Source organism: Leptospira semungkisensis, assembly GCF_004770055.1.
In the GTDB taxonomy this organism is placed as follows: domain Bacteria; phylum Spirochaetota; class Leptospiria; order Leptospirales; family Leptospiraceae; genus Leptospira_B; species Leptospira_B semungkisensis.
In genome coordinates this window covers 402,919-460,589 of sequence record NZ_RQEP01000018.1, presented here as the reverse complement: position 1 = coordinate 460,589, position 57,671 = coordinate 402,919, and the positions used below count along the sequence as shown (strand labels likewise).

General features: G+C 43.4%; 50 protein-coding genes and 1 pseudogene (1 of these 51 running past the window's edge). 34 read left to right on the top strand and 17 right to left on the bottom strand.

The window, feature by feature from the left end:
• Window positions 1-31 precede the first annotated feature (31 nt).
• A complete protein-coding gene (locus EHO59_RS13515) occupies window positions 32-1,831 on the top strand; it encodes a PQQ-dependent sugar dehydrogenase (protein ID WP_167882114.1) in 1,800 nt (599 codons plus the stop codon).
• Here the strand turns inward: EHO59_RS13515 and EHO59_RS13510 are convergent.
• Both EHO59_RS13510 and EHO59_RS13505 read right to left on the bottom strand, forming a co-directional pair.
• Complete coding sequence (locus EHO59_RS13510) at window positions 1,745-3,352, bottom strand: hypothetical protein (RefSeq protein ID WP_210413078.1); 1,608 nt, start codon at window positions 3,350-3,352, stop codon at window positions 1,745-1,747. The genes EHO59_RS13515 and EHO59_RS13510 overlap by 87 nt on opposite strands.
• 150 nt (window positions 3,353-3,502) lie before the next feature.
• A complete protein-coding gene (locus EHO59_RS13505) occupies window positions 3,503-6,031 on the bottom strand; it encodes a Crp/Fnr family transcriptional regulator (RefSeq protein ID WP_135588917.1) in 2,529 nt (842 codons plus the stop codon).
• A gap of 193 nt (window positions 6,032-6,224) precedes the next feature.
• Here EHO59_RS13505 and EHO59_RS13500 point away from each other — a divergent pair, with 193 nt between their 5' ends.
• Window positions 6,225-7,361 carry a DUF1343 domain-containing protein gene (locus EHO59_RS13500; RefSeq protein WP_135588915.1) on the top strand — a complete coding sequence of 379 codons (1,137 nt, stop codon included), beginning with the start codon at window positions 6,225-6,227 and terminating at the stop codon, window positions 7,359-7,361.
• Window positions 7,362-7,417: 56 nt separating this feature from the next.
• On the opposite strand, the gene EHO59_RS13495 is transcribed toward EHO59_RS13500, so the two are convergent.
• The 3 genes from EHO59_RS13495 to EHO59_RS13485 are packed head-to-tail and all read right to left on the bottom strand — an operon-like array spanning window position 7,418 to window position 8,483.
• Window positions 7,418-7,654: a hypothetical protein gene (locus EHO59_RS13495; protein ID WP_135588913.1), complete on the bottom strand. Its 237-nt coding sequence runs from the start codon at window positions 7,652-7,654 to the stop codon at window positions 7,418-7,420.
• A gap of 8 nt (window positions 7,655-7,662) precedes the next feature.
• The gene (locus EHO59_RS13490; protein ID WP_135588911.1) at window positions 7,663-8,259 is read right to left on the bottom strand and encodes a hypothetical protein; all 597 of its coding nucleotides are present in this window, start codon (window positions 8,257-8,259) and stop codon (window positions 7,663-7,665) included.
• 20 nt (window positions 8,260-8,279) lie between these two features.
• Window positions 8,280-8,483 carry a hypothetical protein gene (locus EHO59_RS13485; protein ID WP_135588909.1) on the bottom strand — a complete coding sequence of 68 codons (204 nt, stop codon included), beginning with the start codon at window positions 8,481-8,483 and terminating at the stop codon, window positions 8,280-8,282.
• Between the two features lie 136 nt (window positions 8,484-8,619).
• On the opposite strand from EHO59_RS13485, the gene EHO59_RS13480 reads away from it, so the two are divergent.
• Window positions 8,620-9,246, top strand: coding sequence for a CDGSH iron-sulfur domain-containing protein (locus EHO59_RS13480; RefSeq protein WP_135588907.1), 627 nt, complete (start codon window positions 8,620-8,622; stop codon window positions 9,244-9,246).
• On the opposite strand, the gene EHO59_RS13475 is transcribed toward EHO59_RS13480, so the two are convergent.
• Window positions 9,236-10,687: an NAD(P)H-hydrate epimerase gene (locus tag EHO59_RS13475; RefSeq protein WP_135588905.1), complete on the bottom strand. Its 1,452-nt coding sequence runs from the start codon at window positions 10,685-10,687 to the stop codon at window positions 9,236-9,238. The two genes, EHO59_RS13480 and EHO59_RS13475, sit on opposite strands and share 11 nt — an antisense overlap.
• 7 nt (window positions 10,688-10,694) lie before the next feature.
• A complete protein-coding gene (locus EHO59_RS13470; RefSeq protein ID WP_246052906.1) occupies window positions 10,695-11,858 on the bottom strand; it encodes an LIC_12708 family protein in 1,164 nt (387 codons plus the stop codon).
• Window positions 11,859-12,155: 297 nt separating this feature from the next.
• Between EHO59_RS13470 and rimP the strand changes: the two genes are divergently transcribed.
• The 22 genes from rimP to EHO59_RS13360 all read left to right on the top strand — a co-directional run bounded on the left by rimP (window position 12,156) and on the right by EHO59_RS13360 (window position 37,846).
• Window positions 12,156-12,644, top strand: a complete 489-nt coding sequence (rimP, locus tag EHO59_RS13465; protein ID WP_135588903.1) for a ribosome maturation factor RimP — start codon at window positions 12,156-12,158, stop codon at window positions 12,642-12,644.
• A gap of 2 nt (window positions 12,645-12,646) precedes the next feature.
• Window positions 12,647-14,014, top strand: a complete 1,368-nt coding sequence (gene nusA, locus EHO59_RS13460) for a transcription termination factor NusA (RefSeq protein WP_135588900.1) — start codon at window positions 12,647-12,649, stop codon at window positions 14,012-14,014.
• Between the two features lie 64 nt (window positions 14,015-14,078).
• Window positions 14,079-16,946, top strand: a complete 2,868-nt coding sequence (gene infB / locus EHO59_RS13455) for a translation initiation factor IF-2 (RefSeq protein WP_135588898.1) — start codon at window positions 14,079-14,081, stop codon at window positions 16,944-16,946.
• 9 nt (window positions 16,947-16,955) lie between these two features.
• A complete protein-coding gene (gene rbfA, locus EHO59_RS13450) occupies window positions 16,956-17,309 on the top strand; it encodes a 30S ribosome-binding factor RbfA (protein ID WP_135588896.1) in 354 nt (117 codons plus the stop codon).
• On the top strand, window positions 17,266-18,192 hold the full coding sequence (gene truB / locus EHO59_RS13445) for a tRNA pseudouridine(55) synthase TruB (RefSeq protein WP_135588894.1): 927 nt from the start codon (window positions 17,266-17,268) through the stop codon (window positions 18,190-18,192). The genes rbfA and truB overlap by 44 nt, the downstream gene beginning before the upstream one ends.
• A 51-nt stretch (window positions 18,193-18,243) precedes the next feature.
• Window positions 18,244-18,510, top strand: a complete 267-nt coding sequence (gene rpsO / locus EHO59_RS13440) for a 30S ribosomal protein S15 (protein WP_135588892.1) — start codon at window positions 18,244-18,246, stop codon at window positions 18,508-18,510.
• Between the two features lie 12 nt (window positions 18,511-18,522).
• Window positions 18,523-20,610, top strand: a complete 2,088-nt coding sequence (pnp, locus tag EHO59_RS13435) for a polyribonucleotide nucleotidyltransferase (protein ID WP_135588890.1) — start codon at window positions 18,523-18,525, stop codon at window positions 20,608-20,610.
• A 45-nt stretch (window positions 20,611-20,655) separates the two neighbouring features.
• A complete protein-coding gene (locus tag EHO59_RS13430; protein ID WP_135588888.1) occupies window positions 20,656-21,951 on the top strand; it encodes a M16 family metallopeptidase in 1,296 nt (431 codons plus the stop codon).
• A gap of 3 nt (window positions 21,952-21,954) precedes the next feature.
• Window positions 21,955-22,389 carry a dUTP diphosphatase gene (gene dut, locus EHO59_RS13425; RefSeq protein ID WP_135588886.1) on the top strand — a complete coding sequence of 145 codons (435 nt, stop codon included), beginning with the start codon at window positions 21,955-21,957 and terminating at the stop codon, window positions 22,387-22,389.
• Between the two features lie 63 nt (window positions 22,390-22,452).
• Window positions 22,453-25,371: an FtsK/SpoIIIE family DNA translocase gene (locus EHO59_RS13420; protein WP_135588884.1), complete on the top strand. Its 2,919-nt coding sequence runs from the start codon at window positions 22,453-22,455 to the stop codon at window positions 25,369-25,371.
• Between the two features lie 99 nt (window positions 25,372-25,470).
• A complete protein-coding gene (locus tag EHO59_RS13415) occupies window positions 25,471-26,208 on the top strand; it encodes a LolA family protein (protein ID WP_135588882.1) in 738 nt (245 codons plus the stop codon).
• A gap of 26 nt (window positions 26,209-26,234) precedes the next feature.
• Window positions 26,235-27,365, top strand: a complete 1,131-nt coding sequence (locus EHO59_RS13410; protein ID WP_135588880.1) for a helix-turn-helix domain-containing protein — start codon at window positions 26,235-26,237, stop codon at window positions 27,363-27,365.
• A 6-nt stretch (window positions 27,366-27,371) separates the two neighbouring features.
• Window positions 27,372-28,697 (top strand): 30S ribosomal protein S12 methylthiotransferase RimO, encoded by a 1,326-nt coding sequence (gene rimO, locus EHO59_RS13405; RefSeq protein WP_135588878.1) that lies wholly within the window; start codon window positions 27,372-27,374, stop codon window positions 28,695-28,697.
• Window positions 28,694-29,428, top strand: a complete 735-nt coding sequence (gene pgsA / locus EHO59_RS13400; RefSeq protein WP_135588876.1) for a CDP-diacylglycerol--glycerol-3-phosphate 3-phosphatidyltransferase — start codon at window positions 28,694-28,696, stop codon at window positions 29,426-29,428. The genes rimO and pgsA overlap by 4 nt, the downstream gene beginning before the upstream one ends.
• Window positions 29,418-30,428 (top strand): anthranilate phosphoribosyltransferase, encoded by a 1,011-nt coding sequence (gene trpD, locus EHO59_RS13395; RefSeq protein ID WP_135588874.1) that lies wholly within the window; start codon window positions 29,418-29,420, stop codon window positions 30,426-30,428. The genes pgsA and trpD overlap by 11 nt, the downstream gene beginning before the upstream one ends.
• Before the next feature lie 57 nt (window positions 30,429-30,485).
• Window positions 30,486-30,824, top strand: coding sequence for a preprotein translocase subunit YajC (gene yajC, locus EHO59_RS13390; RefSeq protein WP_135588872.1), 339 nt, complete (start codon window positions 30,486-30,488; stop codon window positions 30,822-30,824).
• A 39-nt stretch (window positions 30,825-30,863) separates the two neighbouring features.
• Window positions 30,864-31,577, top strand: coding sequence for an SRP-less Sec system protein (locus EHO59_RS13385; RefSeq protein ID WP_135588870.1), 714 nt, complete (start codon window positions 30,864-30,866; stop codon window positions 31,575-31,577).
• A 10-nt stretch (window positions 31,578-31,587) separates the two neighbouring features.
• Window positions 31,588-33,534, top strand: coding sequence for a protein translocase subunit SecD (gene secD, locus EHO59_RS13380; protein ID WP_135588868.1), 1,947 nt, complete (start codon window positions 31,588-31,590; stop codon window positions 33,532-33,534).
• On the top strand, window positions 33,527-34,465 hold the full coding sequence (gene secF / locus EHO59_RS13375; RefSeq protein ID WP_135588866.1) for a protein translocase subunit SecF: 939 nt from the start codon (window positions 33,527-33,529) through the stop codon (window positions 34,463-34,465). The genes secD and secF overlap by 8 nt, the downstream gene beginning before the upstream one ends.
• Window positions 34,462-35,853 (top strand): bifunctional diaminohydroxyphosphoribosylaminopyrimidine deaminase/5-amino-6-(5-phosphoribosylamino)uracil reductase RibD, encoded by a 1,392-nt coding sequence (locus tag EHO59_RS13370; RefSeq protein WP_135588864.1) that lies wholly within the window; start codon window positions 34,462-34,464, stop codon window positions 35,851-35,853. The genes secF and EHO59_RS13370 overlap by 4 nt, the downstream gene beginning before the upstream one ends.
• Window positions 35,838-36,443 (top strand): riboflavin synthase, encoded by a 606-nt coding sequence (locus EHO59_RS13365; RefSeq protein ID WP_135588862.1) that lies wholly within the window; start codon window positions 35,838-35,840, stop codon window positions 36,441-36,443. Before EHO59_RS13370 ends, EHO59_RS13365 begins: the two co-directional genes overlap by 16 nt.
• Window positions 36,444-36,640: 197 nt before the next feature.
• A complete protein-coding gene (locus tag EHO59_RS13360; protein ID WP_135588860.1) occupies window positions 36,641-37,846 on the top strand; it encodes a bifunctional 3,4-dihydroxy-2-butanone-4-phosphate synthase/GTP cyclohydrolase II in 1,206 nt (401 codons plus the stop codon).
• An 11-nt stretch (window positions 37,847-37,857) separates the two neighbouring features.
• Here the strand turns inward: EHO59_RS13360 and pdxH are convergent, their stop codons facing one another.
• From pdxH to EHO59_RS13345, 3 genes are read right to left on the bottom strand one after another with little or no spacing between them, the layout of a single operon-like run.
• On the bottom strand, window positions 37,858-38,499 hold the full coding sequence (gene pdxH, locus EHO59_RS13355; protein ID WP_135588858.1) for a pyridoxamine 5'-phosphate oxidase: 642 nt from the start codon (window positions 38,497-38,499) through the stop codon (window positions 37,858-37,860).
• Window positions 38,500-38,505: 6 nt separating this feature from the next.
• Entirely contained in the window at window positions 38,506-39,351 is an 846-nt protein-coding gene (locus tag EHO59_RS13350; protein ID WP_135588856.1) for a prepilin peptidase, read from the bottom strand.
• An 8-nt stretch (window positions 39,352-39,359) separates the two neighbouring features.
• Window positions 39,360-40,478, bottom strand: coding sequence for a pyridoxal phosphate-dependent aminotransferase (locus EHO59_RS13345; RefSeq protein WP_135588854.1), 1,119 nt, complete (start codon window positions 40,476-40,478; stop codon window positions 39,360-39,362).
• A 147-nt stretch (window positions 40,479-40,625) separates the two neighbouring features.
• Here EHO59_RS13345 and EHO59_RS13340 point away from each other — a divergent pair, with 147 nt between their 5' ends.
• From EHO59_RS13340 to EHO59_RS13305, 8 genes are all read left to right on the top strand, one after another.
• Window positions 40,626-43,658 carry an AAA family ATPase gene (locus EHO59_RS13340; RefSeq protein ID WP_135588852.1) on the top strand — a complete coding sequence of 1,011 codons (3,033 nt, stop codon included), beginning with the start codon at window positions 40,626-40,628 and terminating at the stop codon, window positions 43,656-43,658.
• Between the two features lie 36 nt (window positions 43,659-43,694).
• Window positions 43,695-44,177 carry an SsrA-binding protein gene (gene smpB, locus EHO59_RS13335; RefSeq protein WP_135588850.1) on the top strand — a complete coding sequence of 161 codons (483 nt, stop codon included), beginning with the start codon at window positions 43,695-43,697 and terminating at the stop codon, window positions 44,175-44,177.
• A 2-nt stretch (window positions 44,178-44,179) separates the two neighbouring features.
• On the top strand, window positions 44,180-45,556 hold the full coding sequence (der, locus tag EHO59_RS13330; RefSeq protein ID WP_135588848.1) for a ribosome biogenesis GTPase Der: 1,377 nt from the start codon (window positions 44,180-44,182) through the stop codon (window positions 45,554-45,556).
• Entirely contained in the window at window positions 45,553-46,188 is a 636-nt protein-coding gene (plsY, locus tag EHO59_RS13325) for a glycerol-3-phosphate 1-O-acyltransferase PlsY (RefSeq protein ID WP_135588846.1), read from the top strand. The genes der and plsY overlap by 4 nt, the downstream gene beginning before the upstream one ends.
• Window positions 46,189-46,271: 83 nt before the next feature.
• Window positions 46,272-46,958 carry a hypothetical protein gene (locus EHO59_RS13320; protein ID WP_135588844.1) on the top strand — a complete coding sequence of 229 codons (687 nt, stop codon included), beginning with the start codon at window positions 46,272-46,274 and terminating at the stop codon, window positions 46,956-46,958.
• 34 nt (window positions 46,959-46,992) lie between these two features.
• Window positions 46,993-48,045 carry a bile acid:sodium symporter family protein gene (locus EHO59_RS13315; protein WP_246052904.1) on the top strand — a complete coding sequence of 351 codons (1,053 nt, stop codon included), beginning with the start codon at window positions 46,993-46,995 and terminating at the stop codon, window positions 48,043-48,045.
• Window positions 48,046-48,159: 114 nt separating this feature from the next.
• Window positions 48,160-48,372, top strand: coding sequence for a hypothetical protein (locus tag EHO59_RS13310; protein ID WP_135588840.1), 213 nt, complete (start codon window positions 48,160-48,162; stop codon window positions 48,370-48,372).
• A 134-nt stretch (window positions 48,373-48,506) separates the two neighbouring features.
• Window positions 48,507-49,421 carry a DMT family transporter gene (locus EHO59_RS13305; protein ID WP_135588838.1) on the top strand — a complete coding sequence of 305 codons (915 nt, stop codon included), beginning with the start codon at window positions 48,507-48,509 and terminating at the stop codon, window positions 49,419-49,421.
• On the opposite strand, the gene EHO59_RS13300 is transcribed toward EHO59_RS13305, so the two are convergent.
• The 7 genes from EHO59_RS13300 to EHO59_RS13270 all read right to left on the bottom strand — a co-directional run bounded on the left by EHO59_RS13300 (window position 49,418) and on the right by EHO59_RS13270 (window position 56,962).
• Window positions 49,418-49,639, bottom strand: a complete 222-nt coding sequence (locus EHO59_RS13300) for a hypothetical protein (RefSeq protein ID WP_135588836.1) — start codon at window positions 49,637-49,639, stop codon at window positions 49,418-49,420. The two genes, EHO59_RS13305 and EHO59_RS13300, sit on opposite strands and share 4 nt — an antisense overlap.
• A gap of 12 nt (window positions 49,640-49,651) precedes the next feature.
• The gene (locus tag EHO59_RS13295) at window positions 49,652-50,863 is read right to left on the bottom strand and encodes an EAL domain-containing protein (protein ID WP_135588834.1); all 1,212 of its coding nucleotides are present in this window, start codon (window positions 50,861-50,863) and stop codon (window positions 49,652-49,654) included.
• 115 nt (window positions 50,864-50,978) lie between these two features.
• A complete protein-coding gene (locus EHO59_RS13290) occupies window positions 50,979-52,169 on the bottom strand; it encodes an MFS transporter (RefSeq protein WP_135588832.1) in 1,191 nt (396 codons plus the stop codon).
• Window positions 52,170-52,223: 54 nt separating this feature from the next.
• A complete protein-coding gene (locus tag EHO59_RS13285) occupies window positions 52,224-52,904 on the bottom strand; it encodes a biliverdin-producing heme oxygenase (RefSeq protein ID WP_135588830.1) in 681 nt (226 codons plus the stop codon).
• Window positions 52,905-53,176: 272 nt separating this feature from the next.
• Window positions 53,177-54,220 (bottom strand): serine/threonine protein kinase, encoded by a 1,044-nt coding sequence (locus tag EHO59_RS13280; protein ID WP_135588828.1) that lies wholly within the window; start codon window positions 54,218-54,220, stop codon window positions 53,177-53,179.
• A 67-nt stretch (window positions 54,221-54,287) separates the two neighbouring features.
• Window positions 54,288-55,025, bottom strand: coding sequence for an SMI1/KNR4 family protein (locus EHO59_RS13275; RefSeq protein WP_135588826.1), 738 nt, complete (start codon window positions 55,023-55,025; stop codon window positions 54,288-54,290).
• A gap of 110 nt (window positions 55,026-55,135) precedes the next feature.
• Complete coding sequence (locus EHO59_RS13270) at window positions 55,136-56,962, bottom strand: motility associated factor glycosyltransferase family protein (RefSeq protein ID WP_135588824.1); 1,827 nt, start codon at window positions 56,960-56,962, stop codon at window positions 55,136-55,138.
• 77 nt (window positions 56,963-57,039) lie between these two features.
• On the opposite strand from EHO59_RS13270, the pseudogene EHO59_RS13265 reads away from it, so the two are divergent.
• Window positions 57,040-57,671 (top strand): annotated as a pseudogene (locus tag EHO59_RS13265) (chromosome segregation SMC family protein) (its annotated part continues 2,083 nt past the right edge of the window); the annotation flags it as partial.

Sequence of the window (57,671 nt, the reverse complement as noted above, 5' to 3'; positions counted from 1 at the left end):
TGCATTCATTTTCAAAAAAGGTAGTGTTCGAATGCCAATATCATATAAAAGAATCTTACCGGTCGGTATTCTTATCTTACTGTTGCCTCAGTTTACTTATGCTCAGTTCTATTCGAACAAAGGAATTCAAAAGAATGCCAACGAAAAGAATGCCGAATGGCAAGTGAGAGAAGGTTTCACATTAGTGGAGGATGCAGGGAATTTCACTACTCCGGTGAGTATAGCTCTTCTGAAGAATCCAGGCCCTTCTCCTGATGATGTGATCTATATCGTGAGTGAATTGAGAGGGCATATAAGAGCTAAACTACGAAACGGAAATGTAATCCAGATCGGTGAAGACGAAGATATTTCCAAACCTAGAAAAGAATTGCCTGATTTTCAAGGAGAGATGGGGCAAACCGGTGCCTGCTTGACTCCGGATGACAAGACTCTTTATACGACTGCTGTTTACCAACAAGGTTGGGGAAGAAGCAATAAGATCACTCGATGGAAATCCATCGGGGCTAAGCCTTGGACCAAAATCGAAAAGCTAGAAGTATTTGATGCTCCCTTTAGAGGGGACACCGCGGGGCTTGCGCATCAGATCGGGCATTGTTTTGTAGATTCGAATTATCATATCTGGGTCGGGACTGGAGACGGGCAATCTTGGACCAGTTCTCATAAGAAGGATAGCACGAACGGAAAATTGTTACGATTCAAGTCGGACTTCACTCAAGTGGAATCCAATCCGTTTTATACTGGAAAGAAGACGGATGCTCAAGGGTACATTTACTCTTTAGGACTGAGAAATCCTTTTGCTATAGCAAAATCCGAAGGAGGCGAGGTTTATATAGCGGATAACGGACCCGAGATAGATCGATTGGTTAAGGCTTCTAGAGGGATGGATTTTCCTTGGGACAATACCAATCCTAGTATGACGTACAATAATATGATGACCTTTCCTAAATCGATAGGTCCTGCGGATATGATCTATGTTCCAAAGAATCATAAATTAACCGCTTTAAGAGGACATCTAGTGATCGCTGCTTCTCATATTACCTCCTTACTTGCTGTGCCGATAGACGATAGAAAAGGAGTCATCGGCGAGCCTTGGTGGGTCGTACTTCCTACAAAATACGAAGAAGAGAGAAGGCAGGATTTTACCGGTCTAGCTTTGGGAGAAGACGGGATCTATATTTCTCATATTAGAATGAGAAAGGATGGTGGCCTATTACCTGCTCCGGTTTTGAAGTTGATTCCGGGCAAAATCTCCGCAGAGAAAATGAAATATACCGGCGAACAACTTGTAGAAGTGAAGGGTTGTAGGAGTTGTCATACTCTAGGTGGAGTAGGGAGCAATGTCGCTCCAAATCTAGATCAGATCCGTTCTAGATTGGACGAGACATTTAAGAGCGCCGATTTCTTAAAGCAGATCAAAGAGATGGAATCTTATTCCGAAGAACCGGAACATGAGAAATGGAACGGGGTTCGTGCAAAACTTGCAGATCCGAATTTGAGCACCAAAGAAAAGCTCTCGATCTATATTCCTTCTAAACTACAAAATCCTAGATTTCTAAATCCAATTAGTGGAATGCCTAATATGGGGCTTTCTCAAGAAGAGATCGAATCACTTAAAGAATTTCTAATGGATATCTCCGAAGATTCGGTCCGTTACCAGGGACTGGAAAAATGGGAATACAATATAGTAAAACAATTCGAACAGAATCCCAGGATTTCTCTCGTTCTTTCACTATTGATTGGGATCTTATTCGGGATTTATGGAAAAGGTATCGGCTCCGCTTTTAGAAAGGGATTCCTTTGGATTCAATCTAGAATCCGTAAGGGATCTTGAAGGATAATTTTCTAAGAACCAATCAGCGAATGTAAGACTTGCGGTTTCGGAGGCCGAATAGGTCAGATGATGGGGATCTAGAAAAAATTGCTTCTTGGCAAATAGATCCCTAGCGTCTTTGAATGCATATCCTTCCCCACCTAAGGTTTTTAGAAAATCTAAATAGCCAAGATACCAAGGACTCTTTTCGTATACGGATCTTTCCTTTGGATTTTCAGGAGAATTGATAAGTAAAACAGGGATCTTATTTGCAAGAAAATAGGTAACAGTTTCTTGCAAATACTTCATCTGGGACCAAGAGGCAAACTTCTTTTCTTGTGCAAGAATCCCTTTTGCGATCTTAATTTTTTTGAATCTACTGAGAACGTCTTCTTCATCATTCTCTCGATAGATCCTTAGATCATAGTCCTGATCATAGTTTGAATCCGACATGGACTCTATTCTTGAATCGTCCAAACTGGAAATGCGAGTGTAGGAAAGATCTTCTCTAAATGAGGACCTGCAAAAATTCTGAGAGAGTCTGATCCCATAGATCTCTTCTGTCCCGAAAATTCTCGCATCTACTTCTTTGGACGAAACTGATTTATCCGTTTGGAATTTCAGTCTTACGTTTCCAGGCGCATTGTGAAAAGGAATTTGGATATAATACCAACCCTTCTTCGCATACGTTTGTTCTAAGAGTATTTCTTCTTTATTATTTAGAAGCGAGACTGTGACCTTTGTTCCAGGTCTCTGAATAAAGATACTTTCTTTCCAGAGCTTTTCGGAGATCTCGCAATCGATTTCGAAATTGGGCTTGGCCCAGCCTCTTAAGTAAATCCCTTCTTTCGGGATCATTCCTGTATAATAATGATAAGAACGTCCCCATCTGAAACGATGCATGTACCAGGCAAGGGCAGGATCATAAAAGAAACTTCTGTATCGGATTCCATAAGAAATAAATTTGCCGGAGAATTCTTCCAAAGAAGATTTTCCAGACTCAACGATATTTTTCCAATGATCCAAGAGAAAGCGATCCGGATATAAAAGCCTATTTTGATGTCTTATCGAAATGGAATCTTTTAAGAATTCCAGCTCGTCGTACCTCATTTCATGAGAAGTTTCTTTTATGTATTCTATCTGGAAGTCAGCAGGATTAAGCACATATACGATCGCTTTGGGTTGTTTGGAAAGTATATCTTCCTTATAATAATAAAGGTCAGAAGGAGTTAAAGAAGGATGGGCGTAAAATTCCGTTCGAATTCGATCCGATCTTGAAAGACTTTGGTTGGCCCGATCTTCGAAACTACTCGGAAGAACAGAATAGAGCGCGATACTGCTTCCAAGCACCAAGACTCCATTCTCTTTTTTAGAAAAGCGAATCTCTGATCTTTTGCGTAAGAAATTATACCAAGGAGAAGTATCCCATTCCAATTCGTTAGGGATCTGAAATATAAGATTCTTGAATATAAATCTGTCAAAGAACAGAAAGATCGAAATACAATAGATAAATGCTATTAGGATTTTAAATTGGATCCGCATTCGATTTCTTACCCACAAAGGCTGCAATAAGCTGGAATCGGTTCCAATACTTGGAAGGATGTTCGATCTGTCGAATCATCCTTTAAAGATTGTGTGAAATTCTAGAAACGGAATGTCCGAGAATTGTAATACAAAGAAATTGGATCGTAATCAGACTCTGTAGAATTCCAGATTCTCTCTCAATTGATCTGGTAGGCTTCCAAGAGTATTGATGTATTTCTTGTATCTGTTTTCCAACTCGGTGAACTTACGAGTTCTGATGTTGATGAATCGGTTATTGATCTCTCCGAATGCCGGCATCTTCGATACTCTCTCACGGATCGGTCTAGCAAATGGAATGTGACGATAGAATATACTTCTTACAACTCGATTTAAACGTTGTACGCCTTCGGCCTCGTATTTGATCCAAAGCTGGTAATCGTTCGCGAAAATATCTCTCTCGTTCCTGAAACGTTTGAATTCTGCAGCGAGCTTTTCCTTGATCTCCATCGAAAGGTCTTTGTTCTTTTTATAGAACTGAACATAGTCCATATAATCCGCAGTGATGGAAGGATTTCCTACGTTGTTCCATTCTGGACCGAGGATGGTTTTGCAAAGCTCCCATCGGAATGCAGCAAAAGCGTCTATCAAAAGAGATTTTAGATCTCCTTGAACGAAGATAGGAAGCACAATCCTCCCGCGACTTTCTTTGGAACCTGAACCTCTGTGGATGGAAAGTTCCTGCCACATCATGATCTTACTTCCGATAGAAGGAACGATTACGAAGTCGGGAATGATTGCTCTTTGCACGAATTCCTTGTTGATCCCTGTCTCGGGATTATTATAGATCACCTCTCGATTGAATACGGAGAAATCCACAGCCATGATATCATGAATAGTGTCCGTCAAAAGCTTCTTAGTAACATAAGCTTTTCCTAATGGAATTTGCGAATGATACTTGGTCAAGATGGGGAGATAAGTCGCCAAGGAACCAGTAGTGAGTCGGACGTTTGCCTCATACATCGCACCGAATTCGAATTTTAATCTGGCCTCAGGATTATCAATGTCCGGAGGAAGATCGGATTCTTTTTTAAAGACGGCATTTCGGTTGTCCATCTTCACTTTATCGAAGAAGTTCTGCCCTAATTCATCCAAGGATGTCGGAGCTTCTCTTTTATAAATCCTCTCTAACCATTCCGTTCCATAATGGATTGGAATGTCGGAAACCGCGGCGATCGGATCCTTATAAGTAGACATGAAGACTAATTGAGAATCATCCAAGAGAGTCTCGTCGAAGTGTCCATACTTCAACATCAGTTCCACTGGCTTGGGAACATTCTTGTTGGAGTTCATGTATTTCTGAAAACAAGCCGCGTATATATCGAAATAGGTTTTTGTAATGGATCTTCTCAGTTTTCTAGTGTCGTTATCTGAATCCAGGGGATTCTTCATAGACTTGAGTTTCACCATCATCGCTGAGAACTCTTTGATCGCATCTCCGCCTAAGCCGGAGAATTGAATGATTGAGGAAGCTGAATTCGCCAATTCCTTACGGATGGCAGTAGCATCCGCAGATCCATCTACAGAAGTTCCTCCGTTCGTAGCGGCTTTTGCAGGCGCAGAAGACTCGAATTTCTTAGAGAGACCAAGGGTCTTTTCAAGGAAAGGTTTTATATTCGGAGAAGGATTCGGAATCGCAGATGCGAATAGTGCCTGATGACCCGAGAGAGACCTTTCTATCTTTTGCGATACTACTTGCAAGATCGGGACAACGAATTCAGGAGGAGCGGTAGAATATCCGTTAGCCGCCATGTCCAAGATCAAGAAGTATTTTTCAGTAAGGCTCTCGGGCCCTCCCAAAAGAAGTTTAAATCCTTCGTCCACTTCTTCCAAGATTCCGCGAGAATTGTCGGTGAGATTGTTTAATACTCTTCCTAACTTATCGCAAACATAAGAAACCATAGAAGGATCAGGAGCGAATAATTGTGCGAGAAGATTCGGATCCGAGAGAATGATCTTACGAACGAAATTGAATTCTGCGTCTTGGAATTCTATCTCTTCCGGATAATATTTCACTAAGAGCTGAGAATGATCCTCTTCCACATAATTTGGAGTCGGTCTTTCGGGGAGGATTCCTCCGTTATCGAAATAATGCTTTAGATTTTCTCTTGCAAGACGCAGGACCGGATCCACGATCTCGGCGCTTGGATCTGCAATGGGTTGTCCCGGTTTGATATCCGGAAAAACGCTAGGATTGAATTGATAATAAAGAAGAGAAAGATTGTCGTTTGTCTTCCCCATATCGGAAGCGATCTTTCTGAGTTGGTTTGCTTTCTTAAATAACTCGGTGATCTCTCTTAATAAAGAACGACCCACCATGATTCCCAAGGAACTTCTCGCTGCAAGGGAACGGCCCACTGTAGACTGGGACATAACATACGTAGAAAGCACACAGTCTTGCTCTGCGATAATCGTATAAGGATAACGTCCGGTTCCAAATAAAGCGGAGGCTCCGGGGGTTAAGTTGGCTCCAGAGATCTTGAAGAGTTCCAACTTTCTTCCATCAGGAGCGTCGAGCACGTAACGTAAGGCTCCGCTATGGAGTACGTTTAGGGAATTTGCGGAGGATCCTTCCGGAAAAAGGACCGAGCCGGCTTTAACAGTGACTTTTTGATTTGGTACGCTTGTATCTAATGCCATACGATCGCGGGTTGGGGCAAATTAAGAAGAAAACGATCCTTTGCCGAGGAAGGAAACTCTTTTTTAGAGGATTCTTTAAAAACGAACTTCTTCCAAAAAAGTGAAGGAGATTCATTCTCCTTATTTCTGAGAAGGGGAACCGATCAAGTCTGCTTGACTTAAGGATCTTGCGCTCGAAAAACTCCATTTGGAAATGAAAAAAACGGACCAACTACTCAAAGGCTCTTCTATCGGAATGCTCACCAACCAAAGCGCATACGGTTGGAAAGGCGATTATCATTTCAGAAGCATACAGAAAGAATACGGGCTCAAGAAGCTATTTCTTCCAGAGCACGGGCTATTTGCCGAGCTGCAAGACCAAGTCTCCGGAAGTGAACTTCGCTATGATTTGGGAGAAACCCAGATCTTAAATTTGTATGGGGATTCGGAAGAGAGTTTGATCCCGAATGAGGATGCTTTCCAGGATTTAGATACACTTCTGATCGATATTCGGGATGTAGGAGCTCGTTATTATACCTTTTTGACTAGCGCATTGTACGCGATGCAGGCCGCCGATCGGTATGTGCGAGCCGGAAAAGGAAACATCAAGGTAGTAGTAGTAGATTCTCCAAACCCAGCAGGCAGAAAGATAGAAGGATCCCCTTTAGAAAAAAAATTCGCTTCCTTCGTCGGTGTAGAAGGGACCTTGCATCGGCACGGACTTTCTACTGCGGGACTTCTCGAATACTATAAGGATACATTTTCTTTGGATCTGAAATTTCATCGGATCAAATTATATTCTAAAAAAACAGAGAGCTTTCTCTGGGTTCCGCCTTCTCCGAATATTCCCGCGCAAACGACTTGTTATGTGTATGCAGGTCTCTGTCTTTTAGAAGGGACCAATCTTTCGGAAGGAAGAGGAACTACTAGACCCTTTGAGATTTTTGGAGCTCCCTTTATTGATGATCTAAATAGAAGTCTTCTAGAAAAGTTAGAAGAAAAGCAAAAAGGAATTTTTAGACTCAGGCCTTTGAAATTCATTCCTACATTTCATAAGTATGCCGGACAGGTTTGTGGAGGTTATCAAATCTTATTAGATAGGCCGGAAAAATTCCACAGCCTACTATTCGGATTACATTTTGTTAAAACGATCCGAGATGCATATCCGGAACAATTCGAATTTCTAAAAGGACCTTATGAGTTCAGGTCCGACCTTCCCGCGATCCAATTGTTAGTGGGTGACGAGTTCCTGTTAGAATACCTGGATGGAAAAAGAAAATATTCAGAGATCAAAGATTATCTAGAAGAAACAGAAAGGAAATGGAAGAAGGAGACTCGCTCTTATCGATAATCTCCCTGGGAATTGGTCCAGATTGTTTTAAGCCGAGGAAGGACGACTTAAAGAGCTCAGAGAGGCAATCGATTGAATTCGCTTTTCAGTTTTTGTAGATCTCCCAACAAATCAGTAGGAGAAGGGCGGACATTCTTGGCCAATTGCATTGCGTTGTCGATCAAGTCCAGGATCAGTTTCTTTTCGGTAACCGCTCGGATCTTGGGCATAGTGCTCCATTCTTTCTTAAAGAGAGAAGCCTTTTCATCTACGATAGAAATGATCTTGTTCAACGCTTGGATTTCTTCATTCATCTGTGCACTCAAAAATTAGGAATTTCTAAAGAAACATTTCCATTTTCACGGATCATTTCTACTTGGAATTTTCTCTTTCTTTCTCCCCGAAAGGCCGAACTCAGATTATTCCAGACCGACTTTGCAGGGACCTTGCATTCCGGCGGAAGGATTTGGATCAACTCGGAAGAAGGTTCATATCTATAAAACTCAGTGCTGCCAGGTTCAACCGTTTTTTGAGCAAGTTCCCATGAGTCTTGCAAGCAATTCAATCCTTCCGAAGTGGAAATATGAATACGAATCTTGTCCTTTGCATTTGGAAATTGAACCGATTCGGTTCCTTGGTTTTTCAGGAAAAGAAAGAAAGTAGGAAGCTCCTTTGTATTCTCTCTACTGGAGGAAAGTCGAAAGCTGAGGCTTTGCAATTTCAATTCTTTGGATTCGGACTGTCCGGAGAAGGCGAGTGGATTTAGGACTTTTGCAACGGCTGCAAAGATAAAAAGAAGAAGGATCAAATCGAAGAATAGGATCAGCTTTCCGCGAGTTTTGCTCTTATGATCCTCTCTGCTTTTCTTCAGGAACTCTTGGAATTCTTCAGGGGAACGAGAATGATATCCTTTACTCATATCTTTTCCAATCGGCTTTATTACTTAGCCGATCTCATTTTTTTCAGCCAAAGAGAGACTGTCCAAATTACCGTAACGACGAATATGGCGGTGAATACGATGCGATATTGCAGGAAGAAATCGCGGAAATACGCTCCGATGAGAACATAGATGGAAGCGATACAGAGTTTAAAAACAATAAATTCAGCATTGGACCAACTCGTTTCTTTTGTAAAAAAATTCATAATGCTCGCCTGTGGGTTTTGCTGGCTAGTATTGAAATACTATTAAAAAAATCCGTCAAGCATTCTGCATCCTGCTTGCAGAAACATAAAGATCTATCATAATCCCTTTCGCATATAGAGATACTCGGAGAGTAAAATGGAAACGGTCAAAGGCAAACAGGTAACAATTCTCTTCGAAGGAAAAAAATGCATTCATTCTCGCAATTGCGTTCTGAGTAGACCGGATGTTTTCGTTCCAAATGTAGACGGAGAATGGATCTACCCTGACAAGGCAAGTCCGGAAGAAATTCGAGCTCTCGCGCTCAACTGTCCTTCTGGTGCGATACGATTCGAGTCTGAGGATCCGAAATTTTCTGAATCTGCGCCTCCTGTCAATGTATTGAGAATCAGAGAAAACGGACCTTTAGCATTTCATGCCGATTTAGAATTAGAAGGTTCGGATCCACAATTTCGTCTAACGCTTTGTAGATGTGGTGCGTCTAAAAATAAACCTTTCTGTGATTCGAGTCATGTCGCGATCGGATTTGCTGCGACCGGAGAACCGCCAGTCCAAGAATCTCTTCCTTTGGAGGTTCGAAATGGAAAGCTTAAGATCCAACCTGCCAAGAATGGCCCTTTGCATGTTACCGGAAATTTGGAGGTTTGTTCCGGCACTGGAAAAGTAACCAACCGGATCACAGAAGGTTATCTATGTCGTTGCGGGGGTTCTTCCAACAAGCCATATTGTGATGGCACTCACAGAAAGATCGGTTTTAAATCGTGACCAGATTTCGGATCTTCTTTCTGATCCTTCCTGCAGTAGGGTAACCTTTGCATTGTTCCGCGCAGTAAAGAAGAAGGCTTTGTGACAAACGCACTGATTCTACAATCTCTTCCCCTCTAGATAAGAAGAAGGAAAGGACTCCTACAAGCAAGTCTCCTGTTCCCATCACTGCTAATCTAGGTTCTTGGTATTCCCAAAAATAGGACAAGCCTTCCGGAGTGAATAGAACCGAAACAGAACCTTTTAATAGAAGGTGACATTTCTTTTCTTTTGCCCAGGCCTTTGCATCATCCAATGCGGAGTAAAGATTGGGAGACGATTTTCCTGAGAGAGAATTCCATTCGCCTAAATGAGGAGTTAAAATAAAGTTCGGAGAAAGAGTTCTGCCTGAAACATCCTGAAGTGCTCCCGCATCCAAAATGACTTTTGCATCCTTCGGATACATAGAAGAAGGAAGATCCGATTTCGCAAGGCCTGGACCTACTGCGACGACTCTTGCTTTCTTTACGAATGAAGTAGAATATGCGTCCTTGCCGCTTTCCAATTTGGAGATCATGAACGAAGGATCTTTCTTTAATACCTTGGTGAGAGTGGATTCGGAAGGGGTAAGGATCTGTGAAATCCCACCGCCCAATTCCTGAAAGGCCAGCGCAGAAGATAAAATAGCCCCCGACATTCCTTCGGATCCACCTACAAATACTGCCGAGCCATTCTTATACTTATGAGAATCCTTTTCTCTCAGAAGTCTGTTCTTCAATTCTTGTTCATTTGCACGAAGAAAGATCCTTTGCTCGGTTGTAAATCCTTCTCGAACGAAACCGATCGGATGAAAGCTTTTCTTCTCTTTAGGAAGTGGATAAAAAACATTCTTCAATTTAGGAGATCCGATCTCTGCGAGCCCATCCGCATCGAACGGATACTCTTTCTCCGGCACATATCCGGAGACTGCATCTATGCTCAGAACGAATAAAGAAGTCTTAAATTTTTCCTTTGCCTTTGAAATTTCAGAAACTACCCGAGAGATTTCGCCCTCTAACGGTTCCTTGAATCCGGTTCCGAGCAAGCAATCTACTAATACTTCCCCGGGATGCAAATGACTCGCTTGGAACTTTTCAATCGAAAAGATCGGGATTTTCAGTGATTCCGTTAGATTTTTATAATATTGAGTTTCTTCGGAATATTTTCCTTGTTTGGCAAAGATCTCTACCTGCAAGCCTTCGGCTTTCAAGAATTGTGCGAGTGCGTATCCGTCTCCTCCGTTGTTTCCGGAGCCGCAGACAATGACGATCTTTTGAGCTGAGAGAAATGTTTTTTCCCAAGCCTTGAAAACGGAGAGAGCGGCAAAGCCCATGAGCATGGTGCCTGAGATGCCTCGTTCTTGGATCGTAATCCGATCTAATTCTCTACTTTCGTTCTCGTTAAAAAGGACCTGGGATTTCATTTGGATCCTATTTCCACTTATGGATCTCTAGATAACCTGCCTTAATTTTCATGGAATAGATCTCGTCCTTTGTATCCATCCAAGTTTCTCTCCAGAGACCTCTAGGAGGAGGATAGTTCAGTCGAATATTATTCACATGATTTCCGTCTTCGTCATGCACTTGCAAACGGATGGAATTTCCTTCTTCTACTTCGGTCTCCCAGATGAAGAAATTATCATTACTCAATACCCAATACAATGTCTCGGAAGGATCCTGGATCTCTTTGATCGGTGTGATTCTTTTTTCCTTCAAATCGTAGCGAAGGATCTTTCTGTTCTTGAATCTTCCGGATTTGGTTTCGTAGAAACTAAAAGAGCCCAAAATATAATCTCCGTCGGAATGAGCGATGAAAGAATCCACATACCAAGTGTAGGTATCTCCATTCGTATTTAAGGAATTTTTAAAGTCTTCTGGAGAGACTTTTTGTTTCAATTTTCCTGCCTCGTCGAATATGCTTAAACGCATTTCTCCGCCGGTTCTATGGAATACGAAGAGAAGATCGCTGTTTCCAGCTTCCATTCTTTCTATATAACCGAAAGGAACGGAACCACCGGCTCCATCTGCATAGATTGTCTGGACAAGTTTTCCTGAATCATTGATCTTAAGAACGACAGAAGGAACAGCTTCTTCTGCTTCGGTGCGAAATTCTCCGGACTTCTTAGTGAAAATATTCTCCGGAGCCTTGTCCGCTTTCACATCTTCTTTTAGTATTCTGGATTGAACGAATACATCGTCTCCATCAGAAACAGTGACTAGTCCTATTCTTCCTAATTTGATATTATATGTTTTGATTTTGTCGGTTAGCTTGTCCTTGAGATTACCGATCACAAATTTCAGATCTCCGTCTGAATTGAATGCTTTGATCAAGGATTGCTCAAAATCAGGAACATAGATGATTCCGGAAGCGACCGCGACTTGGTTGGGCACATTGGTCGGGACTCGGTTGACTATATTCACTTGTAATTCTTTTAAATCTTTTCCTAACTTTACTCTTCCGTAAAGGTACGGATTGTAATCATCCACTCTAAACTTAGAGCAAGATCCTAGAAGGATCAGGGAAAGGATTCCAACCGGAATGTATTTGCGAAGGATCGGATGTTTTACTTTTGAAATCAGTGAAATTTGCATCATATTTATTTTATCCGTACCCTTTTTGAAAGAGTCCGGGACATTTTCCATACCATCCTTCTTTTTCCTGTGAGAAAACAAGCAATTTCGGCCATGCTCAGAGGATGTGGAGTAGGAGGGGGATTTTTTACTTTACACTAGAGCTCGCCAAAAATATTTTGAATGGATATCGGGAACCACCCCACATTGTAATGTGGTAAAACCTAAAAAACTGCGGATATTTCCGATTTTGTAGGTTGTTTTTTTCTCCATTTATGGGGAGAAAAAATAAATGGTTCAGAGACTCTCTGTAAGGCCGGCGTGACAGTCAGTAAAGAAGTTATCGAAACGATCTTGGATCGAATCCTTCTCACTCCCGTCAAGCTGTATGCACTCATGGTTAGCCAAAGGCCAAACCATACGCTGATCGAGATAGAGTTGGATCAACTCGATCATCCGTACGGTTCCGTCAGCCTTCTGGAATGTGAGCAAGTTTCCAGAAAACTGAATGAAGAGTTGGAAAAGATCTCACCGGATCTGAACTATACTCTCAAGGTTTCTTCCGCAGGTGCGGAAAGAAAACTGGTGATTCCCGAGGATCTGGATAGATTCCGAGGAATACCGGTCCGACTCGTCTACAAGGTAGAGGGTTCGGGCAATAAAGAAGGAATCTTTAAGATACTGGATAGGAAGGGCGGCAAGATTATTTTAGAACCGTTTTCCAAAAGGAAATCGGCAGCTTCTAAAAAAAAGGAAGTCAACCTTGAATTGAAGGATATACTGAAAGGAAATTTGTACGTAAGTATTTGATTATGGCAGTTAAGAAGAAAGAAGCCGAAGTCAATCTGTTGGAAGCAATCCAGCAATTTTGTGCCGACAAGTCCCTGGATAGGGAAGCCGTGATGGGAGTCATTCGTGATTCCTTGGTCACCGCATACAAGAAGAAGTCCGGCATAGAGACTGTGGACGAAGAAGCAAATCCGATCAAGGTCGAATTCGCATCCGGCACAGACGGAGAGAATGTCGTAATCGTAGTTTCCCGTAAAGTAGTGGAATCATCTCCCGCAAACGGTTTGGAAATCTCATTAGAAGAAGCGAGAACGGTTTATCCTGAAGCGAATCTTGATGAGGTATTGGACTTCAAAGAGAAGCCAATGGAACTTTCTCGTATCATTTCCAGCCAAGCTAAGCAAATGGTATTCCAACGCCTAAGAGATATGGAAAAAGAACTTCTGTATCAAGAATACAAGGCGAAAGAAGGCGAACTCACTCATGGTTACTTCCAACGTTGGAAGAAAGATGCTATGTCCATAGACCTCGGAAAGGTCGAAGGAATCATGCCTAAGAGAGAGCAAAACCCTGGTGAGAAATATCATAGCGGGGATCGTCTCAAAGCAATTATACAAAAAGTGGAACTTCGTCCGAGAGAGCCAATCCCAGTTATTACTCTCTCTCGCGCATCCGCAGATTTCGTACGCAAATTATTCGAGATGGAAATCCCGGAAATCTACGACGGACTCGTGGAGATCGTAAACGTGGCTCGTCAACCTTCCATTCGTACCAAAGTGGTAGTGTATGCAACCCGCGGAGACATCGATCCAGTCGGAGCATGCGTAGGAATGAAAGGAGTTCGTATCCAATCCATCGTAAGAGAACTTGGAAATGAAAGGATCGACATCGTTCAGTATTCTTCCGACCCAACGGAATTTATTGCGAATGCGATTTCTCCTGCTAAGCCTTATGATGTAAAGGCGGATTCAGTTGGAAGAGAGGCAATGGTAATCGTTCCAGAAGAACAATTATCTCTTGCCATCGGGATCAACGGATCCAATGTCAAGTTGGCGTCCCAATTAACAGGTTTCAGAATCGATATCAAAACGATTGCCCAGTATAACGAAGAGTTCTCTTCTCCGGAAGCTAGAGAGAGATTGGACAAACTGTTCAGCCCTCCTGTAGAAGTGGTAGAAGAAGAGGATGACGGAGTTACAGCTCTAGAAGACTTACCTGGACTTTCCGCTCGCTTGATCGGACTCTTGAGAAGTGCGGGCATCAACAACGTAGAGACATTGATCGAGATTAGCCAGGATGATCTGGCAAAACTCCCAGGAATTGGACAGACTACAGCTGCGCAGATCTTAAGAATTCTCGCAGAATCTGTAGAATGGGTAGAGGAAAGTTAATTCTCGATCGTCTGAGGATTGGGCTTGGATGAGTAGGCAAGCCCGGTGTTGACCAGGATATTATATGGAAGATAAGAATAAATCAATCAAGGAAAAGCTTCAAGGCACCGGCGACGCCGGAAAGAAAAAGAAGCTAATCATTAAGAAGAAGGCGGATGAAAAAACGTCTTCTCCATCTGCGAAGAAAGAAGCCGCATCTGATTCTGGCCCGTCGGCGGCAAGGCAAACTGCTTCTTCTTCCAGCGGAACTCCTTCTCCGAAACCTACTCCTACTCCTAAAAAAGAACCTTTATTCCCGGAACCTACGAGCAAGCAGTCTGATCCTCCGGTTCCTCGATCGGCTCCTCCTGAGCATATTTTAGGAGAAGGCAGATCTCCTTTCCAAAGAGAAGACAATAATATTATCGTATCTCGTCCAAATCAGAGACCGACCTATTCCAACCAAAATCGTTCCGGCGAAGAAGGTGGTCAAGGCGGCGGCTATCGTGGAAATCGCGAGGGTGGAAACTACCAACCACGCGAAGGCGGTGGTGGCTACCAGGGCGGTCAGGGTGGCGGCTATCGCGGAAATCGCGAAGGTGGAAACTACCAGCCACGCGAAGGCGGTGGTGGCTACCAAGGTGGTCAGGGTGGCGGCGGCTATCGTGGAAATCGCGAAGGCGGCAACTACCAACCACGTGAAGGTGGTCAAGGTGGCGGATATCGCGGAGGCCAGGGTGGTCAAGGCGGCGGTTACCAAGGCGGTCAAGGTGGCGGATATCGCGGAGGCCAGGGTGGTCAAGGCGGTGGCGGATATCGTGGAGGCCAGGGTGGCCAAGGCGGTGGCGGTTATCGTGGCGGTCAAGGCGGCGGAGGCCAAGGTGGTTTCCGTGGAGGACCTGGTGGTCAAGGTGGCGGATATCGTGGAGGACCTGGTGGCCAAGGTGGCGGTTATCGTGGTGGTTCGGGTGGCCAAGGCGGTGGATTCCGCGGTGGTCCAGGCGGTCAAGGTGGCGTAGGTACACCTCCTCCTGGCTTAGGCGGTCCTGGAGAAGGAAGGGGAGTTCCTTCCGGTAAAAAACGAAATGATAGAGATAGGGCTGGAAGACCAGAAGGACAAGAAGGTTCTGAGAATTCTAAGTTCTTCCGCCAGACTTACAGAAAGGCGAAAGTCAGCGGGCCTACCGGAGTATCTGTACCAAAAGAGATCACTCTATTAGAAAATGTGCAAGTAGGCGAACTGGCTAAGAAAATGAATCTTAAGCCGGGAGATGTCATCGGAAAACTCATGAAGATGGGAATGATGGTGACTATCAATAATATCATCGATGCAGAAACTGCATCCATTCTCGCGGACGAATACGGCTGTAAGGTCAAAGTTGTTTCCCTATATGAGGAAACTCTAATCGACGAAGAGAAAGATAGTCCTGAAGATTATATTCATAGACCTCCTGTCGTTACCATCATGGGTCACGTAGACCATGGTAAGACCAAACTCTTGGATACGATCCGTAAATCTTCCGTGATCGACACTGAGTCTGGTGGTATTACCCAGCATATCGGTGCATACCAGGTTAAAACAAGCAGGGGAGAGATTACCTTCTTGGATACTCCTGGTCACGAGGCATTCACTTCTATGCGTGCCCGAGGTGCTAAGGTAACCGATATCGTAATCTTAGTGGTCGCTGCGGATGACGGGGTCATGCCTCAGACTTTAGAGGCATTGTCTCACGCAAAAGACGCGAAAGTCCCAATCATTGTTGCTATCAACAAAGTGGATCTTCCTTCGGCAAATCCGGACAAGATCATGCAAGAACTCGCCAACCATGGACTCCAATCCGAAGAATGGGGTGGTGATACTATGTATTGCAAGATCTCTGCTAAGGAAAATATCGGAATCGATAAACTTTTAGAATCCGTCCTTCTCCAAGCAGAAGTGTTGGATCTGAAGGCGAATCCGAAACGAAGAGCCAAAGGAACCATCGTCGAGGCGAAACTGGATCCGGGCCGCGGAGCTGTGGCTACCGTTCTGATCCAAAACGGAACTCTACGAGTGGGAGATCCTTTCGTAGCGGGAGTCTTCTCAGGAAGAGTCCGTGCTATGTATGACGATTATGGTCATCTTATTAAAGAAGCAGGACCTGCTTTCCCTGTTCAGGTAACTGGACTAGACGGGGTGCCTGACGCGGGCGCTCCATTCGATGCGGTCGAAGACGAGAAGGAAGCGAGAAATATTTCTCAACACCGTATCGAGTTCGAAAGGATCGGAAACGCAGGAGCTGCCGGATCCAAAGTTACTCTGGAGAACATGAACGAGTTCATCAAACAGGGTGCTTTGAAAGAACTGAAGGTCATTATCAAGGCAGACGTTCGCGGTTCCGCAGAAGCGATCAAAGAGGCTTTGGAAAAACTTTCCACTGCCGACGTGAAGCTAAACGTGATCCAATCCGGGGCTGGAGCCATCGTGGATATGGACGTTATGCTCGCATCCGCATCGAACGCGATCATCATCGGTTTCCATGTTCGTGCGAATCCTAAGACGATCGCTCTGGCTGAGAAAGAAGGCGTTCAGATCAAATACTACAGCATCATCTATCAAGTCGTGGACGAGATCAAGATGGCGATGGAAGGACTACTCGAACCGGAAAGGATCGAGGAAGTTATCGGAACTGCAGAGATCCGCGAGGTATTCAAGGTTTCCAAGATCGGAAATATCGCTGGATGTATGGTTACTTCCGGAAAGATCACCAAAACTTCAGGTGTTCGCGTGATCAGCGATGGAGTACAGGTATTCGATGGAAAACTCAAGTCTCTTCGCAGATTCAAAGACGAAGTGAACGAAGTAGTGAACAATTTCGAATGCGGTATCCAGATGGATAATTTCAACGACTTCAAAGTCGGCGACACCATCGAAGCTTACACTGTCACCACAGTGAAACGGAAACTTGAGTAGAGGTATAACTTGAATTCCATCCGTAAAAGGAAAATCGAAGCGGAGACGGTTCGCACCGTCGCCATGATGATCCTCGCCGGAAAAGTTAAGGATCCTCGCGTTCATATGGTATCCGTACATAGATCGGAACTTTCAGATGATTCCAAATATCTAAAGGTCTATGTTACTGCGATCTGTACTGATAAGAAGAAGGAAAAATTGCTCGCTGGACTGAATAGTGCTGCGGGCAAATTTGCTGCGACTCTTTCCACAAAACTGAATTTAAGGGCAACTCCTAAAATGAGTTTTGTTTGGGACGAAGAATATCTGCAAGGTTTAGATGAATCCCTCCGACTTACAAGAAAACCAACAAATCCGGACTGAGCTAGGATTTCTTCTCCTAGATAAGCCGATCGGAATGACTTCTTCCGATCTGGTTTTAAAGGCCAAAAAGAATTTAGGTCTTCGTAAAGTAGGTCATACAGGTACCTTAGACAAGGCAGCTTCCGGATTGATGGTGCTGCCGATAGGCACTTCTACTAGCTTCTCCCAATTCTTTTTAGGAAAGGATAAGGAATATGTAGCTCAAGTACAACTGGGCTTCGCTACCGACTCGGGAGATAGAGAAGGTTTGGTCTTAGAGGATTGGGAAATTCCCCGCATCCAAAAATGGTTCGAAGAATCCAAATCAAGATTAGAAGAAGTGTTGGCCCAAGTTTCTAGTTGGGAAGAACAAGTAGCTCCTGAAGTTTCCGCACTCAAAGTCGGAGGACAAAGGAGAGCTAAGTTGTTTCGAGAGGGGGTTTCGGTACCTCCAAGCATTCGTAAGATTAAGATATTTGAATTTGAGGCATACGATCTTAGCCCAGAAGGATTTACGATCAGAGCCCGAGTTTCCGGTGGAACATATATCCGAAAATTAGTGATGGATATAGGAGAAGCAGCCGGGATCCCAATGAGCCTGAAGGCCTTGAATCGAACCAGAGTAGGCAAACTTACTTTGGACCAGGCAGATACTTACGAAGCTCTTTTATTGGGGAAGGTGGCCATTCATCCTCCGGAGGAAATCTTAGATATTCCTTCCGTGGAGATCCCGAGCACCGAGGTAAAGGACGTATTTCACGGAAAGAAGATCAAATTGGATTGGATTCCTGCTCAGGAGTTCCTACTTACTTCGCCGGAAGGAGAGATCTTAGCCTTTTGCAAGCGGGACGGTCTACCTGGCAGCCTTTCTTATAAATATTTGAAGGTCTTTTCTAAAATTTAGCTTGGACAGGGGGTTAGGCCCCCGAAAATTGGCTTTAGGTACAATCAAACTATGGTAACTACGGAACAGAAGAAGCAAATTATATCTACATTTGCAAATGGAAAGGCGGACACCGGTTCAACGGAAGTTCAAGTCGCCCTTCTAGACGCTCGCATCAAAGATCTAAACGAGCATTTTAAATCTCATAAGAAAGATTTTCATTCTAAGACCGGTCTTCTTAAATTAGTTAGTAAACGTAAAAAATTATTGGAATATCTAAAACGTCAAAATTTGGACCGTTACAAAAAGCTAATCGAAACTCTCGGACTCCGTAAGTAATAGGAGTCCCTCATGGCTAAAACTATTACTGGCCAATTTGGCCGTGATTCAATAACTCTCGAAACGGGAGACTGGGCGAAACAGGCCCACGGCTCCGTAGTTTATAAAACCGGTAATCTCGTTCTATTAGCCACTGTCTGCGCGGCCGATGAGCCGAAAGAAGGACAGGACTTCTTCCCATTAACTTGTGAATACTCCGAAAAAGTCTACTCCGTAGGAAGATTTCCTGGGGGATATTTCAAGAGGGAAGCTAAACCTTACGAGCACGAAGTACTAAATTCCAGGATCATTGACAGACCGATCCGACCTCTATTCCCAGAAGGTTATTTCTGCGAAGTGCAATTGCAGGTGACCGTTCTTTCCGCTGACAATGAGATCTCCACTGCAGGACACGCATTGAATGCTGCATCTGCTGCATTAACAATCTCTAATATTCCATTCAATGGTCCGATTGCCGGAGCAAGAGTAGGAAGGATCAACGGAGAACTTGTAATCAATCCGACCAATAAAGAGATCCAGAGTTCAGATCTGGACCTTGTCGTAGCTGGAACCAAAACGCATATCGTTATGATCGAGGGAGAAGCCAAAGAACTTTCCAATGCGGAAATGTTAGAGGCTCTCAAGTTCGCTCATTCTCATATCGCTAAGTTCGTAGAACTGCAAGAGGGTTGGGCAAAAGAACTACAAGTCGCTAAGAAAGAAGTTAAACTCAAAGTAAAAGATGAGACACTTCTTAGCGAGGTTCGCAAATATGCATTCGATAAAATCTCTGCTGCGAATAAGACTGCTGATAAGGCTTCTCGCAATAAAGAAATCTCTAATGCAAACAAAGAGATTGTAGAGCATTTTAAAGAAACTGTAACCGAATCTGAGAAGATCAAGGACATCAAAAACTTCTTACACGAGTTGGAATACGAGATCGTAAGAGAGCAGGTATTGAAAGAAGGAGTTCGTTTCGACGGAAGAAAGTTGGACGAAATCCGAAATATCAGCGTAGAGATGAGTCCTCTTCCAGGTGTTCACGGTTCTGCAGTATTCACTAGAGGTCAGACCCAATCTTTGGGAACTGTTACTCTGGGAACCGCGGCTGACAACCAACGTTACGAGACTTTGGAAGGTCAGAAAGAAAAGAACTTCATGCTTCATTATAACTTCCCTGCTTTCTCAGTGGGAGAAGTAAGAAGATCTTCCGGACCAGGACGAAGAGAGATCGGTCACGGAAACCTGGCAGAAAGAGCGCTTAAATTGGTGCTTCCTAAGCAGGATGATTTTCCTTATGTGATCCGAGTCGTATCCGAGATTTTAGAATCCAACGGATCCTCTTCTATGGCATCCGTATGTTCTGGATCCTTAGCTTTAATGGCTGCCGGAGTTCCGGTTAAGTCTGCTGTTTCCGGAATTGCAATGGGATTATTCTCTGATGATTCCGGCAAGTTTGCAGTCCTTTCCGATATCGCAGGACTCGAAGACCATTTCGGAGATATGGACTGCAAGATCGCAGGAACCCGAAAAGGGATCACCGCATTCCAGATGGACTTGAAAGTCACTGGTGTGGCGTTTAACGTATTAGAATCCGTTTTCGCTCAGGCAGAAAAGGCTCGTTTCCATATCTTGGATGTGATGGAAAAATCCATCTCCAAGGCTGCGGACACCGTTTCTCGCACAGCTCCTCGTATCATCGTGAAACATATTCCGAAAGATCGTATCGGTGAACTCATCGGTCCGGGCGGTAAGAATATTCGCGGTATCATCGAAGCTTCTGGAGCGGATATCAATATAGACGACGACGGAAAAGTTACGATTGCCGGGGTGAACCAAGAGCAGGCTGAAAAAGCTGCCGGAATGGTAGAAGGATTCTTCGCAGAAGTAGAAGTAGGAAAGATCTACGAAGGCAAAGTAAAACGTATTACCGATTTCGGTGCATTCGTTGAAATCCTGCCAGGTAAGGAAGGGCTTTGCCATATTTCCAAACTGGACTCCAAGCGTGTGAACTCCGTAAAAGACGTAGTCAAAGAAGGCGAGATTATCCGAGTTCGCGTATTGAACGTGGACAAGACCGGAAAGATCGATCTTTCCAGAAGAGACGCTCTCGAAGTTTAAATTTTTCTAAAGCCGGCGGGAATCCTTTCCCGTCGGAAGAGACCATTGATTTTTCAGGAAGAAAAGAATCATAAAAAGACTCTTTCGAACGGGATCACAGTCCTATTCCAAAGAGCGCCGTATACGGTCAGTGCCTCCTTGGGGGTCTATGTAAAAGTAGGTTCCCGATCAGAATCCCTCGAAACCGCAGGTTATTGTCATTTCCTAGAACATATGTTGTTCAAGGACACCGAGAAACGTACTGCAAAGAAACAGGCAGAAGACTGGGAAAGAGTAGGTGCTTATTCCAATGCAGCCACTTCCAGAGAATATACGTATTTTCATGCAACTCTTGCGTCCAGGGATCTAGAGCTCGGGCTTGAGCTTCTATCGGAGATGATGTTCTCACCATTATTAAGAGAACAAGATATTCGCACAGAAGCAGAAGTCGTTCTCGAAGAAATGAAGGGCTACGAGGATTCTCCAGAGGATGGGGTCCATGATTTCTATTATAATAATCTATTTCCAGGTAATTCTTTGGGAAGGGATATTATAGGAACGGAAACATCTATTCGAGGAGTAACTTCTTCTTCCTTAAGAAAGTTTTACGAATCTTATTATCATCCTAAGAATATGATCCTTTCTCTTTCCGGGGATTATGAGCCTGAGTATGTTTTTGATACTGTCTCGAAATATTTTTCTCATTCCACCGGGTCTGGATTAGAAGGGAACTTCGAAACTCCTAAGAAAGATTTCGGGTACTTCCGTAAGGGGAATAAGGAAACCGAGCAGGCATATTTTATTTTAGGCGGAGAAGGTTTTGCCCGCAGCTTCCATGATGCAACTCGTCTTTCTCTTTTGACCCATGTATTGGGAGGAGGAATGTCTTCTCGTCTCTTTCAAAAGGTAAGAGAAGAGAAGGGACTCTGTTATCATATTACCAGTTATCCTTCTTCTTATCGTGATATAGGAGTGACCTCTGTGGTTTGCTCCACTTCCAAAGAAAGATTTGCGGAAAGCTTGGAATTGATCCTGAAAGAATTGCAAGTGTTCGTGGACAAAGGGATTAGCGCTCAGGAATTGAGAGATGCGCAAACCAATCACGAAGGAAGTCTTTCCATCGGTTACGAACATACCGAAAGTAGGATGAACAATATCGCCTTTCAAGAATTGTATTATGGAAAGTACCATACTTTGGCGGAGAGAATCAAAGAGATTCATTCCGTAACGGAAGAGGAAATCAATCGGACCATCCGTAAGATATTCGCTCTTCCGGAGCTTCATCTTTCCGTGCTTGCAAAATTGAAACCGAAAGAAGAACAGAAGATCAAGTCCATCTTCGAGTCTTATTCCTATAAGTGATCTATGAAAATCCCAATTAAAAAATTAAAAGAGAAGGCTTCGCTTCCTGAGATCAAAACGAGCGGGTCTGCCGGTTACGATATCAGCGCCTGTTTGGATTCGAATCTCACTCTTCCTGTGGGAGAAGTTGTACTTGTTCCCACTGGGCTTTCCTTTGCGATTCCGGAAGGTTTTCATTTCGAGATCCGTCCTCGTTCCGGATTTTCCACGAAATTTAGAATTCTGATCCCGAATACTCCTGGGACAATCGATTCGGATTATAGGGGAGAACTCATGGTGCCTCTCTTGAATTTAGGAAAGGAACCGTACATTCTGGAGGACAAGACCAGGATCGCTCAACTTCTGATCCGGAGAACCTGGCATTCCGATTGGGAGATCGTAGACGAACTTCCCGAATCCGAAAGAGGTGTGGGCGGTTTCGGTAGTACCGGCTTCTAAATCTTCTTCTTTCTACGAATTAAGTCTCTTTTCCCTTTCGCAAGTCCTGCCGATTTTAGAGGTATGGATAGAAAGGACCAAATTATCGGGCAAAATATTCTGATCTGGGAAAAAGGACGGGCAGCTTTGCCGTACCTTCTTTTGTTTACCGGGATCTTTCTGACCTTGTCCTTGGGTTCTTTTACAATCGCAGAAAACGGGGTCCAGGCCAATCTATTCGGACGCCTGGGACATTATATGTCCTGGGGATTTTTGTACTTATTCGGAAATGCAGCCTTCGTGCCTGGGATTCTTCTGATTCTTACGGGAGGGATCCTTCTTGCGAAGCCGAACCAAGACGCGACCAATAAGCTTCTTACGATCCCTCTATTTCTATTAGCCGTAGCAGTCAGCTTAAACGTTTTCGGAAATCCTTCTATCATTCCGTTTGCAGCGAACGGAGGAGTGCTTGGTCAGGCTCTTGCTGTCGCGCTGGAATATGTTCTCGGTTCTACCGGAAGACTTCTCATTCATTTCGTTGTGTACTTTTACGGAATTCTTGTATATCTGAATGAGTCTCCTGTTCATTTCTTGGGAAGGTTACTTGCACAAGGAACTTCTTTCGGAGAATGGAAGGCTCAATGGGCAGCGGGTTATAATAGCGGAAGAATCAAAAAAGAAGAAGAGACTCTTCCTTCTATCTTTCCTAAGGCGAGGTCGCAGGCATGGTCCGAAGGTTTGGCTAGCATGATGGATTCTTGGAAATCCTCTGGAGAAGATATTGCGGAAGAAAATATTCCTCCTTGGTTTAGAAGAGAAGTCGCCGGAAAGACGAACGAGCCAGCTAGTTCTTTTTCTTCCAATTTTTCCGGAAACGCACAGGCTCCAAAAGATCTGCAATCTTATATCCAAAGAGAGAAGGCAAAGTCTTCGACCGCTTCTTCTCCCATTCCTAAAGAATCGAATGTGCAATATCGCAACTCAGGATTGCTGCAGGGTTTCTTTGAAGAAGACAGAAAGGTATTCCAATTCCAAAGCGCTTCCCCACAGCTTTTAGAGAAAGTATATGGAGCTCCGGATAGAAAAGAAGAGTTCGGAAAATTCTCCTCTAAATCCTGGGAAATCCTGGATCTCAGAAGTGAGAAGAAGGAAGAGATCCTTTCTTTCTTAGATAAGAAGGATGTCGGTGTTCCTTCTCCCAAAGAAGAAGAGGACAAAACTCTCATATTTAAAGAAGGAACTCCTTCGACAGATACTTCCGATTTCTTCGAAGATGATTCGGATCAGGACGAAGGAGTAGAGTTCTTCGACCAAGAGGATGAGGAAGAATCTTCCGAAGAAGATAACGAAGATACTATCTCTGAAGAAGTAGAGGACTCCGAAGAATTATTAGACCAAGAAGAGTATTCCGAAGAGGAAGAAGATGACGAGGTCGAAGAAGTTACTTACGAACCGGAAGCGATCGTCGTGCCTGAAGTTCTTGCTCCGATTCCAGTGGCAAAACCTACGAACATAGAAAAGAAATCCGTAGAGAAGGTCAAACAGTCCGAACTTCCTTTCACTCCTGTTTCTATGGTTCCTGCGTTCCGTTCTAAGAGGTCGGTATATCATATTCCTTTAAATCGTTTGCAGACGAATCCAACCAAGGTCCAGGATGCACTTTTCAAAGTAGAATCCGAGAAGGTTGCCTTCGAGATCGAAAACGCTCTGAAAGTGTACGGTTATGAATCGAAGGTTGTGGGTTGGGAAAGAGGACCGATCATCACTCGTTATGAAGTCACTCCTCCTCCTGGAGTGAAATTAGGAAGGATCACTTCCTTGACTGACGAGTTGAGAATGTACTTGGCGGTTAAAAATATTCGTATTGTCGCTCCGATTCCTGGCAAGTCTACGATCGGTATCGAAGTCCCGAATAAACATAGGGAAGACGTATTCTTAGGCGATATACTTCGTTCTTCTCTTGCGCCGAAACCGAAAAAAGATCTGAACATCGTCATAGGTAAGGACATATCCGGTAAGTTAGTCTCCATTGACTTGAACAAACTTCCTCACTTGCTTGTCGCAGGAACGACCGGTTCCGGTAAGTCCGTTTGTTTGAACGCGATGATCGCTTCCTTAGTATTGAACCTTTCTCCGGAAGAAGTGCGATTTATCATGATTGATCCTAAGATGGTGGAACTCACTCTTTTCGAGGACATTCCTCATCTTCTGATGCCGGTAATCAAGGATGCTCGTAAGGCAACCAAGTCTCTCTCTTGGGTCATCCAGGAGATGGAAGCAAGGTATGAGGCAGTGTCCCAATTGAAATGCAGGGACTTCCGTTCTTATAACGAAAAGGTAGAAGAGCATTATCATAAGGAAGGCTATAGCAAGATGCCTTACCTCGTGGTGTTTATCGATGAGCTTGCAGATCTTATGATGGTCTCCGGCAAGGACTTGGAAGATGCGATCACTCGTATCAGCCAGAAGTCGAGAGCAGTGGGGATCCATTTGGTAATGGCGACCCAAAGGCCTTCTGTGGATGTGATCACTGGTCTTATCAAGGCAAACTGTCCTGCCAGGATTGCCTTCCATGTGGCTCAAAAAACGGACTCTAAGATCATTCTGGATATGAATGGAGCGGAGTCTCTTCTTGGAAAAGGAGACATGCTCTATAAGTCTCCTACCTCGGCGGATCTGGCTCGTATTCAGGCTCCTTTCATTTCGGAAGAAGAGATCGAAAAGATCGTGGATGAGGCAAAGAAATACGGAGCTCCTACCTATGTGGAATTCGATCTGGAAGAAGAGTCAGAATCCGATTCCATGGAAGAAATGGATGAGGAACTTTTCGATAAGGCTTGGGAGATCGTTCGAACTGATCGAAAAGCGAGCGCGAGTTACTTGCAGAGACGCTTGAAAATCGGATACAATCGGGCCGCTAGGATCATGGAACTTATGGAAGAGAGGGGATATGTTTCTCCTATTCTAGGTTCTAAGGGCCGGGAAATTCTGAGATCCGCCTAAAAGCGGGTCTTCGGGGAATTTTCTAGCCCGGAAAAGAAACCAAGTGACAGGGGGGCCGATACTCTCCATCCTGGAAAAAAATCCCGGCATCACTCGAGAATGAAAGATACCAGAACCGTTGTTTCTCTATTACGGACGCCAATCCTTAGTTTGGTCGTTTTATTCTTTATCCTGGACTTAGGCGCTCAGTCTTCCGCGAAGCATAATTGGAATTCTCCGTCCGAGGTCGTAAAAAAAGTCAGAAAGAACTTTTCCGATCTTCAATCCTACAAAGCGGACTTCATGATCCAAACGGAAGCCAATAAAAAAGTCACCACTAAGAAAGGTGTGTGCTATTATAAGAAGGGCGGAAAGATCAAATATGAATTTTCCGATCCTGCTGGTGATGAGATCGTTTCCGACGGCAAGACTCTTTGGATCTTTATCAAGCGTTTGAATGCTGCAGGTAAACAGGACCTTACATTAAATAAATCGAATAAATCAGGTCCCATCTTCTCACCTGCAACGGAAGAAGGTCTTTCTCGTATTTTCAGAAAATATCATTATAAATTCGATTCTATAGAACAGCCTCAAATCTCTCAGAAAGACAATCGTAAATATTTCGTATTGGCCTTGGAGCAGAGAGAGAAGATCGGAGGCTATGAGACCATGATCCTTTCCGTGGACGCAGAGACTTACTTCATTAAGAAGGCTGTAGCAAGCGACGGAAGAGGAAAAGTGACCACCGTTGAATTCTTCGGTGTAGATCGGAACGCAGATATAGAGGATGGAGTATTCAATTTCCGTCCGGATGGAAATTCGAAAATCGTAAATAATCCCCTGGTTTCGGAAGAGTGATATCTTCCTCGGAAAGGAGAGCTAAATTGAATCAGAAGAGAGTAGGGCAAATCCTTAGAGAGGCTAGGGAGGAAAAAAAGCTCACTGTAAAAGACGTGTCCAAGGACACGAACATATCGGTTAAATATATCCTTGCGTTAGAGACGGAGGATTATGCGCAGTTTCCTGGAGAGACCTTTACTATAGGCTTCCTGAAAAACTACGGCAGCTATTTAAAGCTAGACACTGGTATGCTGATCAATCTGTACCGTGGGGAAAAAATTGAAGAGTCCCAGGCTCCTTTGGAAGAGTTGACCCGACCTACTTCCAGCTTCTATTACGACTTTAATTTCGATAAGAACAAGATCATCACTGCCGCTTCTGTATTGATGTTGGTGGTAGCTTCCTTCTTGGTATACACATTTGTGGACGGAGGTTCTTCCGACGGTGATGTAGCCGAGGAGAGTAGCCGCAAGCTGGAGATACCGGAGAATATAGATTTCATCAATCGCTCCGTGCCCGAGACAAGACCGGAAAGTTTTATTCTTACTTCTAACCAAGGTGTGAGCTTCAGTGCGTCTAACCAACAGTGTAAGCTTTTCATTTCTTCCGTAGAACAAGGTACGGATAGCAATACTGCTGTGCTTGCATTCAATGTGTATCCGGAGTTGACGGTCTATAAATTCCGTTTGGCAGAAGGACAGGAAAAAGTACTGAGCTATTCCATTCCTGAAATCTCTTCTCTCAGAAGAAGCATTCGGATCACAGCACAAAGCGTGACCGGAAGTTCCGCAAAGGTTCTTGTTTCCTTAAGTGAAGAAGAACAGCGCCAAGGAACTACCGTACAGAACAATGCTCAAGGCGAGGATTCTACCAAGACCTTGGGAGATGTTCCGATCCAAGTGACCTTATTCTTTGCGAAGCCGAGCTATGCTGAGTTTATCATAGATGGCCAGATGGGATTTAGAGGCCTTATCCAAGCTGGAGAGAATAAATCTCTAGAAGCGAAAGACAGATTGGAATTGAAAGTGGGAGACGGTTCCGCAGTGGAGATGATCCAAAACGGAAAAGCTAAGGTTGTCCTAGGCCGTCCCGGAAAATTAGTGAAGAAAGTTTTTGTAAAAACCCCGAATCCTTACGATAGCACTCAGTTTATCATAAAGGAGCTGGGCGAGTAGGTCCGTTTGGAAAAGAGGTTCTATATAACAACTCTTGGATGTCCTAAGAACACAGTAGACTCCATGAGTATGCACCATTCTCTTTTGGAAGAGGGATTTCTTCCGGCAACGAGTCCGGAAGATTCCGATTTCCATTTGATCAATACTTGTACTTTTATCCGATCTGCGACCGAGGAAACCATCCAGACAATTCTGGGTGCGGCTCATACCAAGAAGCAAGAAGGCCAGAAGTTAGTCGTAGTAGGTTGCTTCGCGGAGCGTTATCCTAAGGATATTTCCGCCGAGATCCCTGAAGTGGATCTTGTATTCGGAACAGGAAAGTATTCCCAAGCCGGAAAAATCATCAAGGAAGCGTTCCGAAGGGAGCTTTCTTCTATTACAAAAACTGAATTTAATTCGGATCTGTTGGAGAGAATGATACTTTCTCCCGAGATAGAGAATTATTCCAAACCCTACGCGTATGTAAAAGTTTCCGACGGTTGTAATCGAGGATGTGCATTCTGCATTATTCCTTCCCTTCGAGGCAAATTTGTGGATTCTCCTTTAGAAGAGATCCTAAAGGATACTCGTAGAGCAATCTCTGCCGGCGCTAAAGAGATCTGTCTTGTTTCCCAAGACACTGTGTACTACGGAAAAGATAGCGATAAGCTTTTAGATATGATCCGCGCAGTATCCGATGTGGAAAATCTGGAGATATTAAGACTTTTATACTTATATCCGGACAAGAAGACTGAAAAGATACTTCGTTTGATGGGAGAGATTCCTAAGATTGCTCCTTATTTGGAATCTCCTTTGCAACATGTTTCAGAGAGAGTATTGAAATCCATGAACCGAAGCGGAGGTTATTTTGCTTTTAGGGATCTGTATTCTCTCGCAAGAGAAGTCCGCCCGGATCTGGAGATCAGGACTTCTTTCATTTTAGGATTTCCGGGAGAAACCGGAGAAGATGTGGATGAGATCCTTCGCTTTGTAGAAGAGACTCGACCAGAAAAACTGAATTTATTCTCTTATTCCCCGCAAGAAGGGACCAAGGGTGCAGAGGTCTCTCAGACCGTTTCCGAAAAGGAAAAAGCGAAACGGATCAATCTGATCAGGGACGCTCATTTGAAAATACTGCAAGAGATCCACGAGTCCAGGATCGGAAAAACATATCCTGCAATTGTCGACGGAGTCGAAGAAGGAACTGCAATTGTGCGCCGTTTCCAAGATGCTCCTGAGATCGACGAGGTTGTGTATGTCGAGGATCCTTCTCTGAAGCCTGGAATGATAGGTAAAGTGAAAGTGGAGTCTTTTTACGAATACGATATGATGGGAACTTGGTTGGCATCTTGAATCCGAATATAAACATACCGAATACTCTTACTGTACTCAGAGTGGTTTCTCTCCCGCTCTTTATCTGGTTCTTGTACCAGAAAGAGCAGGCGTTTCATATTGCCGCCCTAGTCTTGTTTTCTTTGGCCTCTCTCACTGATTTCGTGGATGGCTATATAGCCAGAAAATACAAACAGGAAACTGAGTTCGGAAAATTCTTAGATCCGCTTGCCGACAAGATCATAGTCGTAGGCTGTTTTACTACATTCATTTTTTTGCATGAACAAATCGAGCTCTGGATGGTGCTTCTCATTGTAGGAAGAGATATGTTGATCACCACTCTTCGCTATCTTGCGATTCGTTTGGGGCAATCCATTCGGACTACAATGCTCGGAAAGGTAAAAACAGCATTTCAGATGGGAGCAATCATTCTCATCTTGGTCTTTTTTATTTTAGTATCTTCTAAGAAGAGGATTATCATCAACGAAGTGTACCAAAGCGGAAAGGCAGGTGGCGAGACCGTATTTGGGATCGCTTCCGAGAATGCCCTGGCATTCTTTCAAGCCTGGAAGGAGAATGGAGCACCAGGATGGAGTGATCTAGTCTTCGGCTTAGGCGGATTTGTGCCTTACTTCGGGATGCTCATCACTACCTTTATCACTGTGCTTTCCGGAATACGTTATTTGGTTTCGAATCGAGAAGTGATCCGCTTTGCTTCTATACGGAGGGCATTCGGCAAAAATGGAAATTAGACAGGCAATCGTAAAAGTATTAGAAAGAAAACATCTGGCAGTTCATGAGGCAGAGGCGGTGCTGAACGCTGTCATGAAGGGACAGGTGTCTGAAATATTACTTTCTTCTTTCGTGACTGCGATGAGAGCAAAGGGAGAAACTGTGGATGAACTTCTAGGTTTCTGTTTCGCTCTTAGAAAGAATGCACTGAAACCTAAGACTGCCTTTCCATTCGACATGCTGGATACCTGCGGGACAGGAGGAGATGGCAAGGGGACTGTGAATATTTCTACCTTAGCCGCTTTGACTCTCGCTTCCTTGGGGATCAAAGTTGCGAAGCATGGGAACCGCTCCGTTTCTTCTCATACAGGTTCGAGTGATATTTTAGGAAGGCTTGGTTATAATACTGAGAAGACCCAGGAAGAAGTGGAGTCTCATCTTCTTTCTAGCGGATTTACTTTCTTATTCGCGCCTCTTTGGCATCCTTCTATGAAGTTTGCAGCGCCTATCCGTAAGGAATTAGGTTTTAGGACCTTCTTCAATATGATTGGGCCTTTGAATAATCCTTTCTCTCCTCAGTACCAGATCATCGGGGTATATGAGCCAGAGCTAATGGAGACTTTCATTCGAGTGCTACAAGGCTTGGGCCTGAAGAGAGCTCTAGTATGTCATTCTAGAGACGGATTGGATGAGTTTTCTATTTTTGAAAAAACGGATTATACTCTTTTGCAAGATGGGGTAATATCCAGAAATGATTTCGATCCGAAGGAACTGAAGCTGGGAGATTTGAATCCAGCTGAGGTTTATACTTCCGGACCGGACCAGGCAGAGTCTTTGGCTAGAAAGATTTTGGAAGGGGAGAAGATCGCAGGTACGTATGCGGTGGCATTGAATGCTGGAGCGGGACTTTTCGTCATGGGCAAGGCAAAATCATTGCCGGAAGGCTACGAGATCGCTTTAGAACAGCTTAGTTCCGGAAAAACAGGGGACTTCTTCCAAAATTTAATTACCAAAGGATAGGAAAGGAAAATACTGGTCCCAAAACGGACTTAAAGATTAGGAATCAACCAGGTTAGTATGCAATTCGTTACCAATTCATTCTTATTATTCGCGCAAGCGGCAGAAGGCGCAGGACAAAGCGGCGCTCTGAATATGATCACTCTCGTTCCATTGATGTTGATCGTGATGTACTTCATCGTGATCCGTCCTCAGAGAAACGAAGAGAAGAAAAGAAAAGCAATGATCGAAGCCCTACAAAAGGGTGATACCGTGATCACTTCCTCAGGAATTCACGGCAAGGTAGTGGAATTTAAGGACAATAATGAAACAGTAGTCCTTGCGATCGCGAAAGATACCAATGTATCCTTCAATTCCAGCACCATTTTAAAGAAGAAAGAAAAAGAGAAAGAAGCCTAATTGGCTACTTTCCGATAGGTATAGTAAACCGGTGCACCTATGAAAAAGATCCTATGCCTCCTTCTATCCTTAAGCCTCGTCCTGCCTATCTTCGGGCAGGATGGAGAAGAAGTCGATTTCTTGGACAAGGTTTCCGAACCCAAGAAGACCACTTCCGTCGCTAAAAAGACTCCTCTTGCCAAGACTTCTCGAAAAAAGAAAGTAAAGAAGAATTCAGGCAAGAAGAAGAAACAGCTAGAGGCCAAGAAGGATGAGTTCGAGTCCAAGGACGGAGAACCCAAAAAGAAAATAGAATCCGAGATAGCGCCGGATGATCCAGGCCAAGGAAAGAATTCCGGAACCCCTGATGGAGGAGAGACTTCTACTTCAGATAGAGGAACCAAGGAGATCTCAAATCCTGAGGCAGCTGCAGATCTACAGAAACCGTACTGGCTCAACGAAGAAACGAACCTTACTCCTAAGAATCTTCCTGGATATGATGCGAGAGCTTCTATTCCGAACGAAGACAATTCAATTCGCCAAAAGTTAGGAGAGATCCTGAAACTAGGCGACGACAAGAAGAAGGAAGAGGAGAAGAGAAAGGCTGCCGAGCAAAAAGACCAGGGAGCCTTAGCTGCATTCTTCGCTGAGCATAAGAAAGGCATAATATTAATAACTATTATCATAGCTTTTACTCTGTATCAATTCAGAGCGAAAGGAAGTCGAGTCACTCGACGTTCTCCAGTGACAATTAATAAAGTGAGAAGAGACTAGGAGTCCGAATTTGAAATCTGTTCAATGGATTTTCGTTCCAATCATAGTGGTAGCTGCGTCTTTGACGCTTCTCTATCCTAACTTCGCAGAAAGGGAATTGGAACTTGCAGTAAGAAAGGAATTTAAAGATCTACCGGAAGCAACCCGCAAAGAAGCTTTGGAAAGCTTTGCGGATCGTTGGAAAACAGATTATAATCCGAAAGGTGCTTGGTCCATTGAGCCTGATCCATCCATTTTCCCGGATCAGGATTTTTATCTGGTAAAAGGAAGATTCATCACTTCCGCCAAGATCAATCAGATCTCTCAAGAAAACCAAGATCTTATATTAGAACCTAAGAATAAACTTAGACCTACTTGGGTCGAAGATTTCATTTTCGGAGGAAGACCGCTTGCGATCAAGCTAGGCTTGGACTTGCAAGGAGGGATGAGAGTCGTCCTAAAGGGAGACTTCGAGGATTATACATCCAAACTAAAGGATTCCTACGCAAAAGAAATCGAAGAGCTTACTAAGAAGAAGGCGGATGCCACTCTTGGAGAAAAAGAAAAGAAAGAAGCCACCGATAAACTGAAAGAGATCGAAGGTTATTTCGAACTTACTCCGAGCAGAAAACTCGCAGAGTTGGAAAAAGCTAAGCTCATCATAGACAACCGTCTTACTAACCAAAACTTGACAGAGCCTCAGGTTCGTATCCAAAAAGATCAAGATTCTATCGAAGTCTCTTTGCCTGGAGTAAGCAACTCTTCTCAGATCCTGGACATTATCCGAAATACGGAGACTGTCGAATATAGATTGAGAGAGCCTGGTCGCGATCCGAACAATCCGAATCTAAGAGGACAATACCAATCTGCTATCGATGCGGAGGAAGGTAAACTTCTAGAACAGGAAAAGAGAGAAGAGACCGAGATCGTTAAGTTTCAGAACATAGTGAAACAGAAACTCGGAAAGGCAGAGCAGGATAAATTCCTCGAAGCCATGGAAAAGAAATACAATGTTCCGGAGAAGTATAAGCTTTACGTAAAATGGAATCGTTCTGCGAATCCTAAGGCCCCTCTACTTCCTCGTGAGTTCGTGGTCCTGGAAAGAGCAATCGCTCTGGACGGAAAGGACATGAGAAACGCGAGAGAAAGCTACGACCAGAACAGGCTTTCGTATTACGTTTCCTTCTCCTTAACTTCTCAAGGTGCGGAGAAATTTTTTGATATCACTTCTAAAAACGTAGGAAGACAACTTGCAATCGTATGGGGAGACAAGGTCATTTCTGATCCGGTCATTCGTACTCCGATTGCAGGTGGAAATGCTCAGATTGACGGAGAGTTCGGTCAGAAGGAAGCTACCGACCTTGCAAACGTGATCAGTGAGGGTGCTCTTCCGATTCCTCTAAGCGTTTTGGAAATGAGATTTATCGGACCTACTTTGGGAATTGAATCCATTGAAGTGGGTTTGAAAGCGGTGCTCTTGGGGTTTGCTCTCGTCATCGTATTCATGCTCATTATCTATAGATTGTCCGGACTGGTTGCAGATATCGCTCTTCTTGTGAACGTGATCGTTCTAATGGCGCTTCTCTCTCTGATGGGATTCACTTTAACCTTACCAGGATTTGCAGGGATTATCCTAACAGTCGGTATGGCTGTGGATGCAAACGTGATTATCTACGAAAGGATCAAAGAGGAATTGGTCGCCGGCAAGCATGTATCTGCAGCGGTGGCCCAAGGTTTCGAGAACGCATTCTGGACCATTATGGACAGTAACGTTACCACGTTGATCTCTGGGATCTTAATGATCAAACTCGGAAACGGGCCGATCAAAGGATTCGCGATCACTCTTTGTTGGGGTATTATCACTTCCTTGTTCACCTCTCTCTTCTTGAGTAGAATGATCATGGATATCCTGGTAAACAAGTTGGGAGTTCGCAAACTCCAAATCGGATTCAAGAAACTGGAGTCCAAGAATGTTTGATTTTATAAAATATAAATACGTATCTATTACCTTCTCTGCTATTTTAATCCTGATTGGGTTCGGGGTTACTTTCGGGAAATACGGCGGTTTCGCTACATCATTGGACTTTGACGGGGGACTTCGCGCAGTTGTAGAATTTCCTGCAACAGTAGAGCGTAAGAACCTAGAGGAATATTTCTCTTCTAAGAATCTGGAAGCAGTTCTCGTACTCATGGACAAGGACAAGAACGATTATCAGATCGATATCGGTCTTGGTTCTGTGGATAGGATCAAAGAACTCTATCTGGAAAGAAAAGGAAAAGATAATGTAGAAGCAAAACAAGCCTCTGCTATCGATGCACTGATCGGGATCCTACAAGAGGATTTCAAACTGGACAAGAAGGCGATCCTTTCTGCGAACCAAGTAGGTTCCGTAGTAGGAGCTGAGTTGACTTCCACAGGGATCTCTCTCTTGGGGCTGACTCTTTTCTTCATTATGATCTATTTGAGTTTCCGATTCCAATTCAAGTTTGCGTTAGGAGCGATTTTAGCTCTGATCCATGACTTGGTGATCACGATCGCTTTTATCGGATTCTTTCAGATCAAACCGAGTGTTCCTATCATTGCGGCACTTCTGACATTGCTCGGATATTCCATCAACGATACCATCGTGGTATTCGATAGGATCCGTGAGAATGCAGGAAATTTGAGAGATACATTCTCCCAAGTGATCAATATTTCGATCAATCAAACACTTACGAGAACATTCAACACTTCCGTGGCGACCCTGATCTCAGTAGTTGCGATCATTATCGGAGGAGCAGTAGAGTTGTATGATTTTGCATACGTTCTTACCTTCGGGATCATACTCGGAACTTTTTCTTCAGTGTTTATTGCTGCGCCTCTCGTAGATATTTACGATGCACTTTCCAAGAGGTTTAAACGCTCTTGAGTTTTTCCCTCCCGGATTCGATTCGGGAGGAATTGCTTCGCCTGTCCTTTGCCTCCACAGGCTATTCTAGCCCGAATCCCCCCGTTGCCTGCGTATTAGAAGATGCAAATACGGGAGAGATCTTAAGCAGTGCTTCCACTCGAATCTATGGAGGCAATCATGCAGAAAGAGAAGCCTACAGGATCTTAAGAGAAAAGTTCCCGACTGGAAAACTTCCAGACCACAACGCGTACGTTACTTTAGAGCCTTGTTCTCACTACGGAAAAACTCCTCCCTGCATCGATCTATTCATAGAAGAAAAGCCTAAACGATTGGAATACGGATGGAAGGATCCAAATCCTCTAGTTTCCGAAAATTCAGGCCTTTCTAAATTAAGCTCTCTTGGTATAGAAGTGGTCCAAAATCCAGCGTTAGCCGAAATCTCTTCTCACTTCTTATTCGGTTTTAAGACCAGAGTAGAGAAGAAGCGTCCCGCATTTTTATTAAAGTCTTCTTTGAGTAAGGAAGGCCATTTCAGTTCCGGATCCGGCCAAAGAGAGAAGATCTCTTCTGCTGAAAGTGATTTTTTTCTGACCATGCTTCGTGCCAAGGTGGATGCGATTTTAGTCGGACCGAAAACAGTACAAGTGGACGAACCAGGTCTGGATTTTAGGATTTCGGAAAAATTTCCGCAAGATCTTGAATCTCTAAGATCAGATTGGAAGAAGATTAAATCAAATCTTTCTAAATCTACTCCTATGAGAACGGGTCCTTCTGAATCGGGAAATTCGGAAGTTGGTTTTTCAAAACTTAGAGATCGGAAGAATCCTGCAGAACAGTCACCTTTTTTCGGATTTAGCGGTTTCCTCCAAGAACTACTGAAATATTCCAATGACAAAGAACTCTTTCGTCTTCATTTCGAGAATCAGAAAGATTACCAACCGATTCGGGTTTTCTTTATGCCTGAGGAAGATTTAGTTCCTTCTTCTTTTTTGAAAAAGCAAGAAGAGATCAATTCTGGGATCTCTAAGAAATCTTGTGCCTTCTTCTTGGATGAGAAGAAGAAGTATAGCAATGATTTTCTGAACAAGCTAAGAGAGCTTTCCGATTCCAAGGTAGTGTCTATTTCCTTCTCTGATTCGATTTCAGTTTCCGATCTAGGAAAGAATGTTTTGAAGATCTTAGGAGAGTGGGGAATGAATCTAGCACTCATCGAAGGCGGAAACTTTTTATATAAAACTTTTTCGAGCCTAGTTTCGGAAGAAGACGCAATCTTACAGATTCGCTCGGGAACTGTTTCCATTCCAAAAGGGATCTTGCCTGAATGGAAGGGAGAATTTTCGATGGACTGGACGGTCGATATAGGCCTAGATCATTGGGAGGTTTGGAGATCATGTTCACAGGATTGATAGAGACCACCGGAAAAATAGAAGCTATACAGGACACGGGAGACGGAAAGATTTTCCATGTCTCCACTCAATGGAAGGATCCAGACCTAAAGAACGGGGACTCCATTTCGGTGAACGGTGCCTGTCATACGGTTACTTCCTTCCAAGACTCAGGAGATAAATTCGAATTCTATTCTTCTTATAAAACTTTAGAACTTACTAATTTCGGAAATTTTAAAGTAGGGACCAAGATCAATTTAGAGAGATCTGTCCAACCTCATACTAGAATGGGCGGCCACTTCGTTACTGGCCATGTGGATCTGACCGGAAAGATCCTTCTTTCCGAAGATAAGGACGGAGGAAATGTGAGAAGATTTTTGATCTCGCATGATCCTTCCTTCACTAAATACTTTGCAGTTAGAGGCTCCGTTACTGTGGATGGGATCTCTCTTACCATAGTAGACTCCAAGTCGGGAGAGTTTGAGTTAGTTCTGATCCCGGAGACATTGACCGTTACCAATGCCGCAGAGGCTTGGAAGGTAGGAGCCAAGGTAAATTTAGAAGTGGATCTGATCGCAAGATACCTGGAGCAGATCTCTAAGTTTTCCTGATTGATCCTCCAAAATCCTTTGACCTAAAATTTTTTTTATTTTCGTTCCTCAAAACGAGTCGATCGTTCTGTTTATTTTTGCTTTGTTTTGAGAAAAACGGGGGTCTTGGTTCGAATTCCCAACTATAGAGTTGCACTTTTCGCAATTTTACGGAATTATGAATGGTAAAAAACCAGTCCAAGAAATGAGGTGGAATCATGATCGGCTCCATTGAACAGGCAATCGAAGACATAAAAGCGGGAAAAATGATCATTCTCGTGGATTCCGAAGATCGCGAGAATGAAGGGGATTTGGTTTGCGCGGCCCAATTCACCGATAAGGAAAAGGTCAATTTCATGGCTTCTTTCGGTAGAGGTCTGATTTGTGTGCCTATGGAAGGAGAGCGCCTTCGCCAATTGGGTGTCCACAGAATGGTGGACGATATCAGTTTAGGCGACAAGCACGGGACTGCGTTTACTGTTTCCGTGGATGCTAAAGAAGGGACAAGCACAGGGATCTCCGCTCAGGACAGAGCAACTACAATACAAGTCTTACTCGATCCTAAAAGTACATCTCAAGATCTAGTCAAGCCGGGACATTTATTTCCTTTACAGGCAGTCTCCGGCGGAGTGCTTCGCAGAGCAGGACATACAGAAGCTTCTGTGGATCTTTCTAAGCTTGCGGGACTTTATCCTGCCGCAGTAATCTGCGAGATCATGAATGATGATGGGACCATGGCTAGGCTCCCGGATCTTGAAAAGTTTGCAGAGAAACACAAACTGAATATTTATACGATCGAGGATCTGATCCGCTATAGAAGGAAGAAGGAAAACCTAATTCATCTAGAAGTGGAAACTAGACTTCCTACCGAATACGGAGACTTTACTGTCCGTGCGTATTCTACGATCATTGATGATAAAGTGCATGTCGCGTTAGTCAAGGGCAAGATCGACAAGGACGAGCCAGTGATGGTGAGAGTCCATTCAGAGTGTTTTACCGGAGATATTTTCGGAAGCGGTCGTTGCGACTGTGGCCCACAACTTCATTCCGCTCTTTCTATGATCGCTCAAGAAGGAAAAGGAATCCTTCTCTATATGAGACAGGAAGGAAGAGGCATCGGTCTTATTAACAAACTCAAGGCTTACAATATGCAGGATGAGGGCTTGGATACTGTAGAGGCGAACGAGAAATTAGGCTTCGCTCCCGATCTAAGAGAATACGGAGTGGGTGCTCAAATACTGAAGGATATAGGTGTAGGAAAGATGAAACTTCTCACCAATAACCCTCGTAAGATCGTAGGACTCGAAGGTTACGGATTAGAAGTGACCGATAGAATTCCTATAGAGATCATGCCGACCGGAAATAATCACCATTATCTCTTCACTAAGAAGATGAGAATGGGACATTTGCTCGGACTAGGCTGACATTCGCTGAATTAAGGCTGAAGCCTTTTTCTAACCCAAAGTCCGCCTTCTTTTCGGAATAAGATCCGATCGTGGAGGCGGCTTCTTCTACCTTGCCAGAATTCTATTTCAAAAGGTTCTAATATATATCCTCCCCAATTTTCAGGAAGAGGGACAGATTTACCTTCATACTTGGATTTGAATTCTCCAAACTTCTTTTCTAAAACGGATCTATTCTCTACTTCTTCACTTTGGTCAGAGGCTAAGGCGCCGATCTGGCTGTCGAAAGGTCTAGAATGAAAATAAGTTTCAGAAATCTCTCTGGAAACTTTGGAAACTATTCCTCGGATACGCACCTGTCTTTCCAGTTCAAACCAGAAGAAGACTAAACAAGCATTCGGATTCTTTGCGAGTTCCTTTCCCTTACTGCTGGAATAATTGGTATAGAACTGAAATCCTCCGTTCTCGATCCCTTTTAAAAGAACGATCCTTGCATCTGGAAGTCCTTCTTCGGTTACTGTAGCGAGAGTCATCGCAGTCGGTTCTGCTACCTGAGATTCTATTGCTTGGTCGAACCATTTTTTAAAAAATTCTAAAGGGGAAGAGTCTATATCTTTCTCATCCAATTTAGCCTTGCTGTATTCGTTGCGTATATCCGAGATATTTTTCTGCATGATCTCTTATAGAATGAGATTGAACCATTGGGGAAGTAAACCCGAATTTGCGATCATTCTTGCGAGAAATGTCAAGCCCAGGCTAAGAGAGAAATATACTCCCATTGGAATAGGAACGCCACGAATGCTTTCTCCCTGCTTCCTTTTTAAGAAGGTTACTGCAAGTGCAGTTGCATACGAAGCATTCAAAAAGAAAATCCACCAAGGATGGCCGCTGATAAAAGCAAAGCTGGGGGCAAATATCGCGTCAGCGAATCCCATCCCACTTGGAAAAATAAAATGAGTGAGAAAGAATGCTCCCAGAAAACAACCGAATACGATCCAGTCCGCTTTATCAGGCAAGGAATTGAATATTAAGAAATTTGCAAGTATTCCTAAGGCTAGGATAAAAGGTAGATTCTCGTAATCTAAGGAGAATTTTTGGGAGTCGGTGCTTGCAGACACAAGTAAATGACCGCATAAAGCGACAAATGCAAGAGATCCTAAGAAATTTCCCGAAAGAAAAAAGGAGATCATAAATAGAAATCCGAAGGAGGCCTCACAGAGTGCGTAGAGAGGATTGATCTCGGCGCCGCAGGTCTGGCATTTTTTTCCAACTAACCAATAGCCGAACACAGGCACGAGAGCCTTGCTGCTAAGTTTTGTACCGCAGGATTCACAAGAAGAAGGTTCTAAAAGGATTCTACGAAACCTGGCGAGCCTTGTGCCTTGCTTTCTCTCCCTTCCATAATAGAAACGTAAAATCCTATAGGCGAGGGTAGAGTAGAAACTCCCAAAGGATATGGAGATCAAAAAGCCGCTCAGCCAAATTAAGGGCAGAAGACCTGGAACTTCAGAAATGGATGTCGACAAGAGTCCTCTTAAGAAACTGCTAGTTCTTTCAGGGCTTGGACGCCTCGTTTCAAATTTTCCCATTCGGAGGCGAAACTGATACGAATGTATTCCTTGGAATCCGTAAAGATATATCCTGGGACTAAAATCAGGCTTTTCTCCTTTACTGCTCGAACGATAAAGTCATCGTCCTTCTCCTTGATCTTCAGGAAGAAGTAGAAGGCGCCCCCACTTTTTTTCAGTTCGTAGTGGTCCTTTAGATTATCGTAAACAAAGTCCCTTTTTTCCTTATAATCGTCTATATAAGGTTGCATGTCAGTCTTCAACGCTTCCATTCCCATCCATTGAGTTACGGAAGGCGCGCAAACAAGAGTATATTGTTGTAGGGTAGTTAATGTTTTTATAATAGGAGCAGGAGCAAGGATCGAGGCAAGTCTCAAGCCGGTCATACTGTACGTCTTGGAAAAGCCCGAAAGAGTGATCGCTCTCTCGTAAAAGGAACCTACGGACATGAAAGATTTATCGTAATCGAATTTTTCGTAGATTTCGTCTGAGATCAGGTAGGCTCCTGTTTTTTCCGCAAGATCTGCGAGGGCCGTTAGTTGGTCTTTCTTCAAAACGGTTCCCGTCGGATTGGAAGGAGTTGAGAAGATGATGATCTTCAGTTTCTTATCCTTGAAGCGATCCAGGTCTAACGGTTGAAAATCTTCGGAGACAGTATGCATTTTTCCTCCGTAGATCTTGATGTACGCTGGATACATTAAGAAGTGAGGAGTGACTACGAGACATTCGTCCCCTTCGTCCAGAAGAGAATTGAATAGAAGTAAAAATGCGGAGCTGATCCCGGAGGTGACAAGGATACGTTCCGGATTTGCATAAGGAATTAGATTCTCTTGTTTGTATTTTTGGGCAAGTGCCTCTTTTAGTTCCGGAATTCCTGCAGTCAAAGTATACGCAGTCTTTCCATCTCGAAGAGCTTTTGCTCCCGCTTCTATGATATTTTCAGGGCAGGGAAAATGAGGCTGGCCTATAGAAAGATTGATCGGGTCCTTTAAGGTTCCCGCTAATTCGAAAGCTTTTCGTATCGCAGAGGAATCCAGTCCTTGGATCCGTTGTGCGAGAACATAGTCGAGTGTGCTTTGGCTCATAATAAATACGCTAATGCGAAAGCCTTATGTGGAACAAGCGGATTCTTCAAATTTTGTACTTTCGAAAGGTTTAATTTGCAAACTATTAGTTGGAAGTCCTACTGAATTCGGATTGCATCTACTTACTTCATTTTGGATCTTGGGGTCATGGAAACCGTAAAAATCGCCGGGATCAATGTACCAGTCTCCAAGCTCGGAAATAATTCCGGCTCACTGGGAGCGGACTTAGTAGAAACAGACTCCACAGTTCGCAATCTGCAAAATATTTTATATCCGATCATAGAAGGTCGTCCTGTCCTCCTTGTGGGAGATGCGGGAGTCGGAAAGAACGCTCTTATATATTACATAAACTTTAAACGAAATCATCCGACTGCGAGATTTAGTTTTAACGAAGATACTCTTCCCGAAGATCTGATCGGATCTTACCGACTTCTCTTGGACGGAAAGGGTTTTGCCTGGGGAGATGGACCTCTTACTTCTGCGGTTCGAAGCGGTTCCAGTTTCGTTGCGGACGAGATGAACCTTTGTCCTCCTCATATCATCAAACGATTCTCTACAATCTACGAGTCCAATTACTTGGAATTGATAGAAGGGGACGGCTCCAGGATCCTTGCTCAAAATGGATTCAATTTCATCGGTACTCAAAACCCTTCCGAAGGATTCGAAGGAAGAAAGCCTCTTCCTTTCGATATCACCAGACATTATTCGACGATATTCATAGATCCTCATACTCCGGATGAGATCCTATTCATCTTAGGGAAATTATATCCTCAGATGAACGATGAGATCCTGAAATCCTGCATTCGTATTTCTTTAGATACAGAATCCAGAGTGGTTTCCGGTGCGATCGGAAAAGGAGACCTAGAGAAGTATCATTTCAATATCCGAAATCTCAAAAAAGTATGCAATCGCATCCTGAGCCTGAAGGCGGACAGTCCTGAACTTAGATTTAGAGAGCTTTGGAATTTCTATGTGGAACCTTTCCGTAAGCAGGAAGATCGCCAGGCACAGATCGAACTTCTACTGAAAGAAACAGGACTGAAGATCTCTCCGAGTTTGCCCGAGCCCAAGTTCGAAGTGCATAAGAGCTCTTTATTCTGCAATGATAAGGAAATCCCTGTTTCCAATACGGATCACGCTAAGACAATTCTTTCCAGTGTTCCGCTTCCTTTGAAACTGAGAGAGTTTATTGAGAAAGTATACACTGCAGTTCAATTTAAAGAGAATGTTCTCGTGGAATATTCGGAAGAGCAAGACCCTCAATTGGTCCTTCCTCTATTCACTGAGATCAGTGGAGTTCCTTTGGAAAGCGTTCATCTCTGTAAGGGAATTCATACTGCGGATATTATCGGTGCGCTCAAGCCTATCGAAGGTGCTCAAGTCGGTTGGGTGGATGGTCCTCTTACAAAAGGGATTCGAGAAGGTGGAAATATTCTGATCACGAATTTGGAGGCTGCAGGCGCTGAACTTGTGGAGAAGTTGAACATGCTTACGGACGATGCAAGAGCGCTTGTCCTTCCTCCTGAAAGTTCCGAAGAAAAGCCTCTTTCTCTCAAGGAAGACTCGCGTATCTTTGCACTGAAATTGTTCAGAAAGTCCAAGTCGACACCGACTATCTCTCGTGCTTTCCGAAATCGTTTTACTTCGGTTTTATTCCCGGATCTGGAAGACTCGGAAACACTTCAAGAAATCCTAAACTTCTATCTGCCTGAAGGAGATCTAGTCTCTAAGATGGCTGAGTTCCATACTAAGATCAAAGACTTGTCCAAGAAAAGGACGATTGGTTCTGCGAACCTAATGCCTTATACATTCGGACTTTCTAATCTTCTGCAATGGAAGGATCATATCATTCGATATGCAGATTCTTCTACGGGTAAGGAAGGGATCAGAGAGATCGCTTTCCGAGGCGGAAAGATCGCTTACACCAACCAAGTCTCTGACCCTGGAGAAAGAAAAGAGTTGGAAAGAATATTAGAATTTTCTTTATCAGGAATCGAGATCGTATCGGACTTCTTCCAAACTTTGGAGGAAAAGAAAAAAAAAAGTCTGACCCCTTCGACCGAAATAGAAAAGAAACGCTGGTGGGATCCGGAACTCCATAAGAGAGAACCGATCACCGGAAAGGCGGAACTCAAGAATTCCGGAAGGGAATTGAGAGAAGGGATCGAGATCAATACTCCAGAGACAGGTGGCCAACGCAAAGAAGGTCCAGACGCTTGGTACGGACAAGAGACCAGAGGCAATATGGGTCAGGGAGAGCCTGCAGGCGGTGGCGGTGCTTGGGGTTATCGTACGGAAGAATTGTACAAAGCATTTCTTGCTAAGAGAAGAATTCTCTGGGAATATACTATCCAAACGAGCCTAAAGGAATTCAAAGAGGTATTCGGAAAGAGCTTGGACGAGGTCCAGCTCAATCTGGACAGACTCTTTGATCCGGAGATAGATATCAATCGTATGTATAGAAGCGAGGGAAGCAGGATCGACACTCGCAAATACATCTCCTTCTTATCCGGAAAGGGAGACTCCAAGGTCTTCGATAAAACCACCATTGATAAGGATGAGGAAAAACTAAAAGGAGTCGAAGTTGCCTTCTTGGTTTCCAAGTCCAGAAGGATCTTCAACTTCGAATATTCAGTGGCGACGCTTTCCGCAATGCTTTCTTCCGCAAATATCCTGGATGAACATGATGTGAACTTCTCCGTAACCGCTTATTCGGATAGAATGAACCGAAAAGATCGGATAGATCTTGTCCAAGTCAAACGAATGGATGAGTATTTCGATGAGAAGAAGGAAGAGGAGATGTTCGATTCTCTTAGGAGCGATTGGCAAGGGGATTCAATCGAGGAATACCAGCTCTTAGAGCAGATAGAATCCTACTTTTCGCCGGATGCCCAGACGAAAATACTGGTCATGATTTCGGATTTTAGAGGCCAGAGAGGGAAGACAGAGCTCGAGCATGAGATCAATTCCCGAGATAATAAGCGTCTCAAAGCCGAGATCTTAAAGCATTCGAATAAGAATTACGTGTTTCTGGGTGTGGGACTGGGCCGAAGATATATTGCGGAGCATTTATTTCCGGATTCTATCCAGATCACATCTGAAAACTTCTACAATATGCCGAATTTAATCGGCGCAGAACTGGGAAGGTTGATCCTTACACACCATTCTTCCCGGAATTGATCTGCGAGCGGAAATATTTCCGCTAGCGATAAAGAGATGGGAAAGAACAAGGAAAAAGATTTAGGCCCTCAACCTCTGGTAAATAAAAAAGCCAGATTCAACTTCGAGCTGATCTCATTCATCGAAGCAGGCATAGTCTTGTCCGGATCCGAAGTCAAAAGCTTGAGAGAAAAGAAGGCGAACCTTACCGACGCCTTTGCAAAGATCAAGAACGGTGAAGTCTTTCTAGACAGCTTCTCCATTACTCCATACAAGAATGGAGGTTATGCGAATCACCCTGAGATCCGACCTCGAAAACTTCTATTGAAGAGAAAAGAAATAGAGAAGCTAGAAAAGCAGGTCAAGGAGAAGGGCCTGGTCCTTGTAGCAACAAAAGTATATTTCAAAGACAATCGCTGGGCAAAGGTTGAACTAGCAGTCGCGAAACCTAAAAAGCTATATGATAAACGCGAAGATCTCAAGAAAAGCGACGCAAAAATAGAAATCGCGAGAGCGATGAAAACCAAGAATTACTCTTAAAGATGTCCTCAAAAAAACGAGTCCCAATTGTAAGCATCGTAGGGCGCCAGAACGTAGGAAAGTCCACGCTCTTTAATGCTCTTCTGAAAAAGAAATTAGCGATCACCGAAGATTATCCGGGAGTTACTCGAGACGTACTCCGGGCAAGAGTCTTGAATCCTGAGAAAGGTCTCGACTTCTTCTTATGTGATACTCCCGGTTTAGATATAGAAAGACCGGAAAGCATGGAAGAAGCAGTATTAGAAAATGCTTTTAGACAGGTTGCAGAGTCCGATCTGGTTGTCTTTCTATTGGATTTCAGAGAGGTCACGAATTACGATTCAAGGCTGATCGAAAAATTCAGAAAGGATCCTGAATTGAATTCTATTCCTTCTCTATTTTGTGTGAACAAGGTAGATCATCCTGAAGAAGAAGCGGATCTGGATTCCTTCTATAGAATGGGTCTTTCTGAAATACTTCCTATCTCGGCTATCGGACGAAGGAACCTTCCGCTTTTATTGGAGAAGATTGCATTCCTTCTTCCCAGCGCAAAGAGAAAGATCGTCCAGTCCGAAACGGAAGAAGAGACTAAGACTTCCGACGAGGATTTTAGTCTGTCCATTGTAGGAAAACCGAATGCAGGTAAATCAAGTTTATTGAATGCACTTTGCGGTTATGATAGAGCTGTGGTAAGTGATGTAGCTGGAACCACCAGGGATTCCGTAGATACTACGGTCACATTCGAAGGAAAAAAGATTCGGATCATCGATACCGCCGGGATCCGAAAGAAGTCGGACAAAGGCGAGGCCTTAGAATTCTATTCTTATCAAAGAACAAAAAGGGCAATCCAAGGCTCGGATATAGTCATTCATCTATTGGATGCACAAAAGGGTTTCGGAGAATTTGATAAGAAGATCGTGTCCATGCTCCAGGAAGAAGGAAAACCTTTCCTTCTCGCTGTGAATAAATGGGACACGATAGAGAATAAGGACAACCAATCGTTCAAGGATTACAAGGAACGTTTACATTCCAGACTTCCATTATTAAGAGAGATCCAAATCGTCACTTTGAGTGCCAAGGAAAAACAAAGGATCCATAAGCTGATGGAGATGACCTTGGACCTTGCCTCTAGATCCAAGAGAAAGATCTCGACTTCCGAATTAAATCAGTCTTTGAGAGCCTGGATGGCGGAGGCAGGAAGGTCCTTCTCTGCGAATCGCCCTCCTAAGATGTTGTATTGCACTCAAGTGTCCATTTCTCCATTTCACCTGATTCTGTTTGTGAACCATGTGGAATATTTCAAATCGAATCTATTGACCTTTATTAAGAAAAAGTTAACTGAAAAATACAATCTGCAAGGGATCCCCATTCGTTTGGAATTGAGGTCGGATCGAAAATGAACGATCTATTTATCCTATTCTTGCCGGTCTCCTTTTTGATCGGTTCCATTCCTTTTGGATTTCTTGCCGCAAAATACTACGGCATGGACATACGAGAAAAAGGAAGCGGTAATATTGGAGCGACCAATGTTACTAGGCTCCTTGGATGGAAAGTAGGATTGCCGGTCCTTCTTCTGGATATATTGAAGGGAGCAATTTCTCCTTTAACTGTGTTTTTATTATTCGGAGAGTCAGCGCAAGTTTTGGCACTTTGTTCGGGAGTCTCTGCAGTCTTAGGCCACATGTTTTCTCCCTTTTTAAAATTCAAGGGCGGGAAGGGAGTGGCCACAAGCTTCGGAGTTTTTGCTGTTCTTGCTCCCGGGCCTATACTCATCACTCTGATTGTATTCTTAAGCCTAAAGAAGATCTTCGGGTTTGTCTCCATAGGTTCGATAGGTGGAGCGATTACTCTTCCCATTTCTTATTATATACTTTCTCTATGGGAAGGAAGAGATTTCAATACTCCCGTCTTCTGGGCCATTTGCTTTACAAGCGGTATTATACTCTTATTGCATAGGGCAAATTTTATCCGCCTCTTACGCGGTAAGGAATTTGCCTCCGATAAGGAAAAATACGGAAAGAGTACCGAATAAGCAGACTGTTAGTCGAAGGTCGCCACTCTTATTTTAGAGTTGAATTTCGAGGCCTTTTACATTAAGATATTTCCGGCACTTCTATGATCCATAAGGAGATCGACGAAAACAGAACTAGAGAGGAAAAAATCTCTAGCTTAAATCGCTTTATAGAACTCCATCCCTTAGTCGAAATCCAGGATCTGTACAAATGGCTCTATTACGGAGAATTTGGCGAGATCGTGATCCAAGAATTCTATTCCGAAAAGAAAACTGCACCTGTTCTTCATTCGATGCTCGAAGGGCTTCGCTCTGATTCAGATCTGAACCTTGCTCCGGAAAGAGTTTGGGAACCTTTAGGCTTCAGCCAAAGATACCTCATGGTGTATCTGACTCCTTATTATAATCTGGAATATCCTTTGATGAGAGTGGTGAACTTGATCCAAAGATCTTCCGCCTTCCAAGGATATCGGATGAGATTCAAATTGGATTGGATCTTACTTAAGGACGAGATCGTTTCCAGGAATATGGGTTTTTCAAAGCAGGACTTTATCAATTTCGAAGACAGAATCCAATTCCATCAATTGCCTGAGCTGGATTTCTCCGATTCATTCAAGGTAAACTATCCTGCGACTACTCGGATTGTTGCCACAAAACTATTCTTTGAATATTTTCCGGAGTTCTCGCAAGAGCCTAAAGGCTTTACGTTACTGGAAGATGAGGCCGGTTCTTCTGTTCCTGAAGAGGAAGAAGAAATCGTATATCCGAGATGGGAAGGAGAGGCGTTGTGAGAGAACGATTTTCCATTTTCTTGGTGGCAGCCAATTGAAGGATCCGTTTCGTAAATTCTTCGAGTATCTTCATAAGCATTTCTTTTATTTCATTTTAGCTTCTTATCTTTTCGGCGGGATCTTCCCCGGACTCGGGTTAACCATTCGAGATATAAATTTCGGGACATTCACTTTCTTGGATGGAGGAAAGATAAAAGTCTCTCTATCTCTGGTTCTTCTTTCATTACTTTTATTGAATGCTGGTTTAGGGATTAAGACTTCCGAACTATTTCATCTACTCAAGAAGCCGATTCTTCTTTTTGTAGGATTGTTTGCGAACTTATCTATTCCAATACTATTTACCTTTCTAGTTTCTTTTCTGATGATCGTCTGGCATAATCCGGACGAAGTGCAGAATATTCTCGTAGGTCTTGCACTAATTGCGTCCATGCCGATTGCAGCTTCGTCTACTGCATGGTCTCAAAAATCAAATGGGAATCTTGCTTTGAGTTTAGGACTCGTAGTTTTTTCTACGATACTTAGCCCGGTTACTACTCCGATCGGCTTGCATTCCATAGGCTTTATCACAACTGGAGATTATTCGGAAGATCTGCATGAGATTGCTGGGCAAGGAGTTGGCGCCTTCTTATTCTTATCTGTACTTCTTCCTACAATTGTAGGGATAGGATTGCACTTTCTATTGCCCAAGGATTCAGCGGAGAAGATTAAGAAACCGATCAAGGAGATCAATCTACTGAATCTTCTTATTTTAAATTATTCGAATGCTTCTGTTGTCCTTCCTCAGGTATTCACAAATCCGGATTGGGACTTTCTATTCGTGATCCTTTTGATCACTGGAGGACTTTGCTCCTTCTCCTTCTTTCTGGGATTTGTGATCGCGAGAGTGTTTAAGACCTCCGATTCGGAGAAATCTTCTTTAGTATTCGGATTAGGTATGAATAATAATGGGACTGGTCTAGTGCTCGCCTCTCTGAGTTTGGCGGATCATCCTTCCGTTATGCTTCCTATTATCTTTTATAATTTAGTGCAGCATATTGTTGCGAGTTATGCGGACAACCGGCTATCCGGAGACCGAAAGGAATTATGACTCGAATCCTAAATCTTTTCCATTTTTCTCGAGTTTCAGGGGTAAGGGTCCGAAATTTCTTTCTTTACAAATGGAAATAGAAAGTTTAAATTTCGTAAAAAAGGAATTCGCAGCATGTTACAAGAAATCAACGCAGCAGGAAGTAATAATCGAGCTGCCAGACAATTCTCCCAATCCGAGTTTACGCTTCAAAATATGCCGGACAGACTTCATCCACTTAGCAATATGGAGAGTGTTGTGACCGCGCCAAAAAGTCTTGCGAAAGTCGGGGTCAATACTGACGACCAAATGGTGCGAAGAGGCTATTTGATCGATCTAAACGCATAAGCTATAGGTCCAACGATATATATGGCCGAATATGTTCGGCCACCAAAGAAACCCGGCGATATTAGTCGGGTTTTTTATTTGTACTCCTCTTTTGCATCCGTAGGAAAAATCTGGTAACGAGAGGCAATCGCCGAATGTTTCAGAGCCAATCCGCAAAATTCTTCTTACTCTTAGTCATCGCAATGATCAGCTGGGGCTTTGCTTGGCCTTCCGCAAAGTCCATTGTAAATTCGGAACCTCCAATTGTAATCGTGTTCTGGCGCTTTCTTGCAACTGCACTTTCTCTCGTGCCTGTATTGATTTGGAGAAAGGACTCGATTGCGCTTCCGGATAAAAAGGCAGTCGTGCAAGTGATTCTTGGCGGAATCCTATACACCATTTATAACCAGTTCTTTTTGCTCGGCTTGAGCCAAGGATTAGCTGGGGCAGGCGGAGTATTGGTCACTACCATGAATCCAATTCTCACATACATAATGGTGCATGCATTTCAGAGAAAGCTTCCTGGATCTAAGGAATTCTTCGGGTTGTGCATTGGACTCCTAGGTGGTTTTCTTCTTTTAAAAATTTGGGAAGGGGATTGGACACTCTTGTTCCAATCAGGAAATGTTTATTTCCTATTATGCGCGTTTAGCTGGGCTATCTTAAGCATGAACAGTCACAGCGCAGGGCAGAAAATTTCTCCGATGGTATACAGTTTCTATGTATTCGCGATCGGAACATTTATAGATTTCTTTTTGGCCTTTCCTTATGATCTAAAAGGCGTATTCGACAACGATCTGAACTTCTGGGTCCAGTTACTTTACCTTTCTGTAATATCTACAACGTTCGGAACTACGGTATATTTCTATGCATCGTCTAGATTGGGATCGAGGACAGCGAGTTCCTTTATTTTTTTGGTTCCGGTAACTGCTTTGTTAGGGAGCTGGATCTTTTTAGGAGAAGTGCCTTCGATAAGCACTCTACTCGGAGGAATACTGGCTATCGGGTCCGTATTCATACTGAATGGAAATCATTCTAAGAAGGATGAAAACGTAGAGCCGGTCGCTTAGCCCCATTTGCTCTTATAGTAATGGGTTCCTCGGGGAGCTACTTGGAATCCTTCCGGATGTTCTACAATCAGGCTGGCCTCTTTTAGATCTTCTAAGTGAGGTCTAAGTTTCCACTCGGTAAGCGAAGTATTCAATTCAAGATCTCTCATAGTAAGAAAGCCTCCGGTATGAGAGGCCTGGTAAATATCCTGCAAGATCTGATTTTGGATACTGCTCATACTGACATGATCTTAATGCAGGCCCGGTGCGGTCACGTCTAAAAATACATAAGCGCCTTGCTCTATCTCTTTGCTGAATACGATCAGATCTTTGACCGCATCCCGATCGAAATAACGATCGCTCATTCCCCAATCCTCCGGCCTTCTCATGGAATCCTGAAGCTGTTTATAAAAGTAAGGAAGATAAGACCAATTCTTGCCGATGCCATGACTCGTTTCTCTAAAAGAATCTTCTCCCGTTCTCATATAGTAAGGAGAAAGTTGGGTGCCTTTAGAATCCGTTATGTATACTCTGTGTATTTCCTTAGATGATCTGAATACTGTATATGCATCCACCAAGTATCGGTTTGCGATTTTCAATATAGGAAAGGGATCCAGGAATTCCTTAAGAGTGACTCGTACCCTTCTTTCAAAAGCAAGCTCACGTTTCATCTGCTCCATCTTCTTTTCATGAAAGAACCGAACCATCTCCTTGATAGAAAGAGAAGGCTCCTTTCCATTTGCTAATTCTGGTCCAGGTTTCAATAGCAGGAAGCCTTGTAGGAATCTTGCACCTCCTTCCAAAGCAAAATATAACTCTTCCTGGGTTTCTACTCCTTCGTAAAGAACAGAGGCTCCTAAAGAAAATGCAAGATCTCTAATATGTTCCATTACCTTTCTCACGGAAGGAGAACGAGATGAGGCCCGAATTAATCTAAGATCCATTTTGAGAAAGTCAGGTCTAAGGAGTCCGACTCTTTCTATCCCAGAAGCCTCGGATCCAAGATCATCTAACGCGATCTTGAAACCGTATGCTCTAAGTAAGTCTACAGCAATACGAAGAGAATCCAAGCTGCCTGAAAATTCCTCTTCCGTAACTTCTAAGATGATCCGGTTCGGATCAATATCGTATTCTCTTGTTAAGCGAAGAAGGCGAAAAGAATCTATTCTTTCATTTTCTAATTCTCTATACAATCGATTGGGGGAAATATTCAGAAAAAGCCTGGAGGAATCCGGAGAAGATTTCAATTTTTCTAATGCTTTCTTCCAAATCCTTTCTTCTAAAAATCCAAGCTCTTCGTCCGAAAGTTCAGATTCGGAAGAAAAGAGTGCGCCTGCGGATTCGAATCCAGCTTCTGTCTTTTTGCGAGCGAGGACCTCATGGGCGAAGATTCCACCATCCTCCACAGAAAGGATTGGCTGAAAAAAGGGGATTATCTCGGTTTCAATCGCCTGAACTTGCATCCTTCGCTATATTAGATTTTTTAATTGTTATATCAAATGTAACCTGGTAGGAACTCCAGCAATCTCAGGATTTTAGATGAATATATTATTCTTATGATCAATTAATTGTACATAATCAAACTTCTCTCTTAAGGATGCGAGAGAAGAAGGGTAAGGTGCAGATTACTAATAAAATTTCAAGACTTCCAAAAAGGATTCCTGTATAAGCAAGACTTTCCTTCTTCCATCCGGCTTGTAGAAATTCTTCCTGGATTCGAACGGAAAGAATCGGACCGAGCAAAAAGCCAAGAGAACCCATGCCTGTAAAGAGAGTCATAACGCTTGCATTCAGACTTGCCGGTGAGAATGAAGAAGCAAGTCTCATTGTGGGAACATACATGATTCCTGCGCCGATCCCACAGGCAATCATGCAAATAGAAAGACTTAGATAAGAATCCAAAAATCCTGTTGCGGCTTGCGCAAACCCATAGATCGTCGAGCCGACCCAGACGAGAGAGATAGAGTTCCAAGTTCGGGAGAGAAGAGCCGAAGGGATAGAAAGAAGGCTCATGAGAAGGAACATTGTTCCGAAGAGACTTCCTACTTGACCGGGATTAAATCCAAGGTCCTCTCTGAGATGCATATTCATTGAACTAAGGAAGTATCCGACCGTAAATCGATCCGTAAAATGGAATAGAAAAGGAATGAGAAGAAGAGGGGAAAGACTTAAGACGGAGCTTGCATCCTTCCATTGGATTTTTTCGTATCTCTGTATATTCTTTTGTTCTAATACACTAAAACTAAGAATTCCTAGGCAAAGTAAGATCCCTCCTCCTACAAAGAAGGGGAGAGTAGGATTTCCATTCCCTAAAAAACCTAGACTTTGACCGACACCTCCTCCCAAAGTAAGAAGAGTTCCTCCGATTCCGAACAAAATTCCTTTATTATAGAATTTTGATTCTTTATCCTTTTCTCTGTCTGAAAGGCTCGCTAGGAGAAGGCCGATAACGAATATGTGAGCTCCGCCTTCTAAAAAGCGAAGAGTGAATAATGAAGCCTGGTCAGGCATGTAAGGAAGAAGTGCCAGAAAAATCGCATCCAAAAGGGAAAAGATCCCGATGAGAATCTTTCGAGTTCCTAAACGATCCGAGAGCCACCCCGCAAAAGGGGAAAATACGAACGAACCTAACATAGCCGCACTTTGGAACCAAGCAACTCCGTAGGAGTTTCCGCCCAATCTATCTTTTATAATTTCTTTATATACAGGAACTATGATGGTGACTGGAAGCATCGCAAAGAAAATGAATGCCAAAGTAAACCAGGGCATTCTTTCCGATCGGTTCGTCTTAGAGGGTATATCTATCAAACGAAGGGACAAATGTCAATGCCTTGCAGGACTTGCTAAAACTTCTTCGAATTTTTCTCTACCAATAGAAGAGATTAGGGTATCTTCTAACTCATCAAATATGGCTTGGTTCAGTTGAAAGACTCTATTTGCCTCGTTTACTATGTTTTGTTTTTCTTCTTCCGAAAGAGGAAGATCATCCAGCGCCTTTCTGTATCTATCCTTGAAGTCTTTAGGACTGGAGATCTCGGGAAATTCATAAAAATCGAGTCCATTGGTTCCTTCAATGCCAAGTGCTTTTGCTGCGACCCTTTTTAGGATTTGTCCCCCGGAAAGATCCCCTAAATATCGAACATAACTGTGAGCCACCAAAAGCTCAGGAGAGGAATTTGCGATTTCTATAATATGATTAACGTATGCTTCCGTTGCTTGGCTCGGCTTTGGTGAATGTTCGGGTAAAAAAAAGTGAGTGAAATCTTTTTCGATCTGATTCTTTCTATATAGCTCCGGAAAGTGGATCCTGCGTAAGATTGGATGGTCCTTCTTTTTCTCAAGTTCGCTTTCCATTGTAGAATAAACGAAATAAAAGGCTTCTAAGTGTTTGGAATAGCTTTTAGGCTCTAGAACCCCTTTTATGAAGCAACGAGTAAAAGCGGAATTCTCAGCGGCTGTATGGGATTCTGAAGTTCCCTCTCTTAATAATTGGGCAAGGCTCACTTGTTTTCTCCTGACAGTACTGTGACAGATGTTTTGATTCTAGTTCTGAGAGTCAATCTCAATATTGCGAGATTTGGGAGAATTCCGAAAGGATGGAGATAGGCCCCGCCCTGGTTGGGTGGGGGCCGGAGCGAAGCGGTGGTACCTCGCCGTTAGCGTAAAATCGCCTTTTTCACAAGCGATTTTCTTCGACAGCATTTCCGTGTGGGAACTCCTTCCTCTACCGGTAGGAACAACCTTCCTTCTTCTACAAATCTAACTTACCAGACAGCTTACTCTAGATCCCAGAAGAAATCCTTATTGGTAAGTTCGCTTTCCTCGGATCTCGAAGCTGGGGATCTCTCTTCCGTTGATTGTGGAAGTTGAAAGGCAAGTCTTTCTAAATCGGTCGTTTCCTTCTCCCAGTATTCGTCCGTCCCGAAATGAGGAAAAGCATTTGGAAAGGAAGGATCTTCCCAACGCTTTGCGATCCATGCAGAATAATGAATATAGCGTAACCCACGTAACGGTTCTACTAAGTCGAACCAAGTATCTGAGAATTCTCGAAATTCTTTATAGCCGGAAAGAAATAATTCTCTTTCATAATCGGATCTAGAGTCTCCAAAGGGGAGAAGCATCCAGAAGTCTTGGACAGCGGGACCGGTTACAAAATCGTCGAAGTCGATGAAGCAAAATCCGTCCTTGGTGTGGATCAAATTTCCTTTATGACAGTCTCCGTGTATTCTATGGAGGGGAATGGATTTGGAAACTTCGGTATATCTGTTAAAGATCTGTTTGCAAGCAGCCTCGTGACGAGCCTGTAAGAATTTCGGTAGGAACGCCTTCTCTTGTAAGAAACGCAAAGGCTCTTCTCCGAAATTCTTTAGATCCAAATTCAATCTATGTTGAGAAGGTTTAGATGATCCTATATTATGGATTCTTGCGAGCAATCTTCCTAAGATAGGAAGATTTTCTTCGGTAAGTTCTTCGACCAATCTTCCTTTTTGGAGAGGCCAGAGTGTATAATAAATTCCTTTTGTTTCCCTAACTGTGACGCCATTTTCCAATGGGAGTGGTGCGATCACTGGAATCTCAGCTTCTTCTAACTCTTTTAGAAAAGAATGTTCTTCTAATATTTGATGGAGTGTCCAGCGAGCAGGGCGATAGAATTTTACGACAAGTCTTCCGCCTTCTTCCAAGCCTACATCGTAGACACGGTTTTCCAAACTGTTTAAGGCGAGGCAATGTCCGGAGACTGGAAATCCCGCATCTTCTACAGCTGTCAAAACGGAGTCTATGTCCAGTCGGTTATAGAATTCTTTGCCCGGAATCTCCATGATTGCTAATTTCTACATAGAAAATAACAATCATAGGATTTTTTATTATTTTGCGGCCTTGTATTCGTTAACCCTTAAAATGAGCATATAGCCATTTGAATAAAAAGATTAGAGCAACCCCAACTGCAAAAGTAAATGCTTGGATGATTCGCCCGTAGAAGCCAAAACCTTCAGGCCTTTCCCATGTAAGTACTTCAAACCAGAATTGCTTCCAATTGATATTTGCCCAGTCGATTCTCCAGCGATTTTTTCTACGAGCTTCGATGGACGCATCGATTGCAAGTTGCGTACGCTCTTCTGCTTTTAGATCGCGGATCCCGAGTTCTGGATCGAAATATAACTCTTCGGATTCTAAGCCTTGGATTAAGTTCTCGAGATAGGTCTCTAAGGATTCAGCTTGTTCTTCTCGTTCCGGAGAATCGTGGATGAATTCTAATACTTTTCCTGTTTTCTTATCTAAAACTAGGAGATCTCCAACACTATTGAGACCGAAGGGATACCAGTCTTTGTCCCACCAAGGATCTTCCAGGCCTTCCTTTTCGGCCATCTCGTCCCATTTTTCTTGGATTGCTAATTCATCCATCATCTCTTTGTCTCGGATTGCATCTGCAAAAGGCATGAAGGAGTAATACAAAAATAAACTCGGAAATTCCTCATTTTGCCCATCTGCTATGGAATATAGTTTTTGTAACTGTGAGGGAAATTTTTTAGAAATCGTTTGCGATCCCGGATTGAGTAATTCGTTCGTGTTTCCTGTTGTCTTCCAAGTGAGTTCGTAAAGCTGTTGGAGTAATTTCTTGAGCATATAGATGCAAACTGTGTATATGCAAATGTAAGTAAAGTCTGAAATTCCGGATTTAAAAGAGGAAGGAATCGATTTGTTGGATAGACAAACTTTGAAGGAAACGATTTTCCTTAAGTTTCACCAGCCAATAATTTTCTTCTTAAACCGGTAAATTCTTTTAAGATCGCACTAATGAAGAGTTGCTTCTTTCTGGTTTCGTCTAACTTGTCTTTGTGACGAAGTATATATACTTCCGTTTTTCGGATCAGATATCTTAGATCTTCCCAGGGTCCTAATTTTTCTCGGAATAGAGAAAGTAAGGTCTCGTAAGATTCTTCCTGGCGAGAAGGGTCGGAGAAAGTCTCCTTTACCTTGTCTATAGTCTCCAAAAGGTCCTTTTTAAAGTTCGTAGGAGATCCTACAAGATCCTCTTGGATGATCTCCGGCTTCCATGCAGGGAGTTCCTGCCAGAAATATCCATGCTTCGGAAAGCTATCTAAGATCTTGCTTGCCTCTTCCGGAGTTACGTTTTGCGCATTCTCTATTTTAGCGCCTTGGGTATTTACATTATAGATAGGGAAATTTAAGGATTTGGCGGATTCTTCGAACCAATGTCTGTACAAATCGAGAACGTAATCAGTCAATACCTCGCCGCCTGTAACGGAGGGAACGTATCTGGTATCTCTTTTTCGGACCACTGCTTCATTGATTTTTTCTAAACTCATTTTTCTGGTCAAAAGAGTTAGCCATTTCTCATTGTGATGCGTTCCTGTGGAATGGATTTCTCTTCCGGAATAGGCAAGGTCCTGTCCCACTAGAAAGCAAGGTTTGCAACCGATCCCTCTTAATAGATCGAATGCGGTTGTAGCCACGCTTCCTCCGGACTGAACGTCTCCGATTGGACCGAGCAAGGATTCCGCGCTAATACTTCCTGCAGTGGCTTCTCTCTTTAACTCTCCAGAAGCATCCACCAAATACTTTGCAGTGATGCTATGAACTACCGATTTAAATTGCAAATTTCTTAATATAGGAGGAGAGCTGACAAGGTCGGCAAAGAGGGGAATTTTGGATGTATCTTCTCCCAAGAAATGGAATACGGAATGGGTTTGCGCATCCAATGTCATGATCCCATCGGGAATGATTCCATGTTTGAGCAATACTTTGAGAGAAGTATCACAAGACATTATAAAAACCTTATCTCTGATGGAGCGTATCCATTCGCATTGCCTTCTTAGGTTCGGTCCTGCTGATACTAAAAGAGAAGGAACTCCTTCAAACTTTTCCTTTAAGAATTCTATTCTAGTCTTAGGATTCGGAGGAGATAAAAAATTCGCAGTGTTTACGAGAGAGTTTCGGACCCAAATTCTTTCGAATTCGAATTTGGTAAGTAGATCGCTCATTTTGGAAGAAAGGATCTTTCGGAGTCGTATATCCGTTTCTGCGTAAAAGACTTCCTCTAAGGTGACGCTTGCTGCATTTCTCAGGATTCGAATTCCGGAGACTCTTTCCACAGGAAGGGACTCCAGATAATTCCAAAGTAACGGAAGAGAACCTTCTCCTAAGAATAAATGTCTGCCCGGGATTTCCATGACAGGTTCGAGCCATTCTTCCCAAAGAGGAAAGATAAGATCTTTTTCTTTATCTATGAGTAACAGTATCTGTCCCGGTTCTAGTTTTGCATTTACCTCTCTGATCAGATGAGGATTGCCAAGGCCTAAGATTGCGACTAAGTCTGTGGATTGGATCTGAACCGAGTCTGTTTGGCGTTTTGCTTGGGTAAGAGGAGCCACAGAACTCGCGAGTGCTCTTCCATTCCTGCTGATAAATACTTCTTTCTGATTCTTTGCGGCTTCCAATCGGAACTGCAAGGGCTCTGTGGGAACATTCTGGAAATACAGACTGAGATAGGGTTTTTTCCCGAATATTTCTCTTGTTTTTTCCGGGAGATCGTGAGACATAATACTCCTAGGCATTCCAGAGTCCGCCCGATTCTGGTCACTTGCAATCAATTTCCCAAAGAAACACAAAAATACATATGTATCTGAAAAGCCTGAATATTGTTGGATTCAAGACCTTTGCGGACGAGACGGAAGTTCTTCTCGATCCGGGATTTACCGCAGTTGTAGGACCTAACGGTTCTGGAAAATCGAATATAGTCGATGCTTTAAAATGGGTCTTCGGTGAAAAATCCGCCAAAGGCCTTCGAGGCGATAAGATGGATGACGTCATCTTTCACGGTTCGGAAGCGAGAAAGCCTGCTGGATTTGCGGAAGTAAGCGTAGTCTTCGATAATTCTTCCAAACTCATTAAGATGGATTATCCCACCATCAAGTTGACCCGCAGATTGTATGCGGATGGAAATAATGAATATCTAATTAACGATTCTAGAGTACAGAGAAAAGAGATCGAAAAGATCCTTTTGGATACCGGTATCGGAAAATCCAGCTATTCCATCATGGAACAGGGAAAGGTGGATCGAATCCTTCATTCCAAGCCGGAAGAACGCAGGCTGATCTTCGAAGAGGCTGCAGGTATTTCCCGCTTCAAGATGGAAAGGCAAGAGGCACTCAAAAAACTTTCCGATACGAATCAGAACCTTCTTCGCATCCAAGACATCATGAACACCATGAAGAAGGAGATGGAAGTCAAGGAGAAGCAAGCGGAGAA

What these genes read in the sequence shown, in the direction of transcription:
- EHO59_RS13415 (WP_135588882.1), top strand. Translation starts at nt 25,471, where the DNA reads ATGAAAGATACCAGAACCGTTGTTTCTCTATTACGGACGCCAATCCTT.
- EHO59_RS13360 (WP_135588860.1), top strand. Translation starts at nt 36,641, where the DNA reads ATGATCGGCTCCATTGAACAGGCAATCGAAGACATAAAAGCGGGAAAA.
- EHO59_RS13270 (WP_135588824.1), bottom strand. Translation starts at nt 56,962, where the DNA reads ATGTCTCACGATCTCCCGGAAAAAACAAGAGAAATATTCGGGAAAAAA.
- dut (WP_135588886.1), top strand. Translation starts at nt 21,955, where the DNA reads ATGAAAATCCCAATTAAAAAATTAAAAGAGAAGGCTTCGCTTCCTGAG.
- EHO59_RS13505 (WP_135588917.1), bottom strand. Translation starts at nt 6,031, where the DNA reads ATGGCATTAGATACAAGCGTACCAAATCAAAAAGTCACTGTTAAAGCC.
- EHO59_RS13310 (WP_135588840.1), top strand. Translation starts at nt 48,160, where the DNA reads ATGTTACAAGAAATCAACGCAGCAGGAAGTAATAATCGAGCTGCCAGA.
- EHO59_RS13300 (WP_135588836.1), bottom strand. Translation starts at nt 49,639, where the DNA reads ATGAGCAGTATCCAAAATCAGATCTTGCAGGATATTTACCAGGCCTCT.
- EHO59_RS13500 (WP_135588915.1), top strand. Translation starts at nt 6,225, where the DNA reads ATGAAAAAAACGGACCAACTACTCAAAGGCTCTTCTATCGGAATGCTC.
- truB (WP_135588894.1), top strand. Translation starts at nt 17,266, where the DNA reads ATGAATCCCTCCGACTTACAAGAAAACCAACAAATCCGGACTGAGCTA.
- trpD (WP_135588874.1), top strand. Translation starts at nt 29,418, where the DNA reads ATGGAAATTAGACAGGCAATCGTAAAAGTATTAGAAAGAAAACATCTG.
- EHO59_RS13420 (WP_135588884.1), top strand. Translation starts at nt 22,453, where the DNA reads ATGGATAGAAAGGACCAAATTATCGGGCAAAATATTCTGATCTGGGAA.
- pnp (WP_135588890.1), top strand. Translation starts at nt 18,523, where the DNA reads ATGGCTAAAACTATTACTGGCCAATTTGGCCGTGATTCAATAACTCTC.
- EHO59_RS13385 (WP_135588870.1), top strand. Translation starts at nt 30,864, where the DNA reads ATGAAAAAGATCCTATGCCTCCTTCTATCCTTAAGCCTCGTCCTGCCT.
- nusA (WP_135588900.1), top strand. Translation starts at nt 12,647, where the DNA reads ATGGCAGTTAAGAAGAAAGAAGCCGAAGTCAATCTGTTGGAAGCAATC.
- EHO59_RS13365 (WP_135588862.1), top strand. Translation starts at nt 35,838, where the DNA reads ATGTTCACAGGATTGATAGAGACCACCGGAAAAATAGAAGCTATACAG.
- EHO59_RS13515 (WP_167882114.1), top strand. Translation starts at nt 32, where the DNA reads ATGCCAATATCATATAAAAGAATCTTACCGGTCGGTATTCTTATCTTA.
- EHO59_RS13290 (WP_135588832.1), bottom strand. Translation starts at nt 52,169, where the DNA reads ATGCCCTGGTTTACTTTGGCATTCATTTTCTTTGCGATGCTTCCAGTC.
- secF (WP_135588866.1), top strand. Translation starts at nt 33,527, where the DNA reads ATGTTTGATTTTATAAAATATAAATACGTATCTATTACCTTCTCTGCT.
- yajC (WP_135588872.1), top strand. Translation starts at nt 30,486, where the DNA reads ATGCAATTCGTTACCAATTCATTCTTATTATTCGCGCAAGCGGCAGAA.
- EHO59_RS13295 (WP_135588834.1), bottom strand. Translation starts at nt 50,863, where the DNA reads ATGCAAGTTCAGGCGATTGAAACCGAGATAATCCCCTTTTTTCAGCCA.
- EHO59_RS13480 (WP_135588907.1), top strand. Translation starts at nt 8,620, where the DNA reads ATGGAAACGGTCAAAGGCAAACAGGTAACAATTCTCTTCGAAGGAAAA.
- EHO59_RS13275 (WP_135588826.1), bottom strand. Translation starts at nt 55,025, where the DNA reads ATGCTCAAGAAATTACTCCAACAGCTTTACGAACTCACTTGGAAGACA.
- smpB (WP_135588850.1), top strand. Translation starts at nt 43,695, where the DNA reads ATGGGAAAGAACAAGGAAAAAGATTTAGGCCCTCAACCTCTGGTAAAT.
- EHO59_RS13345 (WP_135588854.1), bottom strand. Translation starts at nt 40,478, where the DNA reads ATGAGCCAAAGCACACTCGACTATGTTCTCGCACAACGGATCCAAGGA.
- plsY (WP_135588846.1), top strand. Translation starts at nt 45,553, where the DNA reads ATGAACGATCTATTTATCCTATTCTTGCCGGTCTCCTTTTTGATCGGT.
- pdxH (WP_135588858.1), bottom strand. Translation starts at nt 38,499, where the DNA reads ATGCAGAAAAATATCTCGGATATACGCAACGAATACAGCAAGGCTAAA.
- EHO59_RS13305 (WP_135588838.1), top strand. Translation starts at nt 48,507, where the DNA reads ATGTTTCAGAGCCAATCCGCAAAATTCTTCTTACTCTTAGTCATCGCA.
- EHO59_RS13490 (WP_135588911.1), bottom strand. Translation starts at nt 8,259, where the DNA reads ATGAGTAAAGGATATCATTCTCGTTCCCCTGAAGAATTCCAAGAGTTC.
- EHO59_RS13495 (WP_135588913.1), bottom strand. Translation starts at nt 7,654, where the DNA reads ATGAATGAAGAAATCCAAGCGTTGAACAAGATCATTTCTATCGTAGAT.
- EHO59_RS13340 (WP_135588852.1), top strand. Translation starts at nt 40,626, where the DNA reads ATGGAAACCGTAAAAATCGCCGGGATCAATGTACCAGTCTCCAAGCTC.
- der (WP_135588848.1), top strand. Translation starts at nt 44,180, where the DNA reads ATGTCCTCAAAAAAACGAGTCCCAATTGTAAGCATCGTAGGGCGCCAG.
- infB (WP_135588898.1), top strand. Translation starts at nt 14,079, where the DNA reads ATGGAAGATAAGAATAAATCAATCAAGGAAAAGCTTCAAGGCACCGGC.
- EHO59_RS13475 (WP_135588905.1), bottom strand. Translation starts at nt 10,687, where the DNA reads ATGAAATCCCAGGTCCTTTTTAACGAGAACGAAAGTAGAGAATTAGAT.
- rpsO (WP_135588892.1), top strand. Translation starts at nt 18,244, where the DNA reads ATGGTAACTACGGAACAGAAGAAGCAAATTATATCTACATTTGCAAAT.
- EHO59_RS13320 (WP_135588844.1), top strand. Translation starts at nt 46,272, where the DNA reads ATGATCCATAAGGAGATCGACGAAAACAGAACTAGAGAGGAAAAAATC.
- EHO59_RS13470 (WP_246052906.1), bottom strand. Translation starts at nt 11,858, where the DNA reads ATGATGCAAATTTCACTGATTTCAAAAGTAAAACATCCGATCCTTCGC.
- EHO59_RS13510 (WP_210413078.1), bottom strand. Translation starts at nt 3,352, where the DNA reads ATGCGGATCCAATTTAAAATCCTAATAGCATTTATCTATTGTATTTCG.
- EHO59_RS13280 (WP_135588828.1), bottom strand. Translation starts at nt 54,220, where the DNA reads ATGGAGATTCCGGGCAAAGAATTCTATAACCGACTGGACATAGACTCC.
- EHO59_RS13485 (WP_135588909.1), bottom strand. Translation starts at nt 8,483, where the DNA reads ATGAATTTTTTTACAAAAGAAACGAGTTGGTCCAATGCTGAATTTATT.